Below are 57,671 nucleotides of genomic sequence, written 5' to 3' on the forward strand. Positions count from 1 at the left end.
TGCTTAAAGCTCGCGATGGTTTTTATGATACGTTGCCGCTCATCATCAATAGAGAGGCCGCGATGGTGTTCCCAGCGCCAGCCATGCGCACAGACGTCAAACTCGCTACTACGTAAATGAGCGCAAATTTCAGGGTTTCGTTCGAGGGCAAGAGCGCAGGCCATGACCGTGGCGGGTAAGGCACGCTCATCGAACAGCCGCGCCAATCGCCAGAACCCGACGCGACTGCCATATTCAAACATTGATTCAGCTGCGAGATCCCGGCTAGGAAAACTTCCAGATCCACCCTCTGTGAGCCCGCTTTCGCTGGCGGCATCGCCATCCTCGACAGATGGTTCGGAGCCTTCTTCAACGTTAATAACGAAGTTGAGCGCGAGTCGCGCGCAGCCGGGCCACTTAGGATTTATGGGTTGGGACCCATATCCTACGAAATCTCTTTCGGGATGGGTTCCGGGCTTCATGTCTTGGCTCCCTCCATAGAAATCCCTAGCGGGACGGGCAGATCGAAGAACTCGTCATTTTCGGCATTGTCCGTTATGCCCATGGTAACGAAGAATTCTGCCGGCGCATTCAAGGAGGAGAGAGGCGCGTGCCATGTGTTGCGCCTGTAGACAATGCCTTGGCCCGGGCCAGCGACAAAGGCACGGCAATTGTCAACGTCCGGCGACCCATCCTGACGGGTGCCGCACACGACGACGAGAAACTGTCCGCCAAGTAATGGTACGAAAGCCTGATCGGACAATGGATGGCGTTCAAGTTGCGCGATGATGTTTGGCAACTCGAACTTTGTTGAAACTCTGGACACCCAGAATTCCTGCCGCAAATCGCGCCCCGTATCGAAATCAATCGACAACCGGTGCCGACGGGCATCGCCCCGGTGTTCAATGACGTCCCCGAACCCGGCGAAACCGGACTGGGTCAAGGGTTGTGTGACATGTCGCAAGGCCATTCCTCATTTTAAATCCCAGTGGGATACCATTGGGGCACGATCAGAATTTGATACAGAACGAGCGCTTTGTAAAGCGATAATGGCAATCCCATGTGTCGGATACTGTCCGGATTCTCAGGGTTGACGTTGTAGGCAGGCCCGTGTTGCCGGATGATTTGACTTCAGCTAAGGGACATATGTAGCCATCAAGTTCGGGAGGCTGAGATTGGAAAGCGAAACTGTATTTGCGACCTCGCGCGATCAAACGAAACTATCTGAACAGGCCTATCAATATTTGAGAAGCCTGATACTCGCGCACGACCTTGGCCCCGGCGATGTTTTTACGGAGCGTAAGCTTGCCGACCAGATCAATGCATCAAGGACACCTTTGCGAGCCGCGATCAATCGGCTGGTGGGCGAGGGCCTGGTCGCGCGCCTCTCGAACGGAAGCATCGTCATTCGAGAGGTTGCCGTTGAAGAACTGATGGAAATCCTGGTCATCCGGCGGTTGCTGGAAGGCGAGGCGGCGGCGCAGGCGGCTCACCGCAGTACGACAGGCAGCATGGATGCGATGTTGCGCAAGAGCAGAGCGGTTGTTGAAAATCCTGCCATAGAATTTGACCCTTTTTGGCAGTACGACGACGAATTTCATTACTTCATTGCGGATGCCAGCGGAAAACCGTTACTGGCTCAGTATATCCGCAATCTGCGTGACAAGGCGCGCATGTGCCATGTGGTTCGAATGGAGAAAAACTTTGAACAGCAGGCGCGTGAACACATTGCCGTTCTCGAGGCTGTCGATCAAAGGAAACCGGATGAGGCGCGCCGCGCAATGGCAGAGCACATCGATCGGGTTCGGGAGCGCTTCATGCGCTGGCTTTTTCCGGAATAAGAGACCAGAGTTCTTGTTATCCTGATGCCAGGCGCGGGAAGGCTCAGCCTACGCTAAGAAGGTTCATAAAACCGTTTCGCACCTGATCGATATGCTTGCGCATGTTTTCCCTTGCCGCCTCACCATCCCTTTTCTCAATTGAGAGAAGAATGGCGCGGTGCTCCTCGCATGTCTCCTTGAACCGGCGCGGAAGTTTCTCAACGTTGCACATCCGGGCCATCCGCCGGACATCGGCAATGGCATTGGCCAGCCAACGGTTGCCGCAATTTTCTCCAATAAGCCTATGAAGGCGATCATCGAGTTGCCAGTGTAAGGCGAGGTCGATCATTTCCGCCTTCTCCATACTGTCAATTTCGGTTATCAGATCGTGTACCTGCTCCGGCGGTATCCTTGTTGCTGCATGAAACGCAGCATCCCCTTCAAGCAGCCGCCGAAACTGGATCAGCTGAAGGTATTCTTCCAGTCCAATTTCGCGCACGACAAGCAGCCCATTTGACAGTCGGCTAATAATTCCTTCGCCCAACAAGCGGGACAGTGTGGCGCGCATCGGGGTTCGCGAAACATTCATCCTTGCGGCAAGCGCTCGCTCTTCCAGTATCTGGCCGGGCAACAAGTCACCGGTTTCGATCAGAGCCAGAACCTGCTCGTAGGTATGTTGGGAAACATTCTTGCCGGGTTGTCCCGGTTGAAAATCTTCGTTTGGCATTTTCCTCCTGACCGGTCCTCTCGCCGGTTCCTGCACCCACATTGACAGATTCGATGGCTTGCTGATACGGTATCGCAGTGGGATACCAACGGTATAGTATCGGTATTTCGGATAAATACAAATCGCGGGAACTTTGCACAAGCTGGGAAGTGTGAGGCAGACGGTTAGCGACCATGAAGAAGCTTTAAGCAATGCTTCTCTGGTAGCTGACACCGCTCCAACAGTAGCAGGTGCCAAAGTCCGCTCAATTCCTCTTAGAACCGGATCGAGACAATGTCCGAGCAAATTCTGTCGCTCAACCAGCTCGCGCAGGGCGATCGTCCAATCCGCATCGGGTTCTTTCTGATACCGGATTATCCGCTCATGACATTCTGTGCCGCGCTGGATTCATTGCGGCAGGGCAATAGGCTGGCAAAGAGGTCGGTGTTTGAGTGGTCGTTGATTTCCGCCGACGGCGGGCATGTAAAATCGAGCAGTGGCCTTGGCTTCGATGCCGATGCGTCAATGGCGAAAGCGTCGCGGTGCGACGTCGTTATATTATGTGCCGGAATTAACTACGCGGATGCTTACGAACCTGGTGTATTTGCTTGGTTACGGCGGATCCACTCCGAGGGATGTATCCTTGGTGCCGTCAGCACGGCAGTCTTCTTCCTTGCGAAGGCAGGGTTGTTGGAAGGGAGACGCTGTGCGGTTCATTGGGAATCCCTTGCAAATTTTCGCACCGAATTTCCCAACTGCCTGCCTACAGACGACATTTTTGCTATCGACGGTCGGTTCCTCACATCGTCAGGAGGAACCGTCACTCTCGATATGATGCTATATTTGATCGCCGCCGTGGAGGGTCGGGATTTGGCCTCCCAAATCTCCGATCAATTCAATCACCCGCGCATTCGACGACAGAATGACGTTCAAAGAATGGATGCATTGGACCGGTTTGGCATTCGAAATCCAAAGCTTGGTTTTGTCATCCGCCGCATGGAAGCCTCGCTAAACGATCCGATCGAAATTGCGCAACTCGCAGGCAGCGTTGCAATGTCAGTCCGGCAGCTTGAACGCCTCTTTCAATCCAGCTTCAACAAGAGCCCATCAAAATTCTACATCGAACTGCGGATGTTACGCGCGCGGGAATTGCTCCTTAATACCGAGCTCGCGATCAATAGCATTGCCGACATCTGCGGCTACGAATCTGCCTCACACTTCAGTCGCTTCTATCGTCGTCATTTCAGGGAAAGCCCTGTTGTAACGAGGCGAGAGGACAATAGGTGAGGCGGGATACCGCTGGGATAATATGTCGTTTCGCGCATAGAGACCGTCGAGTCAGTGCATATATCGGAACGCAAATCGCTCCTAGATTGCCTCTACGCCTATGAGAATGGACAAAAGTCCGCAGTGAAGCGAGACCGGGGTAACAGACGTCACCGAGGCCACAAACGGAACCGTAAGTGATCAAGAGGAGATAGCGATCATGGACAGAAAACAGCATCCCTATATACCCACGCTCGTTACCGACCTCACGAGCGGTGGCATTAGTCGCCGAGATTTTTTACGCAAAGCAACACTTCTCGGTGTGTCAGCCGCCGCCGCGTATTCGCTTGCCGGTATTTCCGAGCCGAGTGTCGCAAAGGCAGAAGACATGCCCAAAGGCGGCAATGTGCGTATCGGAATGCGTTGCATGGAAATCAAGGATCCCCACCTTGCCGACTTTGCCGAGAAATCAAACGTCGTTCGCCAAGTGTGCGAATATTTGACCCTTACCGACCGCAACAACATCACCCATCCCTATCTTTTGGAAAAGTGGGAGGTCAGCGAAGACCTGAAGACCTGGACGCTGCATATTCGAAAGGACGTTAAATGGCGCAAGGGTGGCAAGGCTTTGACGGCCGACGATGTCGTCTGGAACTTGAAGCGTGTGTGTGATCCTGCAATCGGATCGTCGATGCTGGGCCTGTTCACCGGTTATCTCGTACAGGAATATGACGGCGACGAGAAGGACGAGAAGGGAAATCCGAAGAAATCGAGCAAGCTCTGGGCAGACAACGCGATCGAAAAGGTCGACGACGTTACCGTCCGCCTGAACTGCTTTGCGCCTCAGATCGCAGTTCCGGAACATCTCTACCATTACCCGATGTTTATTCTGGATCCGGCCGAGAATGGTGCTTTTGGTGCGGATGCCAATGGCACAGGTCCGTTCGAAATTGTCGAATACGCGGTGGGCAAGGGTGCGAAATACAAGGCTCGTAGCGATTACTGGGGCACCGGTCCATATCTTGACACGTTCGAATATGTTGATCTTGGCGATAATCCCGGAGCAGGGATCGCAGCGATCGCATCAAAGCAGGTTGATGGTCTGTCGGAGGCCGATGCTGTCCAGGTCAATGCAATGAAAAACTTTCCGCACGTCGCGGTCTACAAGGTCGAGACAACCCAGACTGTTGTCGCCCGCATGCATCCCGATGCCGAGCAGTTCAAAGACAAGCGTGTCCGCCAGGCGATGCGCTACGCGATTGATCGGGAAAAGATAGTCCAGACGTCACTTCTTGGAGCGGGCACGCCTGCGGAGGATCATCACGTCGCTCCCTCGCATCCCGAATATGCAGCCCTTCCCAAATATCCTCGCGATATCGAAAAGGCGAAGAAGCTGCTTGCCGATGCCGGATATCCGGAGGGCTTTGAATTTGACATGGTAACGCGCCCGGATCCGATATGGGAGCTGAATACGGCACAGGTTCTGGCAGAACAGTTCAAGGATATCGGGGTCACCATCAACATCAAGTCGCTGCCAAGCGCCCAATACTGGGAAGTCTGGACAACGGCGCCCTTCAGTTTGACGGCTTGGGGACATCGTCCGCTTGCCATCATGACCCTGTCGCTTGCCTATCGCTCGAATGCGGCCTGGAACGAGTCTCACTACTCGAATGCGGAATTCGACCAGCTGCTGACAAAAGCGGAGGGCATTCTCGATCCGAAAGAACGCAGCAAGGTCATGGCGAAGATCGAGGCGATCATGCAGGATGACGGGCCAATCGTTCAGCCCTTCTGGCGCATCTTCTCGACGGTCATGGACAAGAAGGTCAAGGGCTTCGAGCTGCATCCTTCGCAGTACATTTTCGCTCATCAATACGCGATCGCGGCATAAATCCTCCCTGCCATCCCCGGTCGCAGAATTGCGATCGGGGACAGTGCAGACGGCGACGGAAGCTATGGCACCATGGTAAAATTTCTGCTTAATCGATTGGCGATGATGCTGCTGACAATGCTCTGTGCATCGTTCCTGGTTTTCGCGGTCTGCGAATACACACCCGGCAGCGTGGCGCGCAAATCGCTTGGGCCATTCGCAACTCAACAGCAGGTCGACCTGCTGACGGTAAAATTGAAGGCGAATGATCCGCTTGTCGTCCGCTATGGCCGCTGGCTCGGCGTTCTCGTCGGAGCTATCCCTGATCCGCTGCAGGACCCAGGTACAGGCCTCAATTTCAAAGACCCGCGCGGCGCGCAATATTTTGGCAATTTCGGTTATTCGACCCTCAACAAGCTGCCGGTCAACGATGTGATATGGAACCGGCTGGGCAATACTGCGATCCTCGCGGGCCTTGCCTTTCTCCTTATCGTGCCCCTTTCCATCGTCTTTGGCATTCTTTCCGGTCTGAAAGAGGGAGGGGCGCTCGACCGAACGCTGTCGGTCATATGTATCACCTTCACGTCGATCCCGGAATTCGCGTCCGGCGTCTTTCTGGTCACACTTTTCGTAATCCTCTGGCCGATACTCCCCGGGACAAGCCCTCTGAACAGCGACGGAGGTTGGGCAATCCCTTACCAGTTCGTCCTGCCCGTGGCGGTGCTGGTGATCTATGATTTTGGTTACGTCGCCCGCATGATCCGCGTTTCCATGATCGGTGTAATGGAACGACCCTATATTCGCACTGCCGTGCTGAAAGGCATGAGCACACGTCGCGTAATCCTTGGTCATGCCTTGCGCAATGCAATGATTGCCCCTTTCACAGTACTGCTTCTTCAGATCAACTTTCTTATCAGCGGCGTCGTTGTAACGGAGCTCGTCTTTGCCTATCCGGGTTTTGGGCGCTTGATACTCGAAGCCAGCCTGTTCGGTGATATCTCGACTCTCGAGGCGGCAACGCTAATCACTGTCGCCATTGCCGTCGTGACGCAGCTGCTGGGCGACCTCGGCTACATCCTGCTCGATCCACGCATCCGGGTGAGGTAAATCATGGCAACGTTGGACATTCCAGATGCCGTTCAAGTGGCCCGTACAAAACGTCAAGCACGGCCAGACTGGATGCGCATCTTTTATTCACGCACAGCCCTGGTCGGCTTGTTTCTTGTCACATTCTGGGTTGCCACGGCCTTGCTTGCTCCCATCCTGCCTCTGCCATCTCCAACGGATTCCGATGCCATGGCCATGGGCAATCCATATCCGTCCGCGGCTCATTGGCTAGGCACCGATATTCTCGGGCGGGACATTCTCTCGCGGCTGATCTTCGGCGCGAGAACGGTGCTATCCGTCGCCCCGCTTTCGGTGGCGGTCGCGATGATTGTTGGAATTACGATGGGCATGCCTGCGGGTTATTATGGCGGCTGGATCGACACTGTCATCAGCCGGTTTTCCGACATTATCCTCGCATTCCCTGTACTGGTTATCTACGTGATCCTGATCGCGAATATCGGACCATCGGTGATGAACATCGTAATCGCGACAACGATTGCGTCGGCTCCCGGCATAGGACGCATTACGCGCGGCTTGGTGCTTGGTCTCAAGGAGCAGGAATACATTGCGGCGGCGCGCCTGCGAGCAGAGAACACACTCTACATCATGCTCGTCGAACTCCTTCCCAACTGCCGCAGCATGTTGATCGTCGATGCCTGTTTGCGCATCGGTTACACAATAATCACTATCGGTATCCTGGGGTTCCTCGGCCTCGGACTGCCTCCCCCCAATCCGGACTGGGGTGGGATGGTCAAGGAGAGCGTAACGGTTCTCAATGTCTGGCCGTTGATGTCTCTCATCCCCTCCGCAGCGCTCGTCAGTCTTGTCCTTGGCTTTAATCTTCTCGCCGACGGCATGAGGGAGGCTTGGAAACCATGAACCTGATCGTATCCAACCTTAAAGGAGCGGCTATGTCCGGCAGTTCAAAGTCCGATACCGTTCTCGACATCAAGGATCTGAGGATCGAGTTCCACGGCAAGAGCGAGACCGTGGTTGCCGTTCCTGCCCTTTCCTTTAGCGTCAAGGCAGGGGAGAGCTACGGTCTTGTCGGTGAATCCGGTTGCGGCAAAAGCACAACCGCCATGGCCATCATGGGGTACCTCGGCAACACGGGTGTGATCGCCGGGGGCAGTATCCTCTTCGAAGGCAAAGAACTTATCGGCGCAAGTGCGAAAGAACTGCGGGCAATCAGGGGCCGGCAGATTGCCATGGTCTATCAGGACCCGATGAGTGCACTCAATCCGGTTAAAACGATTGGTTCCCAGCTTGCAGAAGTGCCGCTTCTGCATCTGGGAGCATCGCGCAAGGACGCCATGGAAATGGCTGCTGCTATGCTTGGAGATGTCCGCCTGCCTGACGCCGGTGACATGCTCAAGCGCTATCCGCATCAACTTTCCGGGGGTCAGCAACAGCGCGTGGTTATCGCTATGGCGCTGCTTGCTCGCCCGTCTCTGTTGCTTCTCGATGAGCCGACCACCGGCCTCGACGTGACCGTGGAAGCGGCTGTTATTGACCTGATCGGGGAGTTGCGCCGCAGATATTCAACGAGTCTCTTGTTCATCTCGCACAATCTTGGCCTGATCGCCGAAACCTGCGACCGGGTCGGCATTATGTATTCCGGCGAAATGGTGGAGGAGGGGACAACCGGCGATCTCTTCCGCAAACCACGCCATCCTTATACCCAAGGCTTGATCGACTGCATCCCCGATATCACCCATGACAAGCGCAGCCGGTCGCTCGCCGCCATCCCGGGCCACATTCCGCTGCCACAGGAACGCCCCACCGGCTGTTTCTTTGCGCCGCGTTGTGCAGGGTTCACGGCCGGTCTTTGTGATCGGCCAGATCTTGAGCTTGAAGATATAGGCGCCAATCATATGGTTCGCTGCGTTCGCTGGCGGGACATGAGGCGCTCCCAACCTGCCCAACTTACGCAAATAGGCAAGGCTCAGGCTCAAACAGAGGCCGTGGCAGTTTCTGATCTGACCAAGCTTTATCGGTTAAGCGGGGACAAAACTCTTAAAGCGAATGAATCCGTTTCCTTCAGTGCGGCAAAGGCTGAGATCGTTGCACTCGTTGGCGAGTCCGGCTGTGGGAAGTCCACGTTGGCCCGTATTGTAACGGGCCTTGATCGGGCCACTTCCGGAGAAGTCCGGATAGCCGGCGAAAACATCGCGGAAATTCAGGCGAAAGATCGGCCTCGCCATCTTCTGCAGTCTGTCCAGATGATATTCCAGAATCCGGACAGTACCCTCAACCCGTCGCATTCCGCTGCTTTCTCGATCCGTCGTTCGATCAAGAAGTTTGGAATTCGCAAGGGTAAGGTTGCGATCGAAGAGCGCGTACGCGAGCTCCTTGAAATGGTGCGGCTGTCACCGACGATCGCCAACCGCAAGCCAAATCAGCTCTCCGGCGGCCAGAAGCAAAGAATAGCCATCGCTCGTGCGTTCGCGGCCGATCCATCCCTTATCGTTGCTGATGAGCCTGTTTCAGCTCTCGACGTTTCGGTGCAAGCGGCTATCGTTACGCTTCTTCTCGACATCCAGCGAGAAAAGCAGTCGACCATGCTGTTCATCAGTCATGATCTGGCGTTGGTCAGGCACGTCGCGGACAAAGTTGTCGTCATGTATCTCGGCAAGGTAATGGAGCAGGGCACTGTCGAAGAAGTCTTTGGCGGCGGCACGCATCCCTACACCGAAGCTTTGATTTCCGCGATCCGCAGCCCAAATCCGGATGAAAAGCCGCGCGATCGTGTTCATTTGACTGGTGACACACCCAGTCCAATCAACGTTCCCGCCGGTTGTCGATTTGCAACCCGCTGTCACCGGAAAGTCGGAGCAGTGTGTGATTCCGTGCCACCTCCGTTGCGAAAAATGTCAGATACACATGATATTGCCTGCCATATCGAGGCTGCTGGACTAAGTGCCCGTCCTTCTCCATTTGGCGCATTCGTGCAGGGACGTGTGTAACCGTGACACAAGTCTGGGCACACGTAACCAGGCTTCGGCAGAAAGTTGCGCGGTCCCGCGCCATTTTCCCCGTCTTGATCAGTATATGCATTATCGGCACTGGTAATGGCCTGCTGACAACAGCAGTCTCACTTCATTTGAGCAACCCGGATGTGGATTCGCAAATTGTCCAGATAGTACTGACGGCGTTCCCGGCGGGATTTCTTGCCGGTTGCTTTGTCACGCGGTTCTTCGTTGCAAAACTCGGGCATCAGAGGACCTTTCTCTTGGTTTCGCTGCTCGCGGCGCTGGCGACGGCGGGATTCACCCTGACAATGTTCATGCCTGTTTGGGTGGGCCTTCGTCTGATGAACGGTTTGTCGATGGCAGCGCTGTTTATCGTTTCTGAAAGCTGGATCAATCTCTATGCGGACCAGCGCAATCGTGGCACCTATTTCGCGCTCTATATGCTCATGACCTCACTTGCGGTCCTGTTCGGACAGGTAATGGTCGAGGTGGCGGGGCCGCATTCGCCGCATTTGTTCCTTATTGCAGCGATGACGATCGTGGCAGGCATGGTATATTGCAAATTCATCGCTGGACCCTGGCCAGTCCTTCCTGCCTGGGAACCCCCGCCAGATCCCTTGATGATCGCGCCAGCCAAACAGCGCTATAGTCTATGGAAACTTGCGATCCTTGCGCCTGTTACGATCCTTGGCGTTTTTCAGGCCGGCATGACCAACATGAATGTCTTTGCAATGACACCGATCTACGGGGTTCATATTGGACTGCCGGCCGTAACCACCGTAGGATTGACTACAACGTTCAGTATCGGTGGCATGCTGGCTCAGACGCCCGTAGGCTGGTTATCGGACCGCTTGGATCGCCGCCTGATCTTACTTGTACAGGGCATTCTTGCTGCTTTGCTGTGTGCCGGAATCGTATGGTCCGGCAATCGGTTTGTTCCATTGCTCTATGCGCTTTTTTTCGCTTACGGAGCGACGGCCCTTACTATCTACCCGGTGGCCATCGCCTTTGCCAATTCACAGATCGAAAGCCGTCATATGGTGTCTGCCTCCGGCGGATTGCTCCTCCTCTATTCCATTGGCAACGTGATGACGCCCGGCGTAGCAGCTGGTCTGATGGAACATGTGGCGCCGCAGGCGCTGTTTGTAATGCTCGGCAGCGGCGCGGCATTGGCCGCAATCGCCGCCAGCTTCAACCTCATGCGCCGACATGCCCTGATACCTGTCAGCAGCAGATCGGATTGTGTAGCCTCGGGAGTAAACGAATGAGCAACGCATCTTATTTTGATCTCGTCATCCGCGGCGGTCGGGTCGTTTTACCGGATGAGACCTGTGAAATTGACGTGGGGATCCACGGCGGAACCATTGCTGCCCTTGGAAAGGATTTGCCCAAGGGCGACACGGAAATATCGGCGAAAGGACGGCTTGTCCTACCCGGTGGCGTCGATAGTCATTGTCATATGGATCAGCAGCCGTGGGAAGGCAAAGCGACGGCTGATGACTTCAATACCGGAACGCTGTCGGCAATGTGCGGAGGGACGACAACCGTCATCCCCTTCGCCATGCAGATGCGCGGACAATCGCTGCGACACATCGTTCTGGACTATCACGAGCGAGCCCGTCCAAAGGCTCATATCGACTATGGGATCCATTTAATTGTCGGTGATCCGTCGGCGGACGTGCTCCGCAATGAGATCCCGGCTTTGGTCGCCGAAGGCTGCACGTCGATCAAAATCTACCTTACTTATGACGGGCTGAAGCTCGACGACTATGAGGTACTGAACGTCCTTGATGTTGCAAGGTCGGAGGGTGCGATGGTCATGGTGCATGCAGAAAACGACGCTTGTATCCGCTGGCTCACAGAGAAATTTATCGAGGCACGCAAGACCCAGCTAAGGTACCATGAAAAGGCCCACTCGGCGATCGGCGATCGGGAGGCTACGCATCGCGCAATCAGCCTTTCGGAGTTGATCGAGACTTCGATTTTGGTCAGCCATGTTGCCGCCGGTGGCGCTGTCGAGGAAATCAGGCGCGCAAAGGCCCGAGGGTTGCCTATCTACGCCGAGACGTGTCCGCAGTACCTCTTCCTGTCGGCTGAGGATATCGATACCCACGACCTTTCCGGATCAAAATGCGTCTGCACGCCGCCGCCACGCGACAAATCGAACCAACCGGCGATTTGGGACGGGATTCTTGACGGCACCCTCGAAGTTTTTTCTTCGGACCATTCGCCCTGGAATTATGCGGACAAGATAGCAGGGGGCCCTGATACACCCTTTAACAGAATTCCAAACGGCATTCCTGGCATTGAGACAAGGCTGGCCCTTCTTTTTTCGGCTGGCGTCAATGGCGGCCGCATGTCCCTTCAAAAATTTGTCGAGCTCACTTCCGCAGCACCCGCTCGTCTCTTCGGTCTCTATCCACGCAAGGGAGTGATTGCCATTGGATCAGACGCAGATCTGACGATCTGGGACCCGGAACGAATCGTCACCATCGACAACGCAATGTTGCATCATGCAACTGACCATACCCCTTATGAAGGTCAGACGGTGCGGGGCTGGCCCGTGATGACCATTTCGCGCGGTGAACTGGTATGGGATGACGGCAAGATTCTGTCCAGGCCGGGGCGCGGACAATTCATTGCGCGAGAGCGGCCCTTTGCTCCTCGGCAGGACCTTTCGCGGATACTTGCGTCATGATGACGACTCGAGATCCATCGGGCGGAAGGCTCGGCGGCCGGGTGATCTTCATCACCGGTGCTGCAAGCGGTATTGGGGCAGCGATCGCACGGTGCTGCATAGCCGAAGGTGGAAGCGCCATTTGCGCCGATGCTTCGTTGAATGGCGCTTCAAAGCTTGTCGGTGCATTGGGCCCTCGTGCCTTGGCGCTTGAATGTGATGTGACGGACCAGCATTCCATGGACCGGGCAGTGAACGCAGCCTTCGATCAATTTGGGCGCCTTGATGGATTGGTCCATAATGCAGCAGCGCCCTCGCTTGATGGCACAGTCGTTGATCTCAGTGAAGAGCAATGGCGGCTGGAAATCGACGTTAGCTTAACGGGCGCATTTCTTGCCAGCAAGTTCGCGATACCCCTCATGATTTCTGGTGGGGGCGGGGCAGTGGTGCTTGTCGCGTCGCAATTTGGGCATGTCGCGACCGGAAAGGCGGTAGCTTACTGCGCGGCCAAGGCAGGCGTCGTCCATCTTGCCAAAGCCATGGCGGTCGATCATGCGGCCGATGGAGTCCGCGTTAACAGCCTGTCTCCGGGAGCGGTCGCTACTCCCAGGCTCTTGCAACGTTGGCCGGACCTTGAAACGGCCAACAAAAATCTGGGACCCGCGCATCTGCTCGGCCGGATCGCGCAACCCGACGAGATTGCCGCTGCTGCCGCCTTTCTGCTTTCCCCGGACGCCTCCTTTGTTACCGGCACTGATTTGCTCGTGGATGGTGGTTATGCAGTTCGGTGAAATGTGTTTGTAGCAATCAGATGAAATGGATTTCAAAATGACTCTTCTTGTCACCGGCGGTACCGGTTTCGTTATGAGTGTTCTGGTTCGCGAATGGCTTGACCACGATCCGCAGGCCCGAGCCGTCATCCTCGATCGGTCCGGCCTGGACACCATGGCTGAGCGGTATTTCGCAGCCGTTCGCGACCGCCTGACGGTCATTACTGCTGATATTCTTGATTCAAACCAGTGGTCGAGGGAACTTGATGACCATGATATTTCGTTAATCGTTCATGGTGCAACGATAACCCCGATCTCCCGAGGCAGTGCAACAGAAGCCAGGCGCCAGCCGGAAGCCGAAGACCCGGCCCGGATCATGGATGTCAACCTGATGGGGACCGTCAATGTACTCGAATGGGCCCGTAGCAGGGACACGGTCAAGCGCTTCCTCTATGTCAGCTCCGGCGCGATCTATCGCCACCACGGCCCCGATTGGGCTGGCGAACCCCTGCCGGAAGATGGCTACGTCGCACCGCTGACCCTTTACGGCATTTCCAAATTCGCCTCGGAAATGGTCGTCAACCGTTACGCTGATCTCTTTGGCTTGTCGGCCTTAAGTGTTCGCCTGTCGTCTGTTTACGGTCCCATGGACCGTGCAACCACGAGCCGCAATTTCCGCCATGTACCAAATCGCGTCGCGCATATGGCTCTGGCGGGCGAGGTGATCCGACCAAACAGTTTGGAACCGGTAGGTGACTATGCGCACTCGGTCGACGTGGCGAAGGCAATCATCGCTCTGCTAACAGCGCCTTGTCTTCGTTATCGCCATTACAATATTGGCAGCGGCGTCACCTCTACAATCGGTGATGTGATCACTTGGGCGAAGGAAAAAATACCCGGTCTGCGGGTCGAAGTCAGCCCATCTGAGACCGCCAACATGATCCAGGGCACCGAGCTGAAGGACGGTATGTGGGGCGCCTACGACCTTGCTCGTATCGAGCGCGACACTGCCTGGCGGCCGCGTTCAGGCAAAGAGGCTTTTCACGATTACATGGACTGGATCGTCGCCAACGAAAGCGACGCAGCAGCGGGGGAAGGACTATGATGACGGGTGAAGCCGCATTGAACAATACGGAGCGCCAGCCGCGCGATTTCATTGGCTATGGTCCAAAACCGCCCTTTGTGCGCTGGCCGAATGGCGTAAAAGTCGCCATCAATCTGGTACTCAATTACGAAGAGGGCTCGGAGTATTCCTGGCTGGAGGATGGCCGTAACGATAATTGGGGTGAATATAATATTCCCAATAGCCCACCGGTTCGCGATCTGGGCACCGAGACCCATTTCGAATATGGCAGCCGCGCCGGGGTATGGCGTCTGGCGCGCCTTTTCGACCGTTACAACACCCCAATTACTGTGTCAGCCTGTGCTGTGGCGTTGGAGCGCAATCCTGCCGTCATCGAATGGATGAACGCGCGCGGCCACGATCTTCTGGGACATGGCCTGCGCTGGAGCGAATATTCTACCATGGATCGCAATGACGAGGAGCGCCAGCTTCATGAGTCAATTGCGCTCTACGAGAAGCTGACAGGACGGCGCCCATTGGGCTGGAACTGTCGCTCTTTTCCCAGCGTCAATACGCGCGACTTGATCGTTAAAGAAGGTGGCTTTCTCTATTATTCCGATCCCTGCAACGATGATCTTCCATATTACACTGACCACGACGGGACGCGGTTGCTGGTTGTCCCATATTCCAAAACGCTGAACGACAGCCGCTATCTCATCGCGCCGGGCTACAGCAATCCGCGCGATTTTGCCGAAGATTGCCGTTCCGCCATCGATTATATGGTTGCCGAGGCTGATGAGACCGGGGGGCGGATGCTCACAATTGGTGTGCATGCCCGTTGGATGGGCCAACCCAACCGTGCCTCGGGTTTGCGCGAGGTCCTTGAGCACGTCAGCAAGACACCAGCTGCTGCCTTCATGCGCCGCGAAGATATCGCGCGTCATTGGCTCAAAAATCATGAATAAATCAATCCGCAAGGCAGATGTGAGCGAAGCAGACAGATTGATGGTCAGCCCGTTGAGGGTTGGAGAACAGACTATGTCCGGCGCTCAAATCGTCGCTTCGATCCTCAATCTGGAAGGCGTCAAGCAGATCATCGGCTTTCCAAACAGCGAGCTTTTCGATGCCGCGGCTGCACTCGACATCCCCCCAATCATCACTCGAACGCCGCGCGTTGCCGTCAACATTGCCGAAGGCTATGTTCGCACAGCGCCTGAAGGTGAATTGGCTGTCGTTACGGTGCAGTATGGGCCTGGCGCTGAAAGTGCGTTCGGCGGTATCGCCCAGGCTTTCAACGACCGGGCCCCCATCCTTTTTTTGCCGACGGGTTATCCGCGCGGGTCGGAAGCGGTGACACCAAATTTTCACGCCAGCCGCAACTTCCGGCACGTGACCAAATGGTGTGAGACGGCAAGCCGGGTCGAACATCTGCCCAAATTGATGCATTCGGCCATTTCCCGTGTGCGCAACGGCCGCCCGGCGCCTGTATTGCTGGAGTTGCCCGTCGATTTGCTGGCGGAAAAGCTCGATCTTTGCCATGAGACCTACCAACGACCAAGGCGCAGTACACCGCAGGGTGATGCTGGCGAGATTGCTGAACTGGTTAAAACCCTTCTGGCTGCTAAAAACCCGGTGGTGTTCGCGGGGCAGGGGGTGCTCGCGGCATCGGCGTCGAAGGAACTGGTCGAGTTTGCCGAGTTGCTGCGCATCCCTGTCATGACAACCCCTAACGGTAAAAGTGGTTTTCCGGAAAACCACCCGCTGGCGCTCGGCACCGCAGGTAGGGCCAGACCGGCGACGGTCGATCATTTCATGGACAAGGCAGACGTCGTTTTGGCGCTGGGCACAAGCTTGACGCGGTCCTATTACATATTGCCGATCGCGAAAGATAAGGTGCTCCTGCAGGTTACGATCGACGAGGGTGACCTCGGCAAGGATTATCCCATCGCACAAGGCGTGGTCAGTGACGCTCGCTCGGCACTCAGGCAGATAATCGCCTATGTTAAGCAACACCGGCACGTCGTGGCGGAGCGTGCCGACATCGTGCACGAAATCCGTTCAATACGGTGCGCATTCATGGAACGCTGGATGCCGCTGTTAACAGCAGATAGCGCGCCGATTTCACCTTACCGTGTTGTTTGGGAAATTATGAATGTGGTTGATCCGGCCACCTCTGTCGTCACTCACGATGCGGGCAATCCACGCGACCAGTTCAGCCCGTTCTATGAAGCCACTGTACCAGGAAGCTATATGGGCTGGGGGAAGACAACTCAGCTTGGCAGCGGGCTCGGTTTTGCCTTGGGCGCCAAACTCGCGCGGCCCAACGCCACGATCGTCAACCTGATGGGCGAGTCTGCCTTTGGCATGGTTGGCATCGATTTTGAAACCGCCATCCGCTGTAATCTGCCGATCCTGACGGTGGTCTTGCGCAATAATGTGCTTGGTGGCTATGCCGCCAGCATGCCGATAGCCACCGGGAAATATGGTGCAAACCGAATGTCAGGCGCCTATGCGCCTATCGCAGAAGCCTTGGGGGGCTATGGTGAATGTGTGACCGTTCCGAAAGTTCTTCGATCGGCGCTCCTGCGTGGCCTTGAAAGGGTCGGCAACGGACAGGCCGCGTTAATCGAAGTTGTCACACATGAAGAGCCGCGCCTTCCGGGCTTGAGTTGAGAAAAGCGGGGAGCGCGATATGTTTGATCTGCTGATAAAAGGCGGTATCGTCGTTAATGCTGAAGGCGAGCGCAGAGCTGATGTTGCCATCACCGACGGCCGCATCGCCGCGCTCCTTTCTCCCGCGGAAAGAGCAGTCGCACGGGTGGAGGTGAATGCTGCCGGAAAACATCTGCTGCCGGGATTGATCGATGCGCACGTCCACTTGCGCGAGCCGGGGCTCACTCACAAGGAAGATTTTGACAGTGGTACGAAAGCCGCGGCCCTCGGCGGTGTCACGACTGTGTTCGACATGCCGACGGATGATCCCTGGACAGCCACATTTCAGCAGCTGCGCGACAAAATGGAATTGGCGAGGGGGCGTGTCAACGTCGATGTAGGGTTCCAGGGTGTCATAAGCAGGGACATAGACGCTATCGAGGAAATGCTCAAGCTTCGACCGGTATCCTTGGAGTTGTTTACTGCGGATGTACCCGACGCCTACCTTTTTGACACCCTTGATAGTGTTCAGCAGACCCTAAAACGATTTGGCTTCGAAAATACGGTGATAGGCGTTTCGCCGGGCGATCAAACTATCCTGTTGGGTAGCGAGGCGCGCGATCGGGCCGGAGATATTCAGGCATTTTTGTCCAGCCGCCCACCTTTAGCTGAGGCCAGCGGTATCGCTCGCGCTGTTCTGGCTGCCGCGCAATCCTCCGCGCCTGTTCATGTTCGTCAGATCAATTCCGTCCTTGGCCTTGATGTATGGCGCCGCATGAAGGACATGGCGGACGCAACAGTAGAGACAACACCCCAAAATCTCTTTTACACGGCAGATGACTACGAAGTATTGGGAGCAAATCTGAAAGGCTCACCCCCTTTGCGGGCGCGGGACGATGTGCAGGCGTTACGCGCAGCGCTTTCCGAAGGACTGATCGATATCATGGTGACGGATCATGCACCACATAGCACCGTGGAGAAGTCTATGCGTTACGGTGCGTTCGCCGATATCCCTGGAGGGATGCCTGGCCTACAGACCTTTCTGCCGGTCATGTTGAAGCTCGTCGGCGAAGGGGTGATAAAGCTGACCGATCTTGTGCGTATGTGCGCTTTTGCTCCAGCCCGACGTTTTCGTCTCGGTCGTTCAAAAGGTGCGATAGCCGCGGGTTATGATGCTGATATCGTCATCATCGACCAAAACCGGAAATCGAAAATCACCAACGGGCAACAAATGTCCCGGGCGGGCTACACGCCATTCGATGGTTGGACCATTCCTGGTGAACTTAACGACGTCTTTCTGCGCGGAAAGCCGATCGTAAATAATGGATCCCTTCTCACAAAGCCTCAGGGCCAAATCATCACCCGGCAGGATTGAGGAGAAACCCATGCCTATGTTGGAAAACAGAATTGCGATTGTCACCGGCGCGAGTTCGGGCCTCGGCCGTGCCATCGCACTGCGCTACGCCGGAGAGGGAGCAACAATAGTCGTCGCTGATGTGATCGAGGCACCGCTAGAGGGCGGGGAAACGACCTCAGATCTTATTCGTGCCAAAGGAGGGAAAACCATATTCGTCAAGACCGACATCTCTAGCTGGGATGCGGTGGACGGGTTGGTGGAAGAAACGGTCAAACAATGCGGACGGCTGGACGTGATTGTCAACAATGCCGCGATATATACTTCAACCAACCTCCTCGAAACCACGCCTGACCAATGGGCCCGTGTGATGGGAGTTAACCTCACCGGTTTCTTTTATTGCTGTAAGCGTGCCACTCAGCAGTTCCTCGAGCAGGAACCGGTCAATGACGTACGTGGCCGGATCATCAACATCTCGTCCCAGCACGGCATGGTCGCTTGCCCGGGAGACTTTCCGTACGGTGTCAGCAAGGGTGGCATTGTCCAGATGACCCGGCAGATCGCGGTGGATCACGCCGATGAGCTCATCGTCTGCAATGCGATCGCGCCGGGCAAGATCATCACAGGCAAACCCGGGGTCGCAAATGACCCGGATGGCCTCGAATATTCCCGGCGACGCACGCCTTGGCCACGGCTTGGCGTGCCCGATGACGTCGCCGGCGCTGCCCTCTTTCTCGCAAGTGATATGGCGAGCTACATCACAGGCGTCAATCTCATGGTCGATGGCGGCTGGATGGCCGGTTAACCAGCGCATTTTTCAACGAAGAACCGGCTTTGCCGGAAATGGAAAGGAAACACTCATGGATCTTGGAATTAAGGGGAAAACTGCGCTCGTTCTCGGCGCAGGCGGTGGCCTCGGCAGTGCGATTGCGAAATCATTGGCTGCTGAAGGCAGTCAGGTTGCAGTGGCTGATATCAACAAGGAGGCCGCTGAGAAGACCGTGGCCGAGATAGAGGCCATTCGCGGTTCCGCCATGGCGGTTGGCTGGGATCTCGGAGATCTTTCGGCGATAGAGCTCAATCTGTCCCTGATCGAAAAGCAACTGGGATCGGTGGACATCTTGGTTAACATTACCGGCGGCCCACCGCCGACACTGGTTTCCGGTCAAGGTGCAGACAGCTGGCGGAAATATTTCGACAGCATGGTGCTTTCCGTGATCTCAATCAGTGATGCTGTTCTGCCAAAAATGCGGGAAAAAAAATGGGGCCGGATTATTACCTCGACCTCCTCCGGCGTCGTCGCTCCCATTCCCAACCTCGGTTTGTCAAATGCACTACGAATGTCCCTGCTCGGCTGGTCAAAGACGCTTGCCGGTGAAGTCGGGCGAGATGGCGTCACTGTCAACATTGTGCTTCCCGGCCGTGTGGCCACGCAGCGGATTGCATTTCTCGATGAGCAAAAAGCGAAACGCGAAGGAAAAGCAGTGGAAGAGGTGTCGGCCGCAAGTACAGCGTCTATCCCTGTTGGTCGCTATGGCGAACCGCAGGAATATGCGGACGTCGTGGCATTTCTGGCAAGTGCCCGCGCCTCCTATCTCACAGGATCTATTATACGCGTTGACGGCGGATTAATTACCAGCGTCTGAACGACACGGTGTAAAGCGATCCGGGTTCAATTTGTTGGCTATTTGAGGATGTTCGTCGCCACAAGTGCTGGCGGCGATATGCACAGATGAAAAATCCAAGCGGAGTGATCAGGAGCGAAGGAGATAGTTTAAGCCGCCAGCATAGGTTGTATCGTGAAACAATGACTGGGCGAGCCTATACTGACACACCCGTGACAAGCGCACCGACCCATAACACCAACCTTGATAACAATACTCTGTGGCGACCTTAACGCCCTGGAGAGGCGCGGCATGGAAATCGTTCGATAGATTGATTCAAGGGATTTCCTGTCGAGAGGATAACGCTTGGAGTGGTTCGGCCTATCGCGGGAGTGCGCATCAACCATTATTCAAACCATGCGCGACCCGCCCTTTGGTTGACGTAGGGACCCCGGAGGACGCGCCGACTAAGCTGCTCCTGCAACAGTGGCTATAAAGATGCTGGATATCATGCGAATTACGCCAAATTTGCTAGGCACGCCCCATCAATTGACACAACTCAGTCGTCGGATGATCATTTCAGTGCACTAATTTAATAAGGTTTGTTGCCATCTGCGTTACAATCGAATTGTTGAAAATTAGCCTCTTATCGACGTTTTCAAAGGAAGGGTTTCTGAGATGACCTGCAATTTATTATCGCGCTTTAATATTAGCTAAGCGCTCAAGAATAATGTTGCCAGCGTCCGTGATATCCACAACGACGTGTTTTGTAACCAGCACTGTGTCGCTTTGTTCGAGCGCTTCGATGATGGCGGAGTGTTGATTGTTGGCGATTGGCTTGTAGCGTCCATCGGAAAACAATTCTTTCATATAGGGTCCTGCCTGGCCCCACATATCCTGAATGATCTGAAGAAGGCGGGGGGAGCGCGCCTGATCATAAAGGGTGAAGTGGAACTCCTGATTGGTCGACCGGTAGGTATTGTAGTCTTCGCGGCCAAGCGCCGTATCCATATCCTGCATCAGCTTTCTCAAGCGGCGAATGTGGGTTTTTTTGACGTGCTCTGTTGCAAGGCCGGCGGCAATCCCTTCCAGAGCGCAACGAATACGGAGAATTTCCGTGAACTTTTCAGCGTCGAGTTCCGGCACTGCAATCGTTCTGTTAGGCAAGAGGTCAAGCAAACGTTCTGCTACCAGCCGCTGCAAGGCCTCTCGCACCGGAGTTGTCGATATGCCGTAGGTTTCTGCCAGGGTCCGTATAATGAGGGGCTGGCCTGCCGCAAACTCGGCTGCCATCAAGCTATGCTTTATTGAGTCATACGCCCGGTCGTTCAGTGTACGATACTCGATTTTATTCATATGAATCCTCCCCGCTCAACATATATGATATAGCGCTCTGAACACCATTAGGGCAACAGCTCAAAGCCGTCTATTATATGCCAACAGGATTGGCCTCTAGGGTCAGCGGGACTCCGGGATTTAAGCTGCAAATTCGGATAAAATAACTATTCGAGGACGACGGCGACTTCTCCAGCATCAACGCCTTCCTGTCCTTCGACAATATTGATGGCCACTATCTTTCCCGCTCGCGGGCTCACGTGGGCAACTTCGGACTTCATGAGTTCCATAATGAAAAGGGGGTCTCCGGCGGCGACCTGATCCCCTTCCTTTACGAGAACCTTCCAGATATTGCCGGGAATTTCACAGATAACATTTTCTGCCATGTTTGGGCTCCTTGGTGAGTTCGTGGGATGGATTCTCAGATCAAACCCAGGAAAAGAAGACTAACCTCATTTAAATTTCACAGGCTTTCTGGAACGTTGTTCGCGCCTCATTGCGTGACACTAATGAAAGCCGCTCGATGGCAAGCGAAGCGCGGGGATTGTTCCGCAGAATATATTCGCTGTTTTCTGGATAGCGCTGCGCACGCCATTCGGTGATTGTCACAGTCATAGCGTTCCGTGTGTTGATCAAGTCGAACAGTATATCGATCTCTTCGCTCAGCAACGGGAAAATCTTGTGATAGGCGGAAAGGAAATCCGCGGCATATGCCAAAGGCGGGCCAGACGGCGGCATGAGATAGGAGCACGCCACTGCGACGTCATATATAATTGGAGCGGCGACAATATCGCCAAAGTCCAGCACCCCGCTGACCTCGTCATGGTTTGACGGGTTCAGAAGAACGTTGTGGGGATTGAAGTCATTATGGACGACTTGGTGCCTGAACAGGTCTTCTCTTGGCTTTATCGTTTCGCAAAAGTGTTCGATCACTCTCTCCACGATGGCGCGCTTCGCGTCTCCTGCGATATGACAGGTGAGGGGCTGGAGACGCGCGGTATGTTTTAAATCCCACAGGATTTTATGCGACGAAGCCGGATGCGTGAAATCTTTCAACGCTAGGGTCAGCCGCGCCAGCATGGCGCCGAGTTGTTGTCTTTGAGCACGTGTCGATGCGGTCTTATAAACGGGTATTCCGTGGAGGTAGGACAAAAGCCGGGCAACATGCCGTTCCTTTGAAAGATCGACATAAATCTCCATGGAACCAGCACTGGACGTTACGACCTTTGGTACCGGGAGCGAGGGATTAACTGATTCAATATGAAAGAGGGCCTGATTTTGGAACTCGATCACCACCGGATCTTCGGAGACGTTGGCGATCTTGAAGATATATTCACGGCCATCCTTGCCGGTCACATGAGCGGTGACATCGCGCTCGCTGGTGAACAGCGTTGCCGATGTGTTGATGCCGTAGCCGTCATGGATGATACGTTCGATTTCCGCAGGCGATACTTGCGGGGCCTTGGTGTTGAAGGCAGACGTTTCCGATGGCGCTGGAAATGCCGACATGAGCGTTCTTTCTATTTTCCGGGAAAAGTCGGTTTCCACGCGCAGTTAGAGAGCAACGAGGTTTTCCGCTGAGCAAATTGCATCGATCTTGCGCCTGAATTTGTCTGCTCCATCCAAATCCACTCTGGTAAAGTGCAGCTTGTCACCCGGGCGGGCCTGGCCCACTTTCCAAAAGGCAGCGGCGGGGACGGTGAACGGGTTTATGAAACCACCGGAACTTGGTGCATCGTTGATGAGAATGATCGGGGTCTGGCCGGCAAGGTTTATGCCTCCGAGTGGATAGCCATGCGAAAGAATATTCGCCGGATCGTTGCCGTGTTCGGGACGCTTTTCGTGTGCTTTGGAGGAGAATACAAACTCCGGACCGGTCAATCTTACTCCCGTCCGATTGCTCCGTGCCTGCACGGCCCATTCGGAACTAAAAAATGTGTCGACGGAGGCTGGGTCGAGCCAATCATCATTTGGCCCGACCATGCATTCCACCTCCCAGGAGCGGGTCTCGGTGATCGCTGGTCGAAGCTCCACAGGAACACGAAGCGGCGTGACTTCACTGGCGGAACCGAGGGGGATGGATTGGCCGACTTTCAACGCATAGCCCTCAATACCGCCGACACCCGCCATATGGAATGTCGAACGCGAACCAAGAACCAACGGCGTGTCGATGCCTCCGGAAAATGCGAAATACGTCCTCGCTCCGTTCGTCGCCGCGCCCATCGCGAGTATCTGACCGGCGCGAACGGGAACTGTTTCCCACATTGCAGCAGGAGCGCCGTCGAGGGTGGCGTTCATCTGGGCACCCGTCAGCGCGATCGCTCCGTCATTGGAAAAACGAAGCGTTGGGCCGACAAACTGGCATTCCAGGGCTGCCGCATCCCGGGGGTTGCCGACGAGCAGGTTTGCCAGGCGAAAGGACCAGGCATCGACGGGACCCGAGGGAGGAAATCCTTGTGACCAAAAACCTATTCGGCCGGGCAGGTCCTGAATGCCCGTTTCGAGGCCCGGCTTGATAACCTCAATCATTTCGTGTCCCCATTGACGATTTTGCTGCGCCACTGCCGATATTTCGACACAGAGAAGATTTGATGCTCCACGCAAGGGTGCTCGTAGGTGCCCGCAGTGACCTGCGCATCGATATGGTCGAACTCCTCCTGGTCAATCGGTATAAACCGAACGCGGTCCCCGGGCCGGAAAAGCGCAAGGCTTTCCGTGAAGGCGGGAAGCCGTCCTTCCCGATCCCAGATGGGCATCGGCGTGCGCGCGATTATCTGGTAGCCGCCCGGCGTTCTGTCCGGATAAATGCTGGTGAGAGCGCCGCCGAGCCCAATGGTGCCCTTGGGTGTCCATGTCCTCGGAGGATTGTATTTGGGTGCGCGCAATTCATGACGGGGATCAAGCGGCATCAAGGAACAGAGCCCCGGCCAAAAGCCGAGCGAAGCTACCCAATATTCGGTGCCGGAGTGGATCCGCATCAGCGCGCGGCGGTCTGGCAGGTCGTTTACCTCACAAAGCAAATCCGGGTCGGATACCTTATCGACGACAGTGGCCTTGTAGTCGTCGACGCATTCCTTCGTCCATGGATCAAAGTAAAAGAGCGGAACGTAAAAGAGCCTGCTGGCGCGATCGATGTTCGATGTATCTTCAAGGGCGGCGCGTACGCCGAGAACTTCCCGCACGACCGCGTGGTAATTGATGCGTTCCGGATCATAGGATATCTGAAATGAGGCCAGTTCCGCGATCAGCTCGACGACCCCGTCGATTTGAGCTTCTTCAATCGCGCCGACAAATGCATGGACGGCGATATTGAGGTCGAAACTCATTTCATCGCCGAGCTCGACTTCAATGAAGCGATCTCCGGCAATGTGAAAACGTGGTTCATCATAAATCATTCAGCACCCGGTAATTGCGGTCAACATGATATACCATATACCTTACTTTCGCGGTGTTGCCTATCTCCTGAAAACGAAAATAACGTTCTTGACGGGGTATATGGTGTATCATATACCCAATGGGGTTTGTACTGGCTGCTGTACGCTGTCAATCCCTCTTCTATGGCCTCAACCAGCTTTGATCTGTTGCGTGAAGCGGGCAGACAAAAACACAGGAGCTGTCCGAATGAAGGATATCGTTGATCTTTCGATGCCGAATGCATTCGTGCCGGGTCAAGGTAATCTGAGTGCAGAAGACGAGGCGCTGGTGAAGCGCCGTTACAAGCTCTTGGGGCCAGCCTACAGGCTGATGTATGAAAGCCCGTTGCACATTGTTCGCGGCGAGGGCGTCTGGCTTTATGACAGCACGGGACGGCCCTATCTCGATGTTTATAACAATGTAACATCGATCGGACATTGCCATCCCCGCGTCGTCGAGGCCGTGCGCAGCCAAGTCGGAATGCTGGCCACCAACACCCGTTATTTGCATTCGCTCATTCTGGACTACGCGGAAAAGCTGCTGTCGACATTCCCTGCGGCACTGAGCAACGTCATGTTCGCATGCACAGGCAGCGAGGCGAACGATCTGGCGCTGCGCATCGCGAAATCCTTCACCGGCGGAACCGGGATCATTGTCACCCAGACCGCCTATCATGGCATTACGGAAGCGGTCTCCGAGTTTTCGCCGTCGCTTGGCAAGCCCGTCAATTTGGGCGCGCATGTTAGAACTGTGCCGGCACCGGCGCTCTACAGGAGCGTCGATGGCGATGTGGCGGGCAAATTCACGCGCGACGTTCAAGCAGCGATAGACGATCTGCTGCGTCATGGAATCAAGCCTGCAATCCTTATCGTCGATAGTTTATTCACAAGCGATGGGGTTCTTGCCGATCCGGCGGGGTTCCTCGCTGGTGCAGTGAAAGCCATCCGTGATGCAGGCGGGCTTTTCGTCGCCGACGAAGTACAGCCCGGGTTTGCTCGCACGGGTGAACATATGTGGGGCTTCGAGCGGCATGGTGTCGTTCCGGATATGGTCACTCTCGGCAAGCCGATGGGAAATGGGCAGCCAATCTCCGGGGTGGTTGTTCGCCCTGACATCGTGAAGTCCTTCGGCGAAAACGCCCGCTACTTCAATACATTCGGGGGTAATGCCGTATCCTGTGCAGCGGCAATGGCCGTGCTGGAGGCAATCCAGGAGGAAGGCCTCCAGCAGAATGCCAGGGATGTTGGCGCTTATCTCGGTGCCGGCCTACGGCGGCTCCAGGAGAAAAGGGATATCGTCGGCGACGTTCGCGGTGCGGGTCTGTTTTTTGGGCTTGAGGTTGTCAAAGACAAGCAGGGCATGATCGCCGATCGCGAAAGGACAACCCGGATCGTCAACAAAATGCGTGATGATGGTGTGCTCATCAGCATTTGTGGCGGTGGCTATAATGTTCTGAAGATTCGCCCGCCGCTGGTATTTTCACGAGACAATGCGGACATGTTCCTCGACACCTTGGAGAAGGCGTTGCAGGACGTCTAAGCCGCGCCCGTATCTACCATGCGGTGTGTTTCCGCATCCGTGGGTTAGGCACGGATGATTACAGTCCCAGACTTTCCTTTTGCAGCGTCAGGAAGTTCGTGAACGTCTGACGCCTTGCGAAGGCATCATGACTGATGATGGTCCTGAGTAACCTCAAATTGCAGGTGAAAGTCCCCAAATCCGTGTCGGCCAACGCAGTTTTCATCGTCGCGGTGGCTTCCTCCCGCGTCGCTCCGTGACAGATGATCTTTGCGATCATTGAATCGAAATGCGGGGTGACGGTATCTCCCTGCCGAAGCCCGGTTTCGATGCGCACATCATCCGAAGCCGTCGGAAAGACAAGGTGCTGCAACGCACCCGGTGAGGGAAGAAACATCCTTTCAGGGTTTTCGGCGCATAGCCGAACCTCGATCGCATGGCCATCGAGGTGAATATCCGCCTGCCGCAAATCATTCGACGATAGCTCACCGGCAGCCAGCCGTAACTGAAGCGCAACCAGGTCCTGGTTGGTGACCATCTCCGTCACGGGGTGCTCGACCTGGATGCGCGTATTCATTTCCAGGAAAAAGAAATCGCCAGAACTGCCATCCACGATGAACTCCAGCGTTCCGGCACCGCGGTAGTTCACGCTCTTTGCAAGCGCCAAGGCGGAACTCGTCATCTTCTGGCGCACGGCCTCGTTAATACCCGGGGAGGGGCTTTCTTCGACAATCTTCTGGAAGCGACGCTGGATGGAGCACTCGCGTTCGAAGAAATGAACAGCCTCGCCATCGCCGAAGCCAAAGACCTGGACTTCCACGTGTCGTGCATTCTGGACATATCGTTCAAGAAAGATGGTCCCATCGCCGAATGACCGCGCCGCCTGCGCCTGCGTCGATTGGGCAGTGCTGCGCAATTGTCCTTCTTCCTGAACAATCCGCATGCCGATGCCGCCGCCACCCGCGCAGGATTTAACCAGGAGAGGATATCCTACGGCAGCAGCGGCATTTTCCAGATCGTCAAGTGCGCCCTCGGGAAAGCGCGGACTGCCTTCGAGGATGGGAACGCCCGCCGCCTTGGCGAGGCTGCGCGCACGCTCCTTGTCGCCCATGATCCGGATTGTTTCGGGCCTGGGGCCGATAAAGATCAGGCCTGCCGCTTCGACGGCTTCGGCGAAATCCTCGTTCTCGGCCAAAAATCCATAGCCGGGATGGATGGCATCCGCACCTTTTTCCTTGGCGGCGGCGATGATGGCGGCAATATCGAGGTAGGATTGGACTGGCTTCGCAGCGGGGATGCAAATACCTTCATCGGCCATCGCGACGTAGAGCGCGCCTTCATCCACCGGCGCAAAAATTGCCACTGTATCGAGTCCCTGATCCTTGCAGGCGCGGATAATCCGGCACGCTATCTCGCTTCGATTTGCAATCAGGACCTTCTGCATCAGGGACCTCGTAGTAACTCAAATGTTTTTGCACCGTGCGCTTGACCAATAGATGGTATATGATACACCTGCAAACGAAATCTTGATATATGATGTACCGCATTTTGACTTTCATTTGGTCTCATCGCCGTCTCAAATAATGGCGATTCGAACGGGCAATGGCAGGGAGCTTAGGATGAGCAAAGTCACGATCAACTGCGATATGGGCGAGTCTTTCGGGATCTATCGCTTTGGCGATGACGAGGCATGCATGCCGTTTGTCACACACGCCAATATTGCATGTGGATTTCATGCCTCGGACCCCGTTGTCATGCGAAAGACTGTCCGCGCCGCGAAAAAACATGGAATTGCGATTGGCTCACACCCAGGTCTTCCGGATAAGGAAGGCTTCGGCCGCCGCGAAATGCGTATGACACGCGAAGAGATTTCAGCGCTCGTCATCTACCAGACCGGCGCTCTCGAGGCATTTGCCCGCGCCGAAGGCATGAAGCTGTCCCATATCAAACCTCACGGATCGCTCATGGGAATGGCGCAGCGCGAGGAAGCAATTGCTGAAGGAATTGCCGATGCGGCGGAGATTTTTGGCTTGCCTCTCATCGCCAATGCAGACTGCGCCATGACTGAGGTCTACACCCGGCGCGGACTTGATTTCGTGTGCGAGTTCTATGTCGATCTCGACTATGACGATGACGGGCGCCAGATCATCAGCATGGAGCATCCGCCGGTGGCCTTCGATGTGGTCGCCAGGAAAGTTCGTCGTGCAGTCCTCGAAGGCAAAACCACTTCAATCGGCGGCAAGGACGTATCGGTCGTCGCGCAATCCATTTGCGTTCACAGCGATACACCGGGCGCGTTGGTAGTGGCAGAGGCTGTTTACAAAACGGTCGCGGAGCTTGGCTGAAGGTGGCGCCGATGCAGCTTGTCACCGGCCAAGCCGCTCGACGGGTTTCATTGGCGTCGCTTGCCCCGGTGGTGCAGGCAATTGGAGTTGGGCTGGGCCCGGACAAGCGCCGCTGCCTTTATTCAAGTGGTGGCGCGGTTGAGGCTTTGCAGAACGGCAGGGACATAGCGCGGTTCAGTTCAACCGAAGATGGCGCATTGAGCGTTATGCCGCGGATCTTGAATGAGATCCTCAACACGGCAGAACGGGAACTTGGCGATGGCACATCGCGGTTGGCGCTTCTCATCTATGCAATGTTTAAGGAAGCCGTGTTGTCGGTTGAACGCGGCGTGAATCGGCAGCGTCTCGCCGAACGGCTTCGAACCGAGACGCAATCCTATTGTGACGAGATAAAGCGCAGCGCCGATATGAGCCCATGTCTCGAATCTGTGGGTGTGACTGCTGGCGCCGACAGAAATGTCTCCAAGGCGCTCGCCGAGCTTGCAGGCAAGATCGGTTGCGAGGGTACAATAGAGGTGACCATCGGCGGCGACGAGGCAGTTACTGCTCACACGGAGGATGGGCTTGTCGTCGAGGCGTCGGCCGTGCTGCCCGGTATGCAGGTGACGACGCTATCCTCGGTGCATGTCCTGGTTGCCAATGAAATTATCGACGATTTCGGCAGCCTCGTGCCTATTCTCGAGCTCTTTGCCTCTCACGGAAAAGCGCTGCTGATCGTGGCGCGGGACGTCACGGGCGCTGCCCTGCAGACATTGGCGGCCAACAGGTCTGTCAGCAATTTGCGGGTTGCGGCATTCCGGCCGACGGCTGTGTCACTCGAGGCCGCGGAAATTCTCAGGGATCTTGCAGTTGCTACAAACGCGCAATTGATCTGCAGCGAGGAGGGCACGAGCCTTTCCAATCTCAGACCTTCGATGCTCGGCCAAGCTGCCGAATTTCGCTACATGGATGGCCGGTTGTTGCTTTCCGGGCCAGCTGGCGACCCGGACGCTGTGGCAGATCGTTGTCGCATGCTGCGGGCAGACGCCGAGAGAAAACGCTACCTTTCGCTCGATCGCGAGAGACTTGAGCGGCGAGCGGCAAGGCTTGGGGGCCATTTCGGCGAGTTGCGGATCGGGAGCAGGGGGCTATCAGATGCAACGGCATCGCAAGCCGTGGCCAGACGTGCGGCGGCCGCTGTGCTTTCCGCGGCAAGAGGAGGGGTAATCGTCGGCGGCACAAAAGGACTGGCAAAAATTGCGAACCGCCTTTCTCCTGCGCAGGGAGACGTGGCAACGGCCGCACGGCGGTGTCTGTTTGCCGGTATCCAATCTCTGGATGAGCAAATCCAGCGCAATCGGATTGGCGAGGTAACTGCAAGTCGCGACCCGGCAAGGGCCGTGGCGCAGATTGCCGGTATCGATGCCGACAGCAGCATTCAGGATCCTTGCGTTCTTTTATCGCAGATATTCTCAAGGGCAGCCTCGGCTTCGGCCGTTTTCATCCTCAGCGATACACTGCTCAGTCGATAGCGGAGACCAGACGAAATACTGCACGAGCCGAAACTACAAACAGCTCGAATAATAAAAAGGGTGAACTGCTTGGAACAGACGAAGATTACAAAACCAATGCTGGAAATCGAGGTTGTTACCCACCGCTACGGCGCCGTGACGGCTTTGGAGAACGTTTCGCTTGTTGCAGGTCGGGGCGAATTTTTGACGATTCTTGGTGAGAGCGGTTCGGGTAAGACGACCCTCTTGCGCATAATTTCCGGTCTGGAGCAGCCAAGCGAAGTGGTCAAGCTCAAGATCGGGGGCGAAAATGTCGTGGGTGTTCCGCCGGCGAAGCGGAACTGCACCACTGTTTTCCAAAATTATGCGCTTTTCCCGCACATGTCGGTGCTGGAGAACATTTCTTACGGCTTGGTCGTTCGTGGAGTTCCGAAAGAGGACGCGAAACGCGCCGCGCGCCGGGCGCTTGAGACGGTTCGCCTGGGCGGTTTTGATGCGCGTAGCGTCTCGCAGCTCTCGGGCGGGCAGAGGCAGCGTGTCGCCATCGCGCGCGCCATCGTCACCCAGCCAGCGATCCTGCTGCTGGACGAACCACTTGGCGCGCTCGATGAGCGCCTCAGGCTCGACATGCAAACGGAGCTGGTGGATTTGCAGCGCGAGCTGGATACAACGTTCATTTACATCACCCACAGCCAGGAAGAAGCGCTGGCGATGAGCGACCGCATCGTGCTCATGCGCAGCGGAAAGATAGAGCAGCTGGGGACGCCGTTCGATCTTTTCGATCGCCCGTCCAGCGTGTTCTCGGCAAAATTCATGGGCTTCGAGAATCTCATGAGCGGCAAGGTCGTCGAACAACGCGGCGATCTGACGATGGTCGAGCTGTCCGGGGGAACCGTCATCGCCGGGGTTCCGGAAAGCCATCGAGCGTTCAACCCGGGAACGAAGGTTGAAGTTGCGCTTCGCGCCGAGCGGGTAACTCCGGTGAAAGGTGCGCGTCCCGCCGGCACGTCACTCAATGTTGTCGAGGGCCGCCGTATCGACCAACGGTACCGCGGAAAATACTCGGATATTCTAGTCGAGACCACAGCGGGCACGCTGAAAATCAGAAGCTGGGATCTCGCCAGCCTGCCAGAGGAATTTGATTTCGTCAGCTGGCGAGCTGAGGACTGCATTATTCTGCCAACGGTGGCGTGAGGTCTTACGAGGCTTACACCCACCACAACAAGGGGAACTGAAAAATGAAAGACAAATTTTCCACAGTGTCGCAACTGGAGCTTTCCAGGCGCGGGTTCTTGAAGACAACGGCGGCCATCGCAGGTGCGGCTGCGATATCGCAGACCTTCGGCAGTTTCGCATCTGCACAGTCGTCGAACGTGGTTCGCGGCTACGGCGTCACGACATCGCAGCTCAAGGACTGGTCCATCATGGAGAAGTCCATCGGCGTGTCGATGCAGTTCAACGGCACCAACAACTCCGTCGGTGTTTTCCTGCGAGACGTCGTTGCGTCCTCACTCGGCGATCAAACTGACATCTTCGTCTTTGAATCGGGAACCGAGGACATTCTCGGACCGCAAGGCATATACCTCAAGATCGATGAGAAGCACCCGGAGCTGAAGCTTTGGGATCGCACGCCGGATGAATGGAAGCGCTCCGAAACTGTTGTCGGAAAAGACGGTGTACAGTACGGCGTTCCCGTTATCGGCAATGCTGACAGCTTCGGTTACTATCCCGACAAAATTGGCGCGGCGGCGGACGGGAATGAGGAGCTCTCCTGGTCTTTGATGTTCGACGATGAAAAAACCAAGGGCAAGGTTGCCTACGACCAGACATGGTCATACTCCATCGGCGTCGCTGCCCTCTATTTGATGGGCCAAAAAAAGCTTGAAGTGAACGACCCTGCGGACATGACCGGTCCCGAAGCCGCGAAGGTCGTGGACTTTCTGATCGAACGCAAAAAAGCCGGTCAGTTTCGCACCCTCCACTCCGCATTCGAGGAGCAGATTCAGCTCTTGTCGAGCGGAAGCGTGGACGTCATCAACTGCTGGGAACCCGCTGTTCGCGAAGCCAACAAAACGCTGGGTTCGGACAAGACCCGCTATGCATACACGAAAGAAGGTTATTTCAAGTGGGGCCATGGCGCCTACATTGCTTCGCAGGCGGAAGGCCGGAACAACCTCGATAACATCTACAAGGTCTTGAACTACTACCTTGGCGGTGAGTATCGCGCACTCCAGGCCCGTGATCGCGGCTATGCCGGTCCGAATATGGATCTTGGGGTGGAGTATGCGACCGAGAATGGCTGGTCAAAGGAAGATATCGAGAACCTGAGCAAGACTGAACAGAAGGTCGCGCGCAAGTTCACCAAGCCTTACACCAGCACGACGACCCCGACCAATGCCGATGCGATCGAAGAAGAATGGCAGCGTTTCCTGAATGCATAATCCATTGAAGTGCCCGGTCGAGGTGGCCGGGCACTTCAGGTTCCAACTGAACCATATTTTGGGAATCCGATGACAATAGCGCAGAACCCCAGGCCGGTTACGACCACACAGAGCATTGTTGGCTCCTTGCTCACGAGCGAAAATCTCGTCAGGATATTCTTTCTGTTCTGGATATCACTCGTCATCGTTCCGCTTCTGGTGCTCTTCGCCTACAGTTTTTTCGAGACCAAGAGTTTTGTGACTATCTATAAGCCAACGCTTACGACCTGGCTTTCCCTCTTCGATTCCGGCCGGCTGGCTGTGACCATCAGGACGCTTCGCATTGCCTTGACGGTTACGATTATCGCTTTCGTCGTTGGCTTTCCCTTCGCGCTTTGGCTGGCCAAGGGAACCTCCAACAAGACAACGAAGGCGATAATTCTTGCGCTTTTGACAATTCCGTTTTTCCTCGATCTTTCATCGCGCATCATCATCTGGCGATCTGTCCTGAGCAATACGGGCCTTATCAACTACATCTTTCTCAATCTTGGTCTGACGGATCAACCGATTGACTGGCTGCTCTACAATGAATGGTCCGTGCATTTCGGCATGCTTGTCACATATTTCCCGACGATGGTTCTCCCCATCTACATGGCCATCACAATCATCGACGATTCATTGATCGCAGCCAGCAGCGATCTTGGTGCCAGCCCGGTCCAGACTTTGTTCAGGGTAATCATACCGCTCTCGCTTCCCGGTATCCTGACGGGGTTCATCCTGACGCTGGGACCGGCTATCGCGGCGTGGATCGAGCCGAGTATGCTTGGCGGCGGCTTCGTCAATCTTCTCAGTAATTCCGTTGAAAGCGCCTATACGGCACTGAAGTATCCCGTCGTTGCGGCGCTTTCGAGCTTCGTCATGCTGCTGTTGGCAGTACTCGTCGTCGTGCTTGGACTGGTAACCCGGCGGTTTGGCGGGTTCGGGTCCATATTTGCCGTTCTGAGGAGTTAGCCATGACTGTCTATAACGGCGAGCGAACCGCTCCCATTGGGTTCAAACCCAGTTTCAGTTATTGGTCGGGCTGGTCCCACTTGAGCAAATGGGGCGGATTGCTCTTCATATTCCTGATTTACTTCCCCTTGGCCTGGCTGGCACTGATGTCGATCAGCCAAAGTCCGTTGTCGGGTGTTCCCCTGCCATTGACGGTCGAAAATTATATCGCGCTCGCCGCCGATACCCGGTGGATGGCGCCCTTTGGTGTCAGCGTCATGATCGCTGCGATCGTGGGTGTCGCGAGCGCTGCAACTGCAACGCTTGTTGGCCGGAATTTGCCTTCGGCGAAGAATTCCAGCCGAAAACTGCTACTCTGCGTTATTCCGCTCTTCGTACCCGGTATGTCGATGGGCGCTGCACTTTTCATATTCTTTCGCGCGATCCTCGGCTTGAAATTGGGCTACTGGTCGATTGTGGTTGGACACTTCGTCTGGGCGTTTCCGTTCGGCCTGTTGATCGTACTGGTTCTCACATCCCGCTTCGATCATCGCCTGATCGAAGCAGCCAGCGACCTTGGAGCCTCAAAATGGCGAGTATTCTGGGACATTGAATTCCCGATCCTCCGGCCTGCCATCGTCGGTGCGGGCCTCTTCGGTTTTCTGTTGTCATTTACCGAGGTTCTGAGGACGATCTTTCTGCGTGGAACGCAGATGACAATGCCGATTTACAATTGGACGATGGCATCCTCCCAACAGTCGCAGGTACCGATCATCTTTGCGCTTGCGACCATCGTTCTGCTGGTGACGCTTCCGCTTCTGGCAGGCTTTTTCTGGTTTCTGTATGTAAAGGTCGACAAGGGATAGATTTACCGCAAACCCCTAATTTGATGTGACAGCCACATAGGGGCGGGCTAGGTGATTATGATATTAGCTGTTCGCCAGAGGGAATAAATACGCTTTACAACAGTGCGGACGTCCCGACACAAGCCGAAAAACGAATTTATCGGCATTTTCAAAGGATGGTTGCTGGTGGGCTCTGGTACTGAACACATTGAACCGCCCCGGGTTTACCGGAGGGCCCTTTGGTTTAGGTTGTGCGGCTTTGGCTACCTCGTTCAGCATGGCTAATACTGCTCTTCAGCTTCGGCTGGCGGAAAGTTGCCGATAGGTTCAAGAAATAGCCGGTGGTTGAACCAATCGACCCATTCTAAAGGAGCGAATTCCACCGTTTCGAAGGTCTCCCCCTTCACGCTTCAATTGCCGCCGGACCTTGCGAGGCCATAGACGCGAAAGTTCTGCTCGAAGACACGACGTATCTCGATTGCCAGGCTGACATCGCTGCGAGCGCTGATTGACAAACGGCGCACGTCCATGCGCTTGGCGAGGTTCTCGTAGTAGGTTATGGGGCAATCGGCAATAGCCTGCAGATCGGCTCGACCCCAAACACGCCATGGTGTTCGTTGATGAACGAGTAATCGCTTGAAGGGCCGGTCGAGTTCCGCCATCGCGAAATATGCAGAGGCTTTGCACAACGTTGGCCTGACGAAGCTCGCGGTTCTCCCGCTCAAGTGCCTTCATCTTTTCAGTGACATCGCTCGGCAGGCCTGCTCGTTTGCCGCTATCAACCTCGGTCTTCTTCACCCATTGGTGCAGCGTAGCCAGCGAGCAGCCGATCTTGGCCAAGATAGATGAAACAGCAGCCCAACGTGACGGGTGCCCGGCTTCGTGATCCAGCACCATGAGGATGGCTCGGTCATGGACTTCAGGTGAAAACTTGTTCGTTGTGTTGCTTGTCATGGCTCCACTTTCTCAGAAGTTGGAGCCTCCGGCAAATTCGGTGCGGTTCATTTGTCTCCTGGGATAACCATAACTAGAACTCGATAAGATCACCGTATTGAGATAATCTCGACGCCGCTGGCATTAAAGCGAAGCTTACTTTGAGCGAACCCCTATGCCACTTCCAGCATCAAGCGGTGGAGTTTCGATTTCATCTCGAATCCAATCCCGGGACTGTCGGGTAGCCGGACATGGCCTTCCTCCACAGCAAGTGTGTCGGCGAAGCCTCCAAAGGGCTGGAAAACATCTGGATAGGACTCGTTGCCGCCGAGATGAAGACCTGCTGCGATATTCAGCGACATCTGGTGGCCGCCGTGTGGCACCACCCGACGCGATGACCAGCCAAGATTGGCCATGACATCCAGTGTGCGCAAATATTCGACGAGGCCATAGGAAAGCGCACAATCAAACTGCAAGAAATCACGATCCGGTCGCATACCTCCATAGCGAAGCAGGTTGCGCGCATCCTGATGGGAGAACAGGTTCTCGCCAGTCGCCATAGGCCCATCATAGTGAGCGGCAAGTTCAGCCTGCAATGCATAATCGAGAGGATCGCCAGCCTCTTCATACCAGAACAAGCCATAGGGCTTCAGTGCCTTGACATAAGCGATGGCCGTGTCCAGATCGAAACGACCGTTCGCGTCGACTGCCAGATATTTTCCTTCACCGACAACGTCGAGTACGGCTTCGATGCGGTGTATATCTTCCATCAGCGATGCGGCACCGATCTTCATCTTGACAACCTTGTAGCCGCGATCGAGATAGCTCCGCATTTCGTCCTGGAGTTTCGAATGATCCTTGCCGGGGTAGTAGTAGCCCCCTGCTGCATAGACCCAGACTTTCTTGTCTGCCACGCCATCGCGGTAACGGTCGGCCAGAAGGCGCCACAGTGGCACATCAGCGATCTTGGCGACCGCATCCCATACAGCCATGTCGATGGTTCCTACGGCTACGGAGCGTTCGCCATGGCCACCGGGTTTCTCGTTGGTCATCAATGTTTTCCAGATCGCAAAAGGATCGAGATTGTCATTCTCCTGATCTATCAGCGTTTTGGGGTCGGCTTCGAGAACCCGGGCAATGAAGCGATCACGCATCAGGGCGCCCTGTCCATAGCGACCGTTGGAATTGAAGCCATAGCCGATCACTGGCTTACCGTTACGGACAACATCTGTTATGACCGCGACGACCGAGCAGGTCATCTTGGAGAAATCAATATAAGCGTTAGAGATGGGGGAAGCGATTGACACCGTTTTTTCCCGAATATCCACGATACGCATTGTTCACTCCTGGTTGCTGGTGCGACCATAACAGCATTGCCGCAGGTCTTGATACTTGGATGATTTCATAAATATGGGAAGTTGCTGAATCAGGGCTGCTCCCCATTGTGCAATTGATTGCAGAGTGAGAGCCGGCTACCCTCCGAGATATTCTATTTCATCGCATAGACGGTCTTTGCTTACCTCAAGGCCGAGTAGGATAGAAGTCAGGATGCGGGCCTTTGGACCGCTCAGATCGCCAGCGAAGATGACACCAGCTTCTACCAAAGTCTTGCCGCCGCCATTCCCATAAATTGGCTTGACACGCCCGCGCTGGCAGCGCGTCGTCATGATCACCGGAATGCCCTGTTTGATCACATCCGCTGCTGCGTTGGTTACAGAAGGAGTTGCATTCCCACGACCGAAACCCTCGATCACAATGGCGCTTGCCCCGTTCTCGGCGGCAAAGCGTAAATATCGGTCGGTTGTACCCATCGAGAGCTTGATCAGATCTACATCCGGGACAATCTTTGTTGTCTGATATGTCCGGCGCAAGACGGGTTTTCGATGTACGATTACGCGCTCACCATCGACTTCCCCGAGCTTGCCATGTTCGCCCGAGATAAATGTATCTACGCGCGACGTGTGCGATTTGGTTACATCGCGTGCGGCGTGAAATTCCTGTTCGAAACAGATGAGCACGCCAAGACCCCGCGCTTCGTCGGAACCTGCGAGACGAATGGAATCCGTTATATTGCGCGGGCCGTCGGGATTGGGCTCATCGAATGCATGCTGGGCGCCGGTAAAGACGACTGGCTTGTCGGATTGCACCAGAAGATCGGCCATATAGGCGCTCTCTTCCATTGTATCTGTGCCGTGGGTCACAACAACGCCCTCACAATTCGGGTCGGCCAGTCTTTCATTGATACGGTGGGCAAGTCTGAAAGCCATGGGGAGGTCCAGAGCATAACTGCCCACGTTGCAAAACTCGTCCGTCGCAATGGAAAACCCGTCAAGCGGGTCATGAAGCATGCTGCGCAACTCAAAACCGGTTACGCTTGAAGTAACATGTCCACTTGAGGGTTCTAGCTTCGATGCGATCGTCCCGCCGGTAGTAATCAGACAAATTTGCCGCATTTTTAGGCACCTCCCTTTGATCCGATACCTCCGAATATCTTGGTCAGACCAAAAAATCAACAAACACTTTAGAGATCGCTTCTTTCGAACGAAAATTGGTCATATATGCAATGTTTTTCGTGTTGACGGTCTGACCAAAATGGTCATTAATATCGAATATGGGTTTTGGTTATGCCAAAATGCTGTGCAAAACTGACGTAAAAAACAACAGATGGGGAACTACAATGTCTGAGTTTACGCGGATTAAGCTAGTGCCGACACGTCGGCAATTCTTGAAAACGACTGCCGCTTTCGGAGGCGCCGCGATGGTGTCTTCGATGGGGCGTATGGGTGAGGCTCTTGCGCAGGATGCGAGCAATACGCTTGTGATTGCTGCGCCCGCCACACCGCAGGGTCTGGATATCGAGTTCGATGTGAGTCTGGGATCGATCGATTCCCTGGGCGCACTTTACGAATATATGCTGGGCTATGAGAAGATAGACGATCCCAAAGCCAAAGGCGTTATGAGGGAGGATACTTCGGTCCATACCGACAAGCCGAACAATCTTGCTCTACGCGGTCGTTTGGCCGAACAGTGGGAGGTCTCTCCTGACGGGCGCAAAGCCACCTTCAAGCTTCGTGAAGGCGTTGTTTCCAATTGGGGCAATCCCTTTACCGCGAAGGACGTCAAGTGGACCTGGGATCGAAAGTTCAATCTAAAGGGCCAGGGCTTATTTCAGACTGCCGTACTTGGCCTGAAATCGCCGGATCAAATCAAGATAGAGGGTGATCATGCGATCTCGTTCAATCTCGATCAGCCGAATCCATTGTTGCTCAAACAGCAATGCAACCTTGCAAATCCGATTTACGATGCAACAAAATGCGCGGAAGTGGGTGGCAAGGATGACCCCTGGGCCGTCAACTTCCTGAAGAATGACAGTGCCGGATTTGGCCCCTATCGTCTCAAACAGCTTGTTCGTGGCCAGCAGGCGGTATTCGAAGCGCGTGACGACTATTGGGACGAGAAGCCGTTTATGAAGCGCGTCATCATGCGGGAGGTTCCGCAATCGTCGAGCCGTTTCTCTCTGCTGCAAGGGGGTGCCGTGGATATCGCGCAGTTCCTGCAGCCGCGCGAACTCGAGGCATTGAAGAACCAGCCGAACGTGGCTGTTGATGCTGTTGACTCATCGTACATGATCTGGCTTGAGCTGAATTCCAAGATTGCGCCGTTCGACAATGTCGATGTGCGCCGTGCCGTAAACTTGGCTATCCCGAGAGAGGAGATTATCCGCACAATCTATTACGGGTATGCGGATGAGCAAAAGGCGCCGATGCCTTATATTTATCCGATGGCCGATCAGAGTTTCTTCAACTACTCCTATGATGTGGCCAAGGCCAAGGCGTTGTTGGAGAAGGCCGGCGTTGGGACCAATCTTTCGACCACCTTGTCCTATAATGCAGGTGATCCGACACAAGAGCCGATTGCGTTGCTTATCCAGACGTCACTCAAGCAAATCGGCATCGAACTCACTTTGGAAAAACTGCCGGCCGGTGTTTTCTATGAAAATGTCACCAAGCGCGCGAAGCCGATGATTTTCTATCTGGACTCGCCATGGACACCGGATCCTGGTTATTCGACCTATCTGTACTTCAATTCAAAGAGCTACGTGAACTACTCCAATTACGACAATCCCGACGTCGATCGTATGATCACGGAAGGGCTTGCGACATTGGATGACAAGGTTCGTCAGGAAAAGTACTCTTCCGTCCAGAAGACATTGATGGACGAGGCTCCGTGGGGGTTCATCGCCTATCCGCAATATACACTCGCTCGCAAGGCGGCGTTGAAGGGGTATACGTATTACTCCTCCAATAATTTGCGCTTTCAGGACTTCTCCCGAGGCTGACGATGCCTCTGGTCCTCCGGGCTATTTCCCCGGAGGACCGCCTTTTGGGCAAATTTGGGAAGGGATCGCGATGTATTCGAAGCTCGGTCTTATCGCTAGGCTGGCCGTAATCCGGCCCCGATTTGCGATCGGTTATATCATCGTTATCGCTATCACGCTGCTGGCGATCATCGCGCCGGTGATCGCACCCTATTCGCCAACGGAAGCCGATTCGACAAGCTTCCTTCAGGTGCCGAGCGCGGCTCATCTTTTCGGTACAGACAATGTCGGTATGGATATTTTCAGCCGTGCGATCTACGCGCCACGGATCGATCTCACCATAGCTGTTTTGGGCACTCTGCTCTCGGCCCTGGTCGGGGGTTCAATCGGTGCGGTGGTCGGGTTTTACAGTACCGGGCGCGGCATTCGCGTCTGGCTTTCCTTTGCGGTGATGCGCGCTGCTGATGTGCTGCAGGCGTTCCCGGTATTCGTCTTCGCAATAGCGCTGGTCGCAAGTCTGGGCCAGAGCATACAGACGGTCGTGCTCGCAATCGCCTTCGTTAATGCCCCGATCTATTTGAGGCTTATGCGCTCCCAGGTGCTGAGCATCCGCTCCATGCGTTATGTCGAAGCGTCTCAGGTCAATGGCCTTTCCGACATGCAGACGATCATCCGCCATGTGATTCCCAATGCGATGGCCCCGGTATTGGCGCAACTGTCGGTCAATATAGGCTGGGGAATCCTGCTCACTTCGGCGCTCTCTTTCGTGGGCGCTGGAGTGCGTGCTCCAACCCCCGAATGGGGCAGCATGATCGCCATGGGTTTTCAGAATGTCGTCACTGGACAATGGTGGCCTTCTATGTTCCCTGGCGCAATGCTGGCAATTACCGTTTTCGGCTTTTCGCTTGTCGGGTCCTCGATTGAAGTACTCGCAGATCCAGCCAAGCGGCGGGAACTCCTGAGTGATTTACGTGAACGGCGTACCCGGTCCGGTCTTCCAGTGGAGCCCGCATGATGCGTATCCTGTTCTATTTTGGAAAACGGCTCATCTTCGTCATACCTCAGCTTCTGGGCATCGTTCTTGTCAGCTTCCTGCTGGTCAAGAGTATTCCAGGCGATCCCGCTGTTTTGATGCTTGGCCCGACCGCGACGCCCTCGGCCATCGCTTCGCTGCGGGAGCAATTGGGCCTTGACCAGCCCCTCTATATGCAATTCCTGATTTACGTCAAAGACCTGCTCCATGGCGACCTTGGCACGTCGTGGCAGACAACGAGGCCTGTACTCGAGGATTTGATACAGCGCTTTCCCGCGACGCTCGAACTGGTTACGTTTTCTCTTCTTCTGGCGATTATCATTGGTGTGTCGCTAGGGGTCCATGCCGCGAGAAAACCCAATGGCTGGATCGCACGGCTTGCCGATATCTACGGGCTCAGTGCCGGTGCGCTACCGGATTTCTGGTTTGCACTCGTGCTCATATTCATTTTCTATACTGTTCTCGGCTGGGCGCCAGCACCGCTCGGCAGAATTGACATGATTGTGCTTCCGCCGATGCCGATCACGGGAGCACTCACTATCGACGCACTGCTGGCCGGGGATTTCGAAGCTTTCAAATCCGCCTCCGCGCATCTGGTTTTGCCTGTTTTGACACTTGGACTTCTGAATGCCGGGCCGATACTCAAGATGACGCAGGCTACGATGGAAAAAATGCTGGAGTCTGACTTTAGCCGCTATGAAATCCTGTGCGGGATTCCGCAAAATCTGGTTGTGCGCCATGCACTGCGCAACGCCCTGCCTTCGATCGTTACCATCATCAGCGTTCTCTATGGATTTTTGATCGGCGGTGCCGTTCTTGTTGAAATCGTCTTCTCCTGGGGCGGTGCAGGACAATACGCGGTGCAGGGGGTGCTGAACTCGGATATTTATCCGGTGCTCGGCTTCGTGCTCTTCTCCGCGGTTTTCTCCCTGATCGTCTACATTGCGGTCGATCTTCTCTATTTCCTGCTCGACCCACGTATAAGCAACTAGTGTGAGGATGTCCTTGGCCATAGCGGAAGCAACCTCGAGCACCAAGAACGCCAGGAGCGAAGCTCTGTCGCCGCTCATTGCGGTGAAGAATTTACGTGTGACATTTCCGGCGGGCGGATCGGAGCCCAAGGAAGTTCTGAAAGGGATCGACCTTGAGGTGCAGCCCGGAGAGATCGTCGGACTGGTAGGGGAAAGCGGCGCGGGCAAGACGACGCTGGCGCGTTCCATTCTTGGGCTCCCTCCCGCACCCGGCCGTATCAGCGCCGGAGAGGTGTTCTTCGAAAACAGACAGATTCTGAAACTGTCTGAACCGGAATTGCGACGGCTGCGGGGGCGCCGGCTGTCAGTCGTCGTTCCAAACCCCCGTGCAGAACTCAATCCGTTGTTGAAAGTCGGCGACCAGATCGCGTCAATGGCGAAGATACATCTCAGCGTTAGCGGCAAAGAAGCACGGCGGATGGCGCTGCAAATGCTTCGCGATGTTCAGATCCCGGATCCCGAGCGGCGCATGAACGCCTACCCCCATGAATTGTCCGGAGGCATGGCGCAACGCGTTGTCATCGCGATGGCGCTTATCTGCAGCCCGGCTTTTGTCATTTCGGACGATGCGACAAGTGGGCTCGACGTTACGGTGCAGGCGCAAATCCTGGCTTTACTGGCAAAGCTCGCCGCAGATCACGGCAGTGCCATGCTTTTCATCACGCGTGACGTTGGTATCACCGCGCATTTCTGCAACCGGGTCGCCGTGCTTTTCTCCGGAGAAATTATGGAGATGGCTCCCCGCGAGAGCCTGTTTCTGAAGCCGGCGCATCCTTACACATTGATGCTGCTTGCAGCCTTCTCGCACAGTCCCAAGCTGCGCGAGACGTGGAGTGTTCCCGATACCGGGAGGCGGCGAGAGCCAAGTGCGGGCTGCCAGTATGTCAATCGCTGTCCACTCGCGCAGCCAGTCTGCCGAACGCAGCGTCCACCCTTTGCCGAGATAGAGCCCGGACATTTTGCTCGCTGTCATTTCCCTGTGAGGCATGCATGAGCGCTATCCTGACCATCGATAATCTCTACAAACGCTTTCCGATTGCAGGTTCCAAGCTGGTCGTGCAGGCCATAAATGGCGTCAGCCTTTCCATCGAGCCGGGGGAAACGCTTGGTCTCGTTGGCGAAAGCGGTTCTGGCAAGACGACCGTCGGGCGGTGCATCGTTGGCCTTCTCGAACCGAGTGCCGGTATTATCAAGTTCCGCGGAATGGATCTGTCTCAGCGCAAGCTGTACAGCCAGCAACTCGCCGGCAAGATACAGTTCGTATTCCAGGAGCCGAACGAGTCACTCGACCCGCGCATGAAAATCGGTCAGACGATTACAGAACCGCTTCTGCCCCTGAAGTTGGATCGGGAGACACGCCGCCGCAAGACAGCGGACGCCCTGAGCCTCGTCCGATTGGATCCCGAACTGCTCGATGCTTACCCCTCTGAACTTTCCTCCGGGCAGCAGCAGCGTGTCGGTATCGCGCGGGCAATGGTCACCGAGCCGGAACTGGTTATTCTGGACGAGCCAACTTCGGCCCTGGACCCCACGGCGCGCGCCGAAATCATTGACCTGCTGCGCCGCATCCAGGCGGAACGGAACACGGCATATCTGTTTATCTCGCATGATCTTTCGACCGTGCGGTTTATCAGCCACCGTGTCGCGGTAATGTATCTCGGCATGATCGTTGAACAGGGGAGTTCAGAGACGGTATTCAACCGGCCGCAGCATCCCTATTCCAGCGGACTGCTTTCCTCCGTCATGCTGCCGCATCCGCATCTGAAGATCGAAAACAGCGTTAGCCTCAAAGGCGAAATTCCAAGCCCAATCAATCTACCCAAGGGTTGTTTCCTGGCTTCGCGCTGTCCCTTTGTCATTGAGCGATGCAGAGCAGAAATGCCGCCGATGGAAGTCGTCGGCGAGCGTCATTCGGTGCATTGCTTTCGCCATGCGGATGTCGCTGCTTCCATCCCCGCTTCGGACACCTTCAACGTATTCATGCGGGAAGCTGAACGCATTCTGGGCCGGTCGGTAACCGTGGACCCGGCTGTACTCCGATCATCTCACAATCCCTCAACATCTGGAAATCAGGAACTATCAACATGACGGGACGTCTTGCAGGAAAAAAAGCTCTGGTCACCGGTGGAGCAGGTGGAATTGGCGGAGCAATTGCCACGGCATTTGCCCGTGAGGGTGCGGATGTCGCCGTGCTCGATCTCATGCTGGAAGCCGCCGAAGCAAAAGTCGCAACACTGAAATCATTCGGCGTCAACGCTTTTGCTGTAAATGCAGATGTTAGCGACGAGGCGCAGGTTACCGCCGCAATTGAAAAGGTCCGGGCGGGTCTTGGTCGCATTGATATTCTCGTGAACAATGCCGGCATCGACACAACATCTGTTGTGGCGGACATGGATACCGCGATGTGGGATCAGATGATAGCCGTCAATTTGCGTAGTGTGTTTCTTTGCACCCGCGCCGTTTTAAAACCGATGATCGAACAGAAATTCGGGCGGATCATCAATATCGCATCCCAGCTCGGTCACAAAGGGGCAGCAGAAATGGCCCATTATGCCGCCGCCAAGGCTGGTGTTATCGGCTTCACGCGCTCGTTGGCCTATGAGGTTGCGCGCGACGGCATCACCGTCAACGCTATTTGTCCGGGGCCCATCGAAACAGACTTGTTCCGGGCCCTGCCGGAAGAATGGAAAAAGCGGAAGCTTGCAGAATTGCCGATTGGTCGCGCCGGGAGTGTTGAAGAGATAGCTCCGACAGCGGTGCTGCTCGCCTCGTATGAGGGGGCTTATTATATCGGCGCAACGATGAACCCGAACGGCGGAGACGTCATGCTTTGACCGGTGCCCAATTGTTCACTAGCTATGTCGCAATAGTTTTGCACGACATGGGATAGGGAAACGATGATGAAGCTTGATCTTGAGCAAGAGAGAAAGGATGCAGGCACGGCGGGTCCGGAGCAGCGGGAACGGCGTGAGTCGAGCGGCGGGGTAGCCCAGGCTACAGTTGCTGAGTTGCAGGCAATGATCCGCGACGGGCGGCTCAAGCCAGGCGATACTTTGCCGCCGCAGCGGGATCTTGCGCGCAATCTCAGCGTCAGCAGGGCCACATTACGCGAGGCTTTGTCGATCCTGGCTACGATCGGCGAAATTGCAGCACGTCCTGGGGGAAGGGGCTTCATCTGTGCGGATCCGACTGACATGCCGGCAACGCCGTCCTGGCGCTTCGCTGCGCGCTATTCGTTACGGGAGGTGTACCAATTCCGTTATGTTGTGGAGAGTTATGCTGCGGAACTTGCAGCGATGGGACATACCGAACAGGAAATTGTCGATCTCAAGGAATGCACGCTGGCTTTCCGCAACGCCGCGCGCGCCGATGATCTTTCCGCCTACGCAAGGGCAGACTTCGATTTTCATCATCTGATTATGCGCATTTCACGCAACAAATTGCTTGTCGACATGCATCAGACGTTTTCGAGCGTGATGCTGGAGAGCCAGCGTTTACCGACCTTGCGCCGCGGTGATCTCTTGATCGCCGTTCAGGAACACGACCAGATCCTGGAGGCGATTGCCATGAGTGATCCCGATGGCGCGAACTACTACATGCGAAAGCATATCAGCATGGCGGGAAGCCGGGCCGGCCTTCCTCCGTCCGAACTTCCATAAAAATATCCCTTCGGCCGGGGATAGCGCAAAGAAAGGTAGAAAGATGCCCAAAGAAATCTTCGTATCCTACGGTATAGACGTGGATGCCGTTGCTGGCTGGCTCGGCTCTTACGGCGGTGAGGATAGCCCATGCGATATTTCGCGCGGTGCGTTTGCCGGTAAGGTTGGGAGCCTGCGGCTTCTGCGCATGTTCGAAAAATGGGGCATCAAGACGACCTGGTTCATTCCGGGCCATTCGATTGAAAGCTTCTGGGATGAAATGAAGCAGGTTGCAGATGCCGGCCATGAGATTGGCATGCATGGCTATAGTCATGAAAATCCGATCGCCATGACCCCAGAGCAGGAAGAGGCGATCTTTGACAAATGTGTCGACCTGATTACCAAGCTCTCGGGCAAGCCGCCGCGCGGGTACGTGGCTCCCTGGTGGGAGTTCGGGTCGAAGACCAACGAGCTTCTGAAAAAGAAGGGCCTGCTTTATGACCATTCTCTCATGCACAATGATCATCATCCCTACTATGTAACTGTAGGCGATGAGTGGACGAAGATCGATTATTCGAAACATCCGAGCTCCTGGATGAAACCCTATGTGCAAGGCGAGGAAACCGATCTCATCGAGGTTCCAGCTTCCTGGTATCTGGACGATCTTCCACCGATGATGTTCATCAAAGCGTCCCCGAACAGTCATGGCTTTGTTAATCCGCGCGATATCGAGCAAATGTGGCGCGACCAGTTCGAGTGGGTCTACGAAAACTACGATTATGCGGTCTTTCCTTTTACCATCCACCCAGACGTTTCCGGCAAGCCGCACGTCCTGAAAATGCACGAGCGTCTGTTCGAATATCTCAAAGGATTTGATGGTGTGAAATTCGTGGCAATGGAGGAAATCGCTGCGGATTTTGCCAAACGGTTTCCACGCAGCGGAACCGCTCGCCCACAATCCTGACTGCATAAAGCAAGGTCAGACTCTCCGGCTTTATGGTCTGACCTTGCGAGAGCAGTCGATGCTTATGTCTCACTTGCTAGTCCGCGCAACTAGGCCAATGTCGGTCTCTTTGGCGATTTCTTATACGGAAAGCGTATTTTTGAGCATACCATAATAGTGCATAAAATGAAGCTTTACCGTTGCTACAGCGGCTAAGCCGTGGAAGAATATTGGTCTGACCAAGAGCCAGGGAAGTCTCGGAATGAAGGAAAAGACCCACACCGTCCTCAACTTTCGCTCCGTATCCAAGCGCTATGGCGCGCCCGTGCCCCTGGACAATGTTTCGTTCCATCTGCACGCTGGCGAGGACTGCGGGCTTCTTGGTGAAAATGGTGCCGGCAAAAAAAAGCTGACCGGTAACAACATAGAATACCCCCTGGCTTGGGTGGAAGCCAAAGACGTCAAGGTTTGCAAGAGCGAAAGTTTTGTCGACGGGTGCAATACTTTCCTTGCAGACAACGTACCGCCTTTGTTCATCGCAACATCGCTCAATGGCAATTTGCTTCCTGAATTAAGCCTCATGTCGGTACAGGATGGACGCCTACCGCTGGCGCTGCAACCCAGGCTCTCCCGGAGGTTACCTATGCCGACAAATTGCCTGGCATCAATTGCGGCGAATGCGAACCGACAAAAGATTGGCTTGAGCCCAACAAGGTTAAGCCGATAGCTGTTCCGTAATCTGCTCCAGGTTATGGTAATTTATTCCCGCGGCGGGCCGGTTTCGCTTCCGCTTACGCCACAGGAAGTTTACAGAGTTCAAGAGTGCCTGAAACCGGCCTTTTTTAGGATAGTATCATGTGTTCGCTTTGCGGTGTTCTTGGAGGCAGTGAACATTGGGCCGATGCCGTAGCACGGCCTGGCGTTTATACACGCAATGGCGATGGAACAGATCGCCGCCGGGAACGTGCAAATAGGGTTCGAGTGGCGAACCGCGTGCTTGCTTCCTTTGGTATGAAATTATCGGATTGGGCGGGCACGTCCTTTGTTATTTCCACGCGCACAGGCAAAAGTGAGATCATCGAAGATCTCGGGCATTTGTGGCCGGCAGTTGAACGCCTGTCCGGCAAAGTATGCGATCCCTTAAATCCTGATCTGATCGCGAATATTGAAGCAGCCCGCGATGCTTGAGGTTCCCGCCTTTACTCCCGTCAATCTCCTCACCGGCTTTCTCGGTTCCGGCAAGACAACACTTCTCAAGCGCCTGCTTGAGGATCCCGCGCTGGCTGATACAGCCGTATTGATCAATGAATTTGGCGAAATCGGACTCGACCATCACCTGGTCGAGCGGATCGACGAGACAATGGTGCTGCTGCAATCCGGCTGCCTGTGTTGCACAGTACGCGGTGAATTGGTGGAGGCGATCCGGGATCTCCATTCGAAGCGCGAACGCGGTATCGTGCCTCCCTTCCGGCGACTGGTTATCGAAAGTACCGGGCTTGCCGACCCATTTCCCGTGCTTTCCACCATCAAGGCGGACCCCGTGTTGAGACATCATTTTCGGCCCGGCAACGTGATTACGACTGTCGATGCGGTCAACGGGTTGCGGGAACTCGAGACCTATATTGAATCCAACCGGCAAGTAGCCATCGCTGACAGGCTGGTCGTTACTAAATCGGATATCGCGGTGGAAGAGGAAGTAACTTTGCTGATCGACCGATTGCGACGCATCAACCCGGATGCGTTGTTGCTGTCATCGGGGGACACGTTTGATGCGAAGGATATCCTCAACAGCGATACTGCAACGCGCGGTAGCGCGCTTCAGTCGGCAAGCGGCTTCTTCTGCGAGGAACCAGCCGATTTGGTGACCTCCGATGGCATAGGGCATCAGGCCGCGATTGCGTCTTTCGTGATAATTGTCGAGGAAGCCATTGACTGGACTGCCTTCGGCGTATGGTTGACGATGCTGCTCAACCGGCACGGAGAGCGGGTGCTGAGAGTAAAAGGCATATTGAATATTGCCGGCGAGGAACGTCCGGTGGCCATCCACGGCGTTCAGCACCTGGTTCATACGCCCGTTCATATGGAGGCATGGCAAACCACTGACCGGCGTTCCCGCATCGTTTTCATCGTCGATGGACTCGACCTCGAACTCCTGAGGAGATCGTTCAGAGCCTTCGCTCTGGCGTGACTCTTGCATTTCCCTCTCGGTTGGCATGTTTTCCTGGCGAGTAAAATCGCGATCCGGCACCGCTCGACGCTGACCTCTATCTACCAAAAGCGAACATCGTCCCTATTTCCGACGCGGAGAACGTCTGGCGAAGTCTTGCGCCATTTCATCCATGGTTACGAATCTTACCCCGGGATGCGATAGCATGTGGCTTACCAGCCGTTCGAGCATCATCAACACATGCGGGCGTCCTGACACATCGGGATGAATCGACATTGGAAAAACGGCGTAGTCGTATTCCCGGTAAACCCAATCGAACTGATCACGCCACATTTGTTCGATATCACGCGGATTGACGAAGCCATGGCTGTTGGGATTGCCCTTCATGAACATCATGGGTGGCAAGTCATCAAGATACCAGCTTGCAGGTATTTCGATGAGATCCGTTTCTTTTCCGCGCTTGAGCGGGACCATCCATTCCAATGCATTCGTGTTGTAATCTATTTTTGTCCAGCTGTCGCCCGATCGGATATAGTATGGAATGTGGTCGTGATGCATCAGGGAATGATCATATATGATCCCACGCTCAAGGAGCAGCTCATTGGTGGCCTGCGAGAATTCCCACCAAGGCGCAACATAACCGGTGGGCTTACGGCCGGAGAGTTTCTCGACAAGCTCAATTGATTTGTCGAGGACTGCTGTTTCCTGCTCGCGCGTCATCGCCAAAGGATTTTCATGCGTATAGCCGTGGATTCCGATCTCGTGGCCGCCAGCAGCAACTTTTGACATTTGCTCAGGAAATGTCTCGATGGAATGGCCCGGGATAAACCATGTGGTTTTGATACCGAGGCGATCAAACATTTTCAGCAACCGCAGCGATCCGACTTCACCGGCAAACATACCTCGCGAGATGTCATCAGGTGAATCTTCCCCGCCATATGTGCCAATCCATCCCGCGACCGCATCAACATCCACCCCAAAACCACAAAGAATTTCCTTGGCCATAATTCTTTCCTTTTCCGGTTCATCACAGAGACGTAGGACGTCACTCCGATGGATGGCTGGGCGCACCATAGCTCAGGTCGGCATTTGTATTTGCAATTGCAGCTTAGCTTCTTACACGAGCGACCAGGTTTTCCATAAGCGACCACCTACGACGGGCCGATGAACGCAGGGTGTGGGATGAGTGAATAACAGTCAAATATATTTAATTCTGCAATAATCCGCCGCGCCATTCTGACGGTAGACTGTGGTTGCAGTGCGTAGCGACTGCAATCTATCAAATGAGGAGCATCATGAAGAAAATTGTTTTGATTACAACGGGTGGGACGATTGCATCGCGCCATGATCCAAGAACTGGGGACTCTATAGCAATCGTTGGTGGCGATGAACTCAGGTCCTCGCTTCACGGAGAGATCAAAGAAATTGACCTCGAGGTCGAAGAGTTCAGCAACATCGGATCATACAGTTTTGACCTGCCCCACGCATTCCGGCTTGCGCAACGTATCCAGGTCCATCTGAACAGAGATGATTGCACTGGAGTGGTCGTAACCCATGGTACGGATACGATGGAAGAAAGCGCATATCTCGCAGACCTCACAGTCATTTCGGATAAGCCTGTTGTTTTCACCGGTGCCCAACGTAGCGCTGATATTCCCGATGCCGATGGTCCACGCAATATCGAGGATGCAATTCGTCTGGCAGCGTCTGAGAAAGCACGCGGACTCGGTACCATGATCGTTTTTGAACAGGAGTTTCACGCTGCCCGTGACGCAACGAAGTCGCATGCATCACGTACGGACACGTTTGGTTCGGCAGAACACGGGAAACTTGGCGAGGTGGATGGCGACGAGATCATTGTTTCCCGAAAGCCCGTGTTGCGCAAAACTTACAAAGTGAAAAATCTCGTTTCCGAGATTGAGCTCATAAAGCTGGCGATGGGCACCACAGATAGCTACCTTCGATTTGCTGCAACAAGTGGGGCGCGAGCGATCATTATTGAGGCTTTCGGTAGAGGCAATGCAACACCTTCAGTTGCGCGAGCGATCCCGGAGATCGTTTCTTACGGTCTCCCGGTGATCATTACCTCCCGCTGCACGAAGGGACGCGTAAAACCGGTTTATGGAAATGGCGGCGGTCGAGATCTTGAACGGGGGGGTGCGATTTTCGCCGGAGATCTTTCGGGGCCCAAAGCCCGCATTCTCGTTTCGGTGCTTTTGGGGGCGGGGCTAAAAACCGATGAAATTGCGCGGGAAATTCGCCTGCTCGCAGGCTAATGGCGGGGAATCAGGCAGTCATTATCTCAGGATATTGTATAATATCCCGTCCATTGAGCTCGTTCCCTCGCGTGAATAAAGTCACCAACGGTCTGCTTTGGGGGGTGCTGAAAACCCAGCTCATCCTGAAGCAGGTACGAACGATGTTAAATGGCACAGATGAATTTAGCTCGGCTTGCTCGCGGACGAAATCATTTTCGCGGCAATGGATCGACGGTAAGCAGCGGTGCATCGAAGCGCCGCTCAAGAAGATGACACCAGGAGACAGAGATGGGTCAACATTCGATAGCAGCCATTCCCGCCGACGGCATCGGCCCGGAAGTCATAGAGGCCGGAATCGAGGTGTTGAAGGCATTGGAAAAACGTATCTCCGGGCTGTCGCTCAATTTTGAGAATTTCGATTGGGGAACGGATTACTACAGACAGCACGGCAAGATGATGCCGGATGACGGGCTGGATCGCCTAAAGCAATTCGATGCCATCTATTTCGGCGCAGTGGGCGCTCCCGACGTGGCAGATCATATCACTTTATGGGGACTTCGGCTTCCGATTTGTCAGGGCTTTGATCAATACGCAAATGTTCGCCCGACAAAAATCCTGAAAGGCATACAATCGCCTTTGCGAACCGCACAGCCTGGAGATCTTGACTGGGTCATCGTTCGCGAGAATTCGGAAGGGGAATATTCCGGAAATGGCGGTCGCGCTCATCGTGGCCTCCCGGAGGAAGTTGGAACGGAGGTTGCGATTTTCACCCGCGTAGGCGTAACCCGCATTATGCGCTATGCGTTCAAACTGGCAAGTGACCGGCCACGTAAGCTTTTGACAGTCGTCACGAAGTCCAATGCACAGCGTCATGGCATGGTGATGTGGGACGAAATTGCAGCCGAGGTTTCACTCGAATTTCCGGATGTGACCTGGGACAAAATGCTGGTAGACGCAATGACTGTGCGTATGACGCTAAAGCCAGAAACTCTTGATACGATCGTAGCTACCAATCTCCATGCCGATATTCTTTCCGATCTTGCTGGTGCTCTGGCTGGTAGTCTTGGCGTTGCCCCGACAGCGAATATCAACCCGGAGGGCCGGTTTCCTTCTATGTTCGAGCCGATTCACGGTTCTGCCTTCGACATCACTGGAAAAGGCATCGCAAACCCCGTAGCCTCCTTTTGGACCGCAGTGCAGATGCTCGAGCATCTAGGAGAGCGCGAAGCTGCAGACAGGCTGATGCGGGCGATCGAAATGGCGACTGCGGCCGGGATCACAACTCCGGACGTCGGCGGAAGCGCGAATACGGCAGAGGTCACGCAAGCTGTCATTGACGCCATATATGGTTCAAATGCCTGAGGAGACGATGCAGATGGCATCTCGTTGGACAGATGCAAGTATAAAGGGGTTACTGCGACAGATTTTCGATGCAGCCGTCGCAGATGCAGATGCGAAAGCAGCGGTCCTGCGAAATCTGCCGGACATTCCTGCCGGGCGGGTTGTCGTCGTGGGTGCGGGCAAGGCATCCGCAGCCATGGCCGCGGCCATCGATGAAGTGTGGGTGGATGTTGATCTTTCAGGTGTTGTTGTCACGCGCTATGGGCATGGGGTTCCGACGAACAGGATTGAAGTTATAGAAGCCTCGCATCCGATCCCCGACGGCATGAGTGTCGAAGCGGGTGAGCGGATTCTTAAAGCGGTGCAAGGTCTTACCGAAAATGATCTTGTTATTGCAATGATATCGGGCGGGGGGTCGGCGCTGCTCGCAGTTCCTGAAGATGGTATTTCACTTGCCGACAAACAGGCGCTCAATCGAGAGCTATTGGCGTCCGGTGCGTCAATTGCAGAGATGAATGCAATCCGGAAGTGTTTCTCCAAGATCAAAGGCGGAAAACTTGCGGCGGCAGCCAGACCGGCAAAGGTTATGACGATGATCATCAGCGACATCCCGGGCGACGATGCTTCACAAGTTGCCTCCGGCCCAACCCTGCCAAGCCGGGCCACCCTGCCTGAAGTGCGTGGCATCATCAGGCGGTACGGGATCAAGTTGCCACCTGCTATGAAAGCGCACCTCGCGTCAGCCTCACTCGCCGCAACAGAGCTTGATTATCCTGTCAACGCTCGTCTTGTGGCCACGCCCAGAACAGCGCTTGAGCAAGCCGCTGCAGTCGGACGTTCGCACGGACTGAACGTCGTCATACTTGGCGATGCCATGGAAGGCGAGGCACGCGAGCTTGGAAAATTCCTGGCGGCAATGGCCCACTCCAGCCGGCGACATGGCGACCCGACACCGCTGCCGGCACTTTTCCTGTCAGGGGGAGAGGCGACAGTGACCATGAGGAAAAACAAGGGTGGAAGGGGAGGGCGGAACACGGAGCTCTTGCTCTCACTGGCGATAGCACTGCGTAACGAACCGGGTGTCTGGGCCATTGCTGGCGACACTGACGGAATTGATGGAACAGAAGATGCTGCGGGTGCCATTATTACACCGACAACTTTTGAAAGAGCCCAACATCTCGGCTTAAATGCCCACGAGAGCCTTGATCATCACGACAGTTACACATTCTTCAGTGCGCTTGGGGATCTGTTCTTCACAGGGCCAACGCTGACAAATATTAATGACATCAGGGCTGTTCTCGTCCTTCCCTAGGGATCTTGCGGCATCCAGTGCGTGACATAGTGCTTCGTTCTCCATCGCTCGTGGCGACGCCCGTCCTTTAATTGGCCTTTGGCCGTTAACGCTTGACGTCAGTCAATCCGGGATTATCTTAAAAAAATATATAATCAGGAACCCAATTCATGGAATTACAGCAGTTGCGCTGCTTCATTGCAGCAGCCGATGAGTTTCATTTCGGCAAGGCTGCGCAACGCCTCGATATGCTCCCTTCGTCATTGGGCCGTCACATCAAACAACTCGAGGACGATCTTGGAACGCGTCTCATTTCGCGAACGACGCGGAGTGTTACATTAACCGAGGATGGTATTGTTTTTCTCGAAGAGGCGCGAAGGCTCCTTGCGCACGCCGATAGGCTGGCTGCCAAGATGCGAGCGGAAAGCCGGGATCGTGGTGCCACTCTGCGGATCGGTTCAATCGACAGTGCGGCCGCAGGCCTGATCCCCCAGCTCATTCATGATTTTCGGGGCCGCGCCCCCCATGTTGGTATCGAACTTCTGGAGGATAAATCGGTGCGATTGCTACCAAAGCTGCTGTCGGGGCGCCTCGATCTCGTGTTCATCCGTCCGCCAGCCAATCCAAGCCGCAGGCTTGATTTCTTCTTCCTCTTGTACGAAAGCGCCGTGGTTGCCCTTCCGATCAGGCACCGCTTCGCGGATCGGTCTGAACTCGTTCTTGCGGATTTGGTGGATGAACCGCTCATCGTTCCGGACCGCCACTCGCGGCCGCATAGCCACGATCTCACGGTCAAGTTGTTTAATGAGGCTGGGTTGACGCCCCGTATCTCGCAGATCGCCGAAGAAAAACAGACGATAATCGGTCTCGTGGCGGCAGAGCTCGGTGCAGCCATCGTTCCGCGCTGGACCTCCAGGCTCTCGAATGCGGGCGTCAAGTTCGTCAGATTAACGACGAATAGCACCATGGGCAGACTGCCATTGTCGGCAGCTTGGGCACGAGGATCACGTGACGGTGTTCGTGACCAAATGCTTGATATGATCCGCGAGAATCTTTCAATCTATTCAGCAAACAGTTAGGCTGACCGCGAAGTAAGCGCCAATTAACCTGCACCTTGGCGGAAATAACCAGGCTCTTCCGCCTTTGTGGCGTCCATCAGCCCTGGCGGATTGTCAACCCACCATCCACGAGGATCGTTTGACCGGTGACATATCGCGCTGCGTCTGACGCCAGGAACAGGATGACGTCAGCAACATCTTCAGGTTCACCGATGCGTTGAAGCGGTATTGATGAAGCTTGTGCGTCAAGTTTGGCTTGTCCCATTGAATGTTCTTCGGACAAAGATTGCGCCGTGCGAATGAATCCCGGAGCAACACCGCTCACGCGAATGCCATCGGGACCAAGTTCAGCAGCTAGCCCCCTGATCAAACCCAGAATGCCGGCTTTGGCAGCGGAGTAGTGCACATGCTCACCCCATCCGTAGGTAATACCTGATATGGAGGAAACCGCGATGATCACCCCCTTTTTCCGCTGTCGCATCCGCGGGGCTGCAGCTCGCGCCATGCGGAAACAGCCTTTCAGATCAATGTCGTTGGTGAGATCCCACTTTGCATCGGTCATCTGCTCCAGTGGTACGCGATGTGCAATGCCCGCGTTGGCAACGACGACATCGACACCGCCGAATTCTTTCTCTATCTCTTGGATAACCGCATCGACGGCGGTTGAATCAGTGACATCGAGTTTGCGAAAAACGGCGTGTCCGCCTTGAGTTTCGATCTGCTGAACAACTTCGTGCCCTTCCCTCTCAAGGATGTCTGTAACGTAGACGACATACCCCTGCTTCGCGAAGGCGATAGCGGTTGCCCTGCCAATGCCGATACCGGCGCCGCTGATAACCACGGTGCGTTCTTCCATTATAGTCTCCTTAAGACATTCGGTCATCGCGACCGTCATAAATCGTAGAGGGCTTTGCGTCCTATACTCAACGTTGAAATGCCAATCCTTATTTTATGATCCCGATCTTGCCTCGTTCCAAGGAAAGAAAGACCGCGGAGATTAAAATAAGGCCGGTAATGATCTGTTGAATTTCCGATGCGACGCCGAGGATGACCAGACCATTTCCCAGCATGGCAATAATCAGTGCTCCGATGACGGTGTTTTGTATGCTACCGACCCCGCCGGTAAGAGGCGTGCCGCCGAGAACCACTGCCGAAATAGCCGCAAGTTCGAACGAAACACCTGCGGTAGGCGTGGCTGCTCCCAGCCTTGCCGCCATGACAATTCCGCCAAGTCCTGCGAGAAGGCCCGATACGACAAATACAGATATCTTGGTCATGTTGACGGGGAGACCGCTAATTATCGACACCCGCTCGTCCCCGCCGATAGCGACGCAGTATCGACCGAATGTCGTGTAATTATAGACAATGTAGCAGATGACAAACACCCCCAGTGCCAGATAGACGATGTTGGGGAAAATCCCTATTCCCACCAAAGTTTCCGACAAGACAATCGGACTGCTGTTTGAATAAACAATCGTGATGCCCTGGACAATCAACAGCGTACCCAATGACACCATGAAGGAAGGTACTTTCATGATCGTAAACACCACCCCGTTGAATAAACCGACCAACGCACCAACTCCAAGTGCCGCAACGACGCCCAAGGGACCGTTGGTTAGTGAAACGGAGGCGCCGATCATGCCAGCAAAGGTCAAAGTTGATCCAACGGATAGATCAATGCTGCCTGCCGTAATAACGAAATGTATGCCAAACGCCACAATCGCCAGAACAGTTGCCTGTTGAACGATGGTGCTGAAATTTCGCAGTGTGTCGAACCGCTCGAACGCTGTTATGGAGAAAAAGGCGAAGATCAGCAGGAATGCCGCATAAGGCACGAGCACTCTTATATTGCTAAGGTCGAAACGTGCATCGCCACCGGTTCCAAACCAGTTCTTTGTACTTTTTTGCTCGATATCTGTTGCCACTTTATTTCCTTTATCAGCAAGTATAACCAATCGATATCGCGTTGATTTTCGCAATGTTAGGAAAGTGCAAAACCACGCGGCGTCTCTATCAAAGCATATATCGAATGAGGTCAGCTTCTTGAGGGTTGTCCGCGCGCTGGAACGTCTTTGAGACTTTGCGTTCTCGTATCACCAGAATGGTATCGCTCATCTGGAGCAGCTCCTGAAGTTCGTCGCTGACGAGGATGATTCCGGCACCTGCGGCAGTCAGTCTGTTCAACAATTGATAAATCTCTGCTCGGGCACCGATATCAATACCGCGCGTTGGATTGTCCAGGAGAAAGATATTTCCTTCTGTTGCAAGTAATTTTGCGAGGACGACTTTCTGTCTGTTACCGCCGCTGAGATTTTGACACATGTCCTCAACCGAACGACATTTGATGCCGAGTTGTTTCACCAGACGGGAGGCGGTTCGGGTCTCTCGCGACTTGATTGCGATCCCGGTGGTTGCCAACCGATCGATGATGGACATTACCGTGTTTTCCCGGACTTTCTGCCTGATGATGAGACCCTCCCGGTCGCGGTTCTTCGGACTGAAGAGGATACCCTTGTCGATGGAACGCTTTGGTGTGCGACCTTCGTAGTCATGCCCTTTGACGACAACACGCCCTTTGACCGATGTCTCCAAGCCATATATCGCCCGCAGAATATGCTCTTGACCTGCACCGGCCAGTCCGCCGATTCCTATTATATCCCCCTTGTTAAGGCGAACGTTGAAATCCATGATACCATCCTCGATACTAAGGCCAGATACATTGAGCAGGGGCTCTGAACTCCCCGTATCGTCAGGTGATTTGGAACGGAGATTGAGATCGACTTCTCTGCCGACCATCAAACCCGACAGTTCATCAGGCGTGGTCTTGTCTGTATCCCTGACGGATACAAATTTGCCGTCCTTCATGATGAGAATTTTATCGGTGACCTCAAAGATTTCCCGTGTGCGATGTGTCACAATTATAATCGCAGTGGTGGGCTTCAAGCGCCGGATCAAGTCAAGCACTAATTCGGTATTGTGGCTCGACATGGCGGCTGTCGTCTCGTCGAATATGATGCAGCGAGGGTGCATCGAAACAGCACGGGCAGTTTCAACCAGTTTTTGGTCTTCCAGGCTGACATCCCGCGCTATTGACGAGGGATCTATGTGCGGGCAGATATCGGCAAGAAGCTCCCTTGCGGCAGCAATCATTTGTCCGCGAAACTGTAGACCGAATTTACGAAATTGCCCTTCACGTCCAAGAAAGAGATTTTCTGCGATCGACAGGGAGGTAATAAGCGCCGGTTCCTGAAAGACGATCTGGACACCTTTATTTCGGGCAACGGCAATTGATGCTGGCGAGTAGGACTCACCGTCCAGTTCGATTGAACCCGTGTCGCGTTGCGCGACGCCGGCTAGAATAGCCGCCAGGGTTGATTTGCCAGCGCCGTTCTCGCCGGCAAAGGCCCACACCTGCCCGGTGTCAATCTCGATGCAGCTTTCATCGTTCCACTGCAGAGCCCGA

Annotated in this window: 52 protein-coding genes, 1 pseudogene and 1 other annotated feature (2 of these 54 cut by a window edge); of the genes and pseudogenes, 37 read left to right on the top strand and 16 right to left on the bottom strand. The window is 54.9% G+C overall.

Going from position 1 to position 57,671, the window contains the following annotated elements:
- Both ABKW30_RS27400 and ABKW30_RS27405 read right to left on the bottom strand, forming a co-directional pair.
- Positions 1–461 carry the 5' portion of an allantoinase PuuE gene (locus tag ABKW30_RS27400; protein ID WP_348602118.1) on the bottom strand. The gene continues 451 nt to the left of window position 1, outside the view, so only the first 461 of its 912 coding nucleotides appear in the window; its start codon is at positions 459–461; the stop codon falls past the left edge of the window.
- Positions 458–943 (bottom strand): ureidoglycolate lyase, encoded by a 486-nt coding sequence (locus ABKW30_RS27405; protein WP_348602119.1) that lies wholly within the window; start codon positions 941–943, stop codon positions 458–460. Before ABKW30_RS27405 ends, ABKW30_RS27400 begins: the two co-directional genes overlap by 4 nt.
- Before the next feature lie 211 nt (positions 944–1,154).
- On the opposite strand from ABKW30_RS27405, the gene ABKW30_RS27410 reads away from it, so the two are divergent.
- The gene (locus ABKW30_RS27410; protein WP_348602121.1) at positions 1,155–1,820 is read left to right on the top strand and encodes a GntR family transcriptional regulator; all 666 of its coding nucleotides are present in this window, start codon (positions 1,155–1,157) and stop codon (positions 1,818–1,820) included.
- 43 nt (positions 1,821–1,863) lie between these two features.
- On the opposite strand, the gene ABKW30_RS27415 is transcribed toward ABKW30_RS27410, so the two are convergent.
- Positions 1,864–2,526 (bottom strand): GntR family transcriptional regulator, encoded by a 663-nt coding sequence (locus ABKW30_RS27415; protein ID WP_348602123.1) that lies wholly within the window; start codon positions 2,524–2,526, stop codon positions 1,864–1,866.
- Positions 2,527–2,799: 273 nt separating this feature from the next.
- On the opposite strand from ABKW30_RS27415, the gene ABKW30_RS27420 reads away from it, so the two are divergent.
- The 14 genes from ABKW30_RS27420 (at position 2,800) to ABKW30_RS27485 (ending at position 19,882) form a co-directional block, all read left to right on the top strand.
- The gene (locus ABKW30_RS27420; protein ID WP_348602125.1) at positions 2,800–3,792 is read left to right on the top strand and encodes a GlxA family transcriptional regulator; all 993 of its coding nucleotides are present in this window, start codon (positions 2,800–2,802) and stop codon (positions 3,790–3,792) included.
- A gap of 199 nt (positions 3,793–3,991) precedes the next feature.
- Entirely contained in the window at positions 3,992–5,662 is a 1,671-nt protein-coding gene (locus ABKW30_RS27425) for an ABC transporter substrate-binding protein (protein ID WP_348602126.1), read from the top strand.
- Between the two features lie 72 nt (positions 5,663–5,734).
- Complete coding sequence (locus ABKW30_RS27430) at positions 5,735–6,748, top strand: ABC transporter permease (protein ID WP_348602127.1); 1,014 nt, start codon at positions 5,735–5,737, stop codon at positions 6,746–6,748.
- A 3-nt stretch (positions 6,749–6,751) separates the two neighbouring features.
- Complete coding sequence (locus ABKW30_RS27435) at positions 6,752–7,627, top strand: ABC transporter permease (RefSeq protein ID WP_348602128.1); 876 nt, start codon at positions 6,752–6,754, stop codon at positions 7,625–7,627.
- The gene (locus ABKW30_RS27440) at positions 7,624–9,714 is read left to right on the top strand and encodes an ABC transporter ATP-binding protein (protein ID WP_348602129.1); all 2,091 of its coding nucleotides are present in this window, start codon (positions 7,624–7,626) and stop codon (positions 9,712–9,714) included. Before ABKW30_RS27435 ends, ABKW30_RS27440 begins: the two co-directional genes overlap by 4 nt.
- A gap of 2 nt (positions 9,715–9,716) precedes the next feature.
- Positions 9,717–10,988: an MFS transporter gene (locus ABKW30_RS27445; protein ID WP_348602131.1), complete on the top strand. Its 1,272-nt coding sequence runs from the start codon at positions 9,717–9,719 to the stop codon at positions 10,986–10,988.
- A complete protein-coding gene (gene hydA / locus ABKW30_RS27450; protein ID WP_348602132.1) occupies positions 10,985–12,418 on the top strand; it encodes a dihydropyrimidinase in 1,434 nt (477 codons plus the stop codon). Before ABKW30_RS27445 ends, hydA begins: the two co-directional genes overlap by 4 nt.
- Positions 12,415–13,188, top strand: a complete 774-nt coding sequence (locus tag ABKW30_RS27455) for an SDR family oxidoreductase (protein WP_348602133.1) — start codon at positions 12,415–12,417, stop codon at positions 13,186–13,188. Before hydA ends, ABKW30_RS27455 begins: the two co-directional genes overlap by 4 nt.
- A 37-nt stretch (positions 13,189–13,225) precedes the next feature.
- Positions 13,226–14,272 carry an NAD-dependent epimerase/dehydratase family protein gene (locus tag ABKW30_RS27460; protein WP_348602134.1) on the top strand — a complete coding sequence of 349 codons (1,047 nt, stop codon included), beginning with the start codon at positions 13,226–13,228 and terminating at the stop codon, positions 14,270–14,272.
- Positions 14,269–15,195, top strand: a complete 927-nt coding sequence (locus tag ABKW30_RS27465) for an allantoinase PuuE (RefSeq protein ID WP_348602135.1) — start codon at positions 14,269–14,271, stop codon at positions 15,193–15,195. Before ABKW30_RS27460 ends, ABKW30_RS27465 begins: the two co-directional genes overlap by 4 nt.
- Positions 15,188–16,903 carry a thiamine pyrophosphate-requiring protein gene (locus ABKW30_RS27470; protein WP_348602136.1) on the top strand — a complete coding sequence of 572 codons (1,716 nt, stop codon included), beginning with the start codon at positions 15,188–15,190 and terminating at the stop codon, positions 16,901–16,903. The genes ABKW30_RS27465 and ABKW30_RS27470 overlap by 8 nt, the downstream gene beginning before the upstream one ends.
- Before the next feature lie 19 nt (positions 16,904–16,922).
- Positions 16,923–18,257 (top strand): dihydroorotase family protein, encoded by a 1,335-nt coding sequence (locus ABKW30_RS27475; protein ID WP_348602137.1) that lies wholly within the window; start codon positions 16,923–16,925, stop codon positions 18,255–18,257.
- Between the two features lie 10 nt (positions 18,258–18,267).
- Entirely contained in the window at positions 18,268–19,041 is a 774-nt protein-coding gene (locus ABKW30_RS27480; protein WP_348602138.1) for an SDR family oxidoreductase, read from the top strand.
- Positions 19,042–19,096: 55 nt separating this feature from the next.
- Complete coding sequence (locus tag ABKW30_RS27485; RefSeq protein WP_348602139.1) at positions 19,097–19,882, top strand: SDR family oxidoreductase; 786 nt, start codon at positions 19,097–19,099, stop codon at positions 19,880–19,882.
- 651 nt (positions 19,883–20,533) lie between these two features.
- On the opposite strand, the gene ABKW30_RS27490 is transcribed toward ABKW30_RS27485, so the two are convergent.
- The 5 genes from ABKW30_RS27490 to ABKW30_RS27510 all read right to left on the bottom strand — a co-directional run bounded on the left by ABKW30_RS27490 (position 20,534) and on the right by ABKW30_RS27510 (position 24,570).
- Positions 20,534–21,196 (bottom strand): GntR family transcriptional regulator, encoded by a 663-nt coding sequence (locus ABKW30_RS27490; protein ID WP_348602140.1) that lies wholly within the window; start codon positions 21,194–21,196, stop codon positions 20,534–20,536.
- A 146-nt stretch (positions 21,197–21,342) separates the two neighbouring features.
- Positions 21,343–21,561: a biotin/lipoyl-containing protein gene (locus ABKW30_RS27495; protein ID WP_348602141.1), complete on the bottom strand. Its 219-nt coding sequence runs from the start codon at positions 21,559–21,561 to the stop codon at positions 21,343–21,345.
- Between the two features lie 70 nt (positions 21,562–21,631).
- Positions 21,632–22,684, bottom strand: coding sequence for a phosphotransferase (locus tag ABKW30_RS27500; protein WP_348602142.1), 1,053 nt, complete (start codon positions 22,682–22,684; stop codon positions 21,632–21,634).
- A 45-nt stretch (positions 22,685–22,729) separates the two neighbouring features.
- Positions 22,730–23,704: a biotin-dependent carboxyltransferase family protein gene (locus ABKW30_RS27505; protein WP_348602143.1), complete on the bottom strand. Its 975-nt coding sequence runs from the start codon at positions 23,702–23,704 to the stop codon at positions 22,730–22,732.
- Positions 23,701–24,570, bottom strand: a complete 870-nt coding sequence (locus tag ABKW30_RS27510) for a carboxyltransferase domain-containing protein (protein ID WP_348602144.1) — start codon at positions 24,568–24,570, stop codon at positions 23,701–23,703. Before ABKW30_RS27510 ends, ABKW30_RS27505 begins: the two co-directional genes overlap by 4 nt.
- A 250-nt stretch (positions 24,571–24,820) precedes the next feature.
- On the opposite strand from ABKW30_RS27510, the gene ABKW30_RS27515 reads away from it, so the two are divergent.
- Positions 24,821–26,128, top strand: coding sequence for an aspartate aminotransferase family protein (locus ABKW30_RS27515; RefSeq protein WP_348602178.1), 1,308 nt, complete (start codon positions 24,821–24,823; stop codon positions 26,126–26,128).
- Positions 26,129–26,186: 58 nt separating this feature from the next.
- Here the strand turns inward: ABKW30_RS27515 and ABKW30_RS27520 are convergent, their stop codons facing one another.
- On the bottom strand, positions 26,187–27,551 hold the full coding sequence (locus tag ABKW30_RS27520; RefSeq protein ID WP_348602145.1) for a biotin carboxylase N-terminal domain-containing protein: 1,365 nt from the start codon (positions 27,549–27,551) through the stop codon (positions 26,187–26,189).
- A 175-nt stretch (positions 27,552–27,726) separates the two neighbouring features.
- Here ABKW30_RS27520 and pxpA point away from each other — a divergent pair, with 175 nt between their 5' ends.
- From pxpA to ABKW30_RS27550, 6 genes are all read left to right on the top strand, one after another.
- On the top strand, positions 27,727–28,452 hold the full coding sequence (gene pxpA / locus ABKW30_RS27525; protein WP_348602146.1) for a 5-oxoprolinase subunit PxpA: 726 nt from the start codon (positions 27,727–27,729) through the stop codon (positions 28,450–28,452).
- Positions 28,453–28,463: 11 nt separating this feature from the next.
- Positions 28,464–29,963 carry a hypothetical protein gene (locus tag ABKW30_RS27530; protein ID WP_348602147.1) on the top strand — a complete coding sequence of 500 codons (1,500 nt, stop codon included), beginning with the start codon at positions 28,464–28,466 and terminating at the stop codon, positions 29,961–29,963.
- A 69-nt stretch (positions 29,964–30,032) separates the two neighbouring features.
- Positions 30,033–31,136 (top strand): ABC transporter ATP-binding protein, encoded by a 1,104-nt coding sequence (locus ABKW30_RS27535; protein ID WP_348602148.1) that lies wholly within the window; start codon positions 30,033–30,035, stop codon positions 31,134–31,136.
- A gap of 44 nt (positions 31,137–31,180) precedes the next feature.
- Positions 31,181–32,383 carry a PotD/PotF family extracellular solute-binding protein gene (locus ABKW30_RS27540; protein ID WP_348602149.1) on the top strand — a complete coding sequence of 401 codons (1,203 nt, stop codon included), beginning with the start codon at positions 31,181–31,183 and terminating at the stop codon, positions 32,381–32,383.
- A 69-nt stretch (positions 32,384–32,452) separates the two neighbouring features.
- Positions 32,453–33,373, top strand: coding sequence for an ABC transporter permease (locus ABKW30_RS27545; protein ID WP_348602150.1), 921 nt, complete (start codon positions 32,453–32,455; stop codon positions 33,371–33,373).
- A 2-nt stretch (positions 33,374–33,375) separates the two neighbouring features.
- A complete protein-coding gene (locus ABKW30_RS27550) occupies positions 33,376–34,218 on the top strand; it encodes an ABC transporter permease subunit (RefSeq protein WP_348602151.1) in 843 nt (280 codons plus the stop codon).
- A 276-nt stretch (positions 34,219–34,494) separates the two neighbouring features.
- Here the strand turns inward: ABKW30_RS27550 and ABKW30_RS27555 are convergent.
- From ABKW30_RS27555 to ABKW30_RS27565, 3 genes and pseudogenes are all read right to left on the bottom strand, one after another.
- Positions 34,495–35,151: pseudogene (locus ABKW30_RS27555) on the bottom strand (transposase); the annotation flags it as partial.
- Positions 34,757–34,872: a sequence feature (AL1L pseudoknot), on the bottom strand. Its footprint overlaps the pseudogene before it by 116 nt.
- Positions 35,152–35,303: 152 nt before the next feature.
- Complete coding sequence (locus ABKW30_RS27560; RefSeq protein WP_348602152.1) at positions 35,304–36,467, bottom strand: mandelate racemase/muconate lactonizing enzyme family protein; 1,164 nt, start codon at positions 36,465–36,467, stop codon at positions 35,304–35,306.
- A 135-nt stretch (positions 36,468–36,602) separates the two neighbouring features.
- On the bottom strand, positions 36,603–37,583 hold the full coding sequence (locus ABKW30_RS27565) for an asparaginase (RefSeq protein WP_348602153.1): 981 nt from the start codon (positions 37,581–37,583) through the stop codon (positions 36,603–36,605).
- Between the two features lie 305 nt (positions 37,584–37,888).
- Here ABKW30_RS27565 and ABKW30_RS27570 point away from each other — a divergent pair, with 305 nt between their 5' ends.
- From ABKW30_RS27570 to ABKW30_RS27620, 11 genes are all read left to right on the top strand, one after another.
- A complete protein-coding gene (locus ABKW30_RS27570; RefSeq protein WP_348602154.1) occupies positions 37,889–39,469 on the top strand; it encodes an ABC transporter substrate-binding protein in 1,581 nt (526 codons plus the stop codon).
- Between the two features lie 70 nt (positions 39,470–39,539).
- Positions 39,540–40,463 (top strand): ABC transporter permease, encoded by a 924-nt coding sequence (locus ABKW30_RS27575; protein WP_348602155.1) that lies wholly within the window; start codon positions 39,540–39,542, stop codon positions 40,461–40,463.
- Entirely contained in the window at positions 40,460–41,473 is a 1,014-nt protein-coding gene (locus tag ABKW30_RS27580; protein WP_348602156.1) for an ABC transporter permease, read from the top strand. The genes ABKW30_RS27575 and ABKW30_RS27580 overlap by 4 nt, the downstream gene beginning before the upstream one ends.
- Positions 41,474–41,486: 13 nt before the next feature.
- A complete protein-coding gene (locus ABKW30_RS27585; protein ID WP_348602157.1) occupies positions 41,487–42,506 on the top strand; it encodes an ABC transporter ATP-binding protein in 1,020 nt (339 codons plus the stop codon).
- Positions 42,503–43,600 (top strand): ABC transporter ATP-binding protein, encoded by a 1,098-nt coding sequence (locus tag ABKW30_RS27590; RefSeq protein WP_348602158.1) that lies wholly within the window; start codon positions 42,503–42,505, stop codon positions 43,598–43,600. Before ABKW30_RS27585 ends, ABKW30_RS27590 begins: the two co-directional genes overlap by 4 nt.
- Positions 43,597–44,346, top strand: a complete 750-nt coding sequence (fabG, locus tag ABKW30_RS27595) for a 3-oxoacyl-ACP reductase FabG (protein WP_348602159.1) — start codon at positions 43,597–43,599, stop codon at positions 44,344–44,346. Before ABKW30_RS27590 ends, fabG begins: the two co-directional genes overlap by 4 nt.
- Before the next feature lie 63 nt (positions 44,347–44,409).
- Positions 44,410–45,171 (top strand): FadR/GntR family transcriptional regulator, encoded by a 762-nt coding sequence (locus ABKW30_RS27600; protein WP_348602160.1) that lies wholly within the window; start codon positions 44,410–44,412, stop codon positions 45,169–45,171.
- A gap of 43 nt (positions 45,172–45,214) precedes the next feature.
- Positions 45,215–46,114 carry a polysaccharide deacetylase gene (locus ABKW30_RS27605; protein ID WP_348602161.1) on the top strand — a complete coding sequence of 300 codons (900 nt, stop codon included), beginning with the start codon at positions 45,215–45,217 and terminating at the stop codon, positions 46,112–46,114.
- A gap of 241 nt (positions 46,115–46,355) precedes the next feature.
- Positions 46,356–46,820 (top strand): hypothetical protein, encoded by a 465-nt coding sequence (locus ABKW30_RS27610; RefSeq protein ID WP_348602162.1) that lies wholly within the window; start codon positions 46,356–46,358, stop codon positions 46,818–46,820.
- A gap of 128 nt (positions 46,821–46,948) precedes the next feature.
- Complete coding sequence (locus tag ABKW30_RS27615; RefSeq protein ID WP_348602163.1) at positions 46,949–47,281, top strand: hypothetical protein; 333 nt, start codon at positions 46,949–46,951, stop codon at positions 47,279–47,281.
- The gene (locus ABKW30_RS27620; RefSeq protein WP_348602164.1) at positions 47,274–48,281 is read left to right on the top strand and encodes a GTP-binding protein; all 1,008 of its coding nucleotides are present in this window, start codon (positions 47,274–47,276) and stop codon (positions 48,279–48,281) included. Before ABKW30_RS27615 ends, ABKW30_RS27620 begins: the two co-directional genes overlap by 8 nt.
- Positions 48,282–48,383: 102 nt before the next feature.
- Here the strand turns inward: ABKW30_RS27620 and ABKW30_RS27625 are convergent, their stop codons facing one another.
- The gene (locus ABKW30_RS27625) at positions 48,384–49,265 is read right to left on the bottom strand and encodes a polysaccharide deacetylase (RefSeq protein ID WP_348602165.1); all 882 of its coding nucleotides are present in this window, start codon (positions 49,263–49,265) and stop codon (positions 48,384–48,386) included.
- Between the two features lie 290 nt (positions 49,266–49,555).
- Here ABKW30_RS27625 and ABKW30_RS27630 point away from each other — a divergent pair, with 290 nt between their 5' ends.
- From ABKW30_RS27630 to ABKW30_RS27645, 4 genes are all read left to right on the top strand, one after another.
- Complete coding sequence (locus tag ABKW30_RS27630; RefSeq protein ID WP_348602166.1) at positions 49,556–50,536, top strand: asparaginase; 981 nt, start codon at positions 49,556–49,558, stop codon at positions 50,534–50,536.
- 270 nt (positions 50,537–50,806) lie between these two features.
- Positions 50,807–51,880 carry a tartrate dehydrogenase gene (locus ABKW30_RS27635; protein WP_348602167.1) on the top strand — a complete coding sequence of 358 codons (1,074 nt, stop codon included), beginning with the start codon at positions 50,807–50,809 and terminating at the stop codon, positions 51,878–51,880.
- A gap of 13 nt (positions 51,881–51,893) precedes the next feature.
- Positions 51,894–53,171: a glycerate kinase gene (locus ABKW30_RS27640; protein WP_348602169.1), complete on the top strand. Its 1,278-nt coding sequence runs from the start codon at positions 51,894–51,896 to the stop codon at positions 53,169–53,171.
- A gap of 149 nt (positions 53,172–53,320) precedes the next feature.
- On the top strand, positions 53,321–54,229 hold the full coding sequence (locus ABKW30_RS27645; RefSeq protein ID WP_348602170.1) for a LysR family transcriptional regulator: 909 nt from the start codon (positions 53,321–53,323) through the stop codon (positions 54,227–54,229).
- A gap of 76 nt (positions 54,230–54,305) precedes the next feature.
- Here the strand turns inward: ABKW30_RS27645 and ABKW30_RS27650 are convergent, their stop codons facing one another.
- From ABKW30_RS27650 to ABKW30_RS27660, 3 genes are all read right to left on the bottom strand, one after another.
- A complete protein-coding gene (locus tag ABKW30_RS27650; protein ID WP_348602172.1) occupies positions 54,306–55,064 on the bottom strand; it encodes an SDR family NAD(P)-dependent oxidoreductase in 759 nt (252 codons plus the stop codon).
- 88 nt (positions 55,065–55,152) lie between these two features.
- A complete protein-coding gene (locus tag ABKW30_RS27655) occupies positions 55,153–56,133 on the bottom strand; it encodes an ABC transporter permease (protein ID WP_348602173.1) in 981 nt (326 codons plus the stop codon).
- Between the two features lie 88 nt (positions 56,134–56,221).
- On the bottom strand, positions 56,222–57,671 hold the 3' portion of the coding sequence (locus ABKW30_RS27660) for a sugar ABC transporter ATP-binding protein (protein WP_348602174.1). 47 nt of this gene lie beyond the right edge of the window; 1,450 of the gene's 1,497 nt are visible here — the last part of the coding sequence; the start codon falls outside the window, past its right edge; its stop codon occupies positions 56,222–56,224.

The sequence above is a fragment of the Phyllobacterium sp. SB3 genome (assembly GCF_040009165.1).
Classification (GTDB): domain Bacteria; phylum Pseudomonadota; class Alphaproteobacteria; order Rhizobiales; family Rhizobiaceae; genus Phyllobacterium.

Bases quoted from the DNA above. Each gene is read 5' to 3' on its own strand.
- ABKW30_RS27415 (WP_348602123.1), bottom strand. From the start codon at position 2,526: ATGCCAAACGAAGATTTTCAACCGGGACAACCCGGCAAGAATGTTTCC.
- ABKW30_RS27420 (WP_348602125.1), top strand. From the start codon at position 2,800: ATGTCCGAGCAAATTCTGTCGCTCAACCAGCTCGCGCAGGGCGATCGT.
- ABKW30_RS27425 (WP_348602126.1), top strand. From the start codon at position 3,992: ATGGACAGAAAACAGCATCCCTATATACCCACGCTCGTTACCGACCTC.
- ABKW30_RS27430 (WP_348602127.1), top strand. From the start codon at position 5,735: ATGGTAAAATTTCTGCTTAATCGATTGGCGATGATGCTGCTGACAATG.
- ABKW30_RS27435 (WP_348602128.1), top strand. From the start codon at position 6,752: ATGGCAACGTTGGACATTCCAGATGCCGTTCAAGTGGCCCGTACAAAA.
- ABKW30_RS27440 (WP_348602129.1), top strand. From the start codon at position 7,624: ATGAACCTGATCGTATCCAACCTTAAAGGAGCGGCTATGTCCGGCAGT.
- hydA (WP_348602132.1), top strand. From the start codon at position 10,985: ATGAGCAACGCATCTTATTTTGATCTCGTCATCCGCGGCGGTCGGGTC.
- ABKW30_RS27455 (WP_348602133.1), top strand. From the start codon at position 12,415: ATGATGACGACTCGAGATCCATCGGGCGGAAGGCTCGGCGGCCGGGTG.
- ABKW30_RS27460 (WP_348602134.1), top strand. From the start codon at position 13,226: ATGACTCTTCTTGTCACCGGCGGTACCGGTTTCGTTATGAGTGTTCTG.
- ABKW30_RS27465 (WP_348602135.1), top strand. From the start codon at position 14,269: ATGATGACGGGTGAAGCCGCATTGAACAATACGGAGCGCCAGCCGCGC.
- ABKW30_RS27470 (WP_348602136.1), top strand. From the start codon at position 15,188: ATGAATAAATCAATCCGCAAGGCAGATGTGAGCGAAGCAGACAGATTG.
- ABKW30_RS27475 (WP_348602137.1), top strand. From the start codon at position 16,923: ATGTTTGATCTGCTGATAAAAGGCGGTATCGTCGTTAATGCTGAAGGC.
- ABKW30_RS27480 (WP_348602138.1), top strand. From the start codon at position 18,268: ATGCCTATGTTGGAAAACAGAATTGCGATTGTCACCGGCGCGAGTTCG.
- ABKW30_RS27485 (WP_348602139.1), top strand. From the start codon at position 19,097: ATGGATCTTGGAATTAAGGGGAAAACTGCGCTCGTTCTCGGCGCAGGC.
- ABKW30_RS27490 (WP_348602140.1), bottom strand. From the start codon at position 21,196: ATGAATAAAATCGAGTATCGTACACTGAACGACCGGGCGTATGACTCA.
- ABKW30_RS27495 (WP_348602141.1), bottom strand. From the start codon at position 21,561: ATGGCAGAAAATGTTATCTGTGAAATTCCCGGCAATATCTGGAAGGTT.
- ABKW30_RS27500 (WP_348602142.1), bottom strand. From the start codon at position 22,684: ATGTCGGCATTTCCAGCGCCATCGGAAACGTCTGCCTTCAACACCAAG.
- ABKW30_RS27505 (WP_348602143.1), bottom strand. From the start codon at position 23,704: ATGATTGAGGTTATCAAGCCGGGCCTCGAAACGGGCATTCAGGACCTG.
- ABKW30_RS27510 (WP_348602144.1), bottom strand. From the start codon at position 24,570: ATGATTTATGATGAACCACGTTTTCACATTGCCGGAGATCGCTTCATT.
- ABKW30_RS27515 (WP_348602178.1), top strand. From the start codon at position 24,821: ATGCCGAATGCATTCGTGCCGGGTCAAGGTAATCTGAGTGCAGAAGAC.
- ABKW30_RS27520 (WP_348602145.1), bottom strand. From the start codon at position 27,551: ATGCAGAAGGTCCTGATTGCAAATCGAAGCGAGATAGCGTGCCGGATT.
- pxpA (WP_348602146.1), top strand. From the start codon at position 27,727: ATGAGCAAAGTCACGATCAACTGCGATATGGGCGAGTCTTTCGGGATC.
- ABKW30_RS27530 (WP_348602147.1), top strand. From the start codon at position 28,464: ATGCAGCTTGTCACCGGCCAAGCCGCTCGACGGGTTTCATTGGCGTCG.
- ABKW30_RS27540 (WP_348602149.1), top strand. From the start codon at position 31,181: ATGAAAGACAAATTTTCCACAGTGTCGCAACTGGAGCTTTCCAGGCGC.
- ABKW30_RS27545 (WP_348602150.1), top strand. From the start codon at position 32,453: ATGACAATAGCGCAGAACCCCAGGCCGGTTACGACCACACAGAGCATT.
- ABKW30_RS27550 (WP_348602151.1), top strand. From the start codon at position 33,376: ATGACTGTCTATAACGGCGAGCGAACCGCTCCCATTGGGTTCAAACCC.
- ABKW30_RS27560 (WP_348602152.1), bottom strand. From the start codon at position 36,467: ATGCGTATCGTGGATATTCGGGAAAAAACGGTGTCAATCGCTTCCCCC.
- ABKW30_RS27565 (WP_348602153.1), bottom strand. From the start codon at position 37,583: ATGCGGCAAATTTGTCTGATTACTACCGGCGGGACGATCGCATCGAAG.
- ABKW30_RS27570 (WP_348602154.1), top strand. From the start codon at position 37,889: ATGGTGTCTTCGATGGGGCGTATGGGTGAGGCTCTTGCGCAGGATGCG.
- ABKW30_RS27575 (WP_348602155.1), top strand. From the start codon at position 39,540: ATGTATTCGAAGCTCGGTCTTATCGCTAGGCTGGCCGTAATCCGGCCC.
- ABKW30_RS27580 (WP_348602156.1), top strand. From the start codon at position 40,460: ATGATGCGTATCCTGTTCTATTTTGGAAAACGGCTCATCTTCGTCATA.
- ABKW30_RS27590 (WP_348602158.1), top strand. From the start codon at position 42,503: ATGAGCGCTATCCTGACCATCGATAATCTCTACAAACGCTTTCCGATT.
- fabG (WP_348602159.1), top strand. From the start codon at position 43,597: ATGACGGGACGTCTTGCAGGAAAAAAAGCTCTGGTCACCGGTGGAGCA.
- ABKW30_RS27600 (WP_348602160.1), top strand. From the start codon at position 44,410: ATGATGAAGCTTGATCTTGAGCAAGAGAGAAAGGATGCAGGCACGGCG.
- ABKW30_RS27605 (WP_348602161.1), top strand. From the start codon at position 45,215: ATGCCCAAAGAAATCTTCGTATCCTACGGTATAGACGTGGATGCCGTT.
- ABKW30_RS27610 (WP_348602162.1), top strand. From the start codon at position 46,356: ATGAAGGAAAAGACCCACACCGTCCTCAACTTTCGCTCCGTATCCAAG.
- ABKW30_RS27615 (WP_348602163.1), top strand. From the start codon at position 46,949: ATGTGTTCGCTTTGCGGTGTTCTTGGAGGCAGTGAACATTGGGCCGAT.
- ABKW30_RS27620 (WP_348602164.1), top strand. From the start codon at position 47,274: ATGCTTGAGGTTCCCGCCTTTACTCCCGTCAATCTCCTCACCGGCTTT.
- ABKW30_RS27625 (WP_348602165.1), bottom strand. From the start codon at position 49,265: ATGGCCAAGGAAATTCTTTGTGGTTTTGGGGTGGATGTTGATGCGGTC.
- ABKW30_RS27630 (WP_348602166.1), top strand. From the start codon at position 49,556: ATGAAGAAAATTGTTTTGATTACAACGGGTGGGACGATTGCATCGCGC.
- ABKW30_RS27635 (WP_348602167.1), top strand. From the start codon at position 50,807: ATGGGTCAACATTCGATAGCAGCCATTCCCGCCGACGGCATCGGCCCG.
- ABKW30_RS27640 (WP_348602169.1), top strand. From the start codon at position 51,894: ATGGCATCTCGTTGGACAGATGCAAGTATAAAGGGGTTACTGCGACAG.
- ABKW30_RS27645 (WP_348602170.1), top strand. From the start codon at position 53,321: ATGGAATTACAGCAGTTGCGCTGCTTCATTGCAGCAGCCGATGAGTTT.
- ABKW30_RS27650 (WP_348602172.1), bottom strand. From the start codon at position 55,064: ATGGAAGAACGCACCGTGGTTATCAGCGGCGCCGGTATCGGCATTGGC.